Here is a 57,671-nt window from a genome sequence, read left to right on the forward strand (position 1 = left end):
ACCCGACGAAGAAGTCGAAGAAGGAAATCCGACGCAAGCTCAAATGGTATCTAGCGCGTCGGGTCTACAAGATCCTCAACGCGCTAGATACCGTTCCTCAACCTGCTTGACAAGACATAGAAGGATCAAGGTTGCAGAGCCGCCGTCGGGTAGCAAATTGGAATTATTCGACGAGTTTGCCCTCCTGGCTGATCTCGCCGGTGCGCATGAGCGCCGCGACGTCCTCCGAGACGTCCGGGATCGATTCGCGCTTGACCCCGGTCGTCGGCGACCACACGAGGTTGACCTGCAGCGCCGGGTCCTGCTCGGGGTAGTCGCTGCGGTTGTGGCAGCCACGGGTCTCGCGACGCTCCAACGCGCATTCGATGGTCGCACGCGCGGCGAGCACCGAGGACTTGAGGTCGAAGGCGTGCGCGAGGTCGGAGAATCCGGCGATGTCGGGATGGATTCCGACGAGTTCGAGTCGCGCCTCGATCGCCGCGAGCTTCTCCAACCCCGCTATCAGTCCGGCCTCGTCGCGGACGACTCCGGCGTGTTCGGTCATGAGGTTGCGGACCTCGCGCTGCAGCGCGCGGACGTTCTCCGTGCCTTCGGAGTCCAGCAGATCGGCGATCTCGGCCCGCGCCTCGGCGACGGCGTCCTTCGACCGCACCTGCGCCTCCAGATCATCCGAGTACGCAACCGCCGACTGGCCGACGATGCGACCGAAGACGAGGAGCTCGATGAGCGAATTCCCGCCCAACCGGTTCGCTCCGTGCAGCCCGGACGAGGCCTCGCCGATGGCCCACAGCCCCTCGACGTCGGTGCTGTGGTCGACCGGGTCGACCCACACTCCGCCCATCGAGTAGTGCGCGGTCGGGGCGATCTCGATCGGCGAGCGCGTGATGTCGAGCATCTGCGTCTCCATGAGCGTGGCGAACACACGCGGCAATCGGCTCATGATCGTCTCGCGGGGCAGGTGGGACACGTCGAGCCAGACGCCGCCGTTCTCGGTGCCGCGGCCCTCGGCGATCTCGGTGTAGGCGGCCAGTGCCACGCGGTCGCGGGTGGACAGTTCCATGCGCTGCGGGTCATAGCGTTCCATGAACCGCTCCCCCAGACCGTTGCGCAGGATGCCGCCCTCGCCGCGGGCCGCCTCGGAGACCAGGGTGCCGGCGGCGTTTTCGGGTTCGATGATGCCCGAGGGGTGGAACTGGACGAGCTCGGCGTCGCGCAGCCGGGCACCGGCATCGACGGCCAGGCGGAAGGAGTCGCCTGTGTTCTCATCCCGACGCGAGGAGGTCCGTCGCCAGATCCGGTTGTGTCCGCCGGCGGCGAGGATGACGGCGTCGGCGTAAATGCGGTAGCCGGTGCCGTCGATGACGTCGAAGCCGTAGGCACCGAAGATGCGACCGTCGGCCACAAGCAGCTTCGTGATGTAGACGCGGTCGAGGATGGGGATGTTCAGGGCTTCGGCACGATGAATGAGGGTGCGCTGGATCTCGAGCCCGGTGTAGTCACCGGCGAAAGCGGTGCGACGCCAGGTGTGGGCGCCGAAGAAGCGCTGTGAGATCCGACCGTCGTCCTCCTTCGCGAAGTCCATTCCATATCGCTCCAGGTCGGCGATGCCTTCGGCTGCTCCCTGGGTGACGATCTCGACGGTGCGGGGGTTGGCGAGGTCATAGGATTCCTTGATCGTGTCGGCCGCGTGCTGGGCCCACGTGTCCTCGGGGTCGACGGTGGCCAGGGCCGCGTTGATGCCGCCGGCCGCCAGCGAAGTGTGCGCGTCCTCCTTCGGCCGTTTGCCCACGGCGAGGACGTCGGCGCCGGCTTCGGCGACTTCGATCGCGGCGCGCAGCCCCGATCCGCCGGTTCCGATGACCAGCACCGAGGTGGAGATTGAGTGTTCCCTGCGACGGGCAGTGCCCTGTGTGGTGTTCATGATTTCCACGTTAGGAGCACCTTGTCCATACGTCCAATGCATTGTTTGACTAGGGTCAATAGCGATAGACTATCGACATGGATGACCGACCAGATCGGGGGCAGTCATGAACCTTGAACAGCTGAAAAGCTTCGCCGAGGTGGCCGCCACCGGCCATTTCACGAAGGCCGCCGCTTCGCTTCACCTGGCGCAGCCGTCGCTGTCCCGACAGATCTCGACTCTGGAGAAAGAACTCGGGGCCGAGCTCTTCCACCGTGCACACGGCCACATCACGCTCACGGACGCTGGAAAGACCCTGCTGCCGACGGCGAAACGGATGCTCGCCGACGCCGAGGCGGTCCGCCGTGACATGGACGAGCTCGCCGGACTGCGCCGCGGACGGGTCCGGCTGGGCGCGACTCCGACGCTGTGCGTGAGTCTGGTGGCCGAGGCGATCAGCCGGTTCCACACCGCCCATCCCGGCGTCGAGCTCGAGCTGATGGAGAAGGGCTCACGCGAACTCATCGAAGCCCTGGCCGGCGGCGAGCTCGACCTCGCGCTCATCACCCGCACCTTCGAACTCGCCCCGCAGATGCCGCGGCTGAGCCTGCGCAGCGTGCTCGCCGAGGATCTCGTGGTCATCGCCGCCGCCGACAGCGACCTGCTGACGTCCGCCCGACAGGAGCGCGAACAGATCACCCTCGCCGAGGTGGCCGACCTTCCCCAGGTCCTGTTCCATCACGGATACGACCTGCGGGAGGCGACCTCGGCGGCGTTCGAATCGGCCGGCCTGACACCGAAAGTCGTCGTCGAAGGTGCGGAGATGGATGCAGTGCTGCGTTTCGTCGAACGCGGACTGGGGGTCGCGATCGTCCCGGCCATGGTGCTCGTCGACCGCCCTCTGCTGACGTCGGTGCCCCTGATCGATCCGCGGCTGCCGCGCACGGTCAGCCTTGCTGAGCGCGCGGACGTGCGGGCGACCAGGGCTGCCTCGGCGATGGAATCGACGATCCTCGACACCGCGCGCACGCTGACCACCGAAGAACCTGGCCTGGCCGCGCACGTACGGCTGGTGGGGTGAGCCCGAGCCTCAGAACCAGGCGTCGGCGAGCAGCCGCAGGGACTGGCGCTGCACCTCGGGGTCAAAGGCGTAGGTGACGGTGATGAGTTCGTCGGCGCCGGTGCGCTGGACGAATTCGGCCATCTGCGCAGTCGCCGTGTCCGGGGAGCCGACGGCGCTGACCTGCAGCATCGGGCTGGTCCCGCCCTGCGCGGCGATCTCGGCCGGGTCGACCGGGGCCTGCAGACTGCGGCGACGGCCGGTGCGCATGTCATTGAACATCTGCTGGACCGAGGTGAACTGACGGGCCGCCTCGGCGTCGGTGTCGGCGACCATGACGTTGATCCCGGCCATGACATAGGGCTCGTCGATCTGCGCGGTCGGGGCGTCGGTGGTGAACGAATCACGGTACGTCTTGATCGCGATGTCGATCTGGTCGGGTGCGAAATGCGAGGCCAGTGAGAACGGCAGGCCGAGCTGACCGGCGATCGAGGCGCCGTTCATCGTCGATCCGAGCACCCAGATGGGTACGTCCATCCCTGCCGAGACCGCGGACTTGATCGGCGTGGTGTGCGCCTGCCCGGTATCGGAGAACCATCCCTGCATGTCGTAGATGTTCTGCGCGAAATCCTGCGGTTCGGCCGAGGAGCGGGCGAGCGCCTGCGCAGTCATTCCGTCGGTGCCGGGCGCACGGCCCAACCCTAAGTCGATGCGGTCGCCATGGATGTTCGCCAGCGTTCCGTACTGCTCGGCGACCATGAGCGGGGCGTGGTTGGGCAGCATGACACCGCCGGATCCGACCCGGATCTTCTCCGTCACCGAGGCGGCCTGCGAGATGAGCAGGGCCGTGGCGCTGGCGGCCAGGCCCATTGTGTTGTGGTGCTCGGCGAACCACAGTCGCTTGAATCCGAGTTCGTCGGCCAGCGTCGCCGAGGTCATCGATTCGGCGATCGCCTCGCGTGCGGTGGATCCTTCGCGGATGGAGACGAGGTCGAGGATATTCAGCGGTACGGACACGGTGCGGGGCCTTTCGATCGGTGGGTGCCGGACGCGCTCAGCAGAGGATGCGTCCGTTGAGGTCAACAGTCCACCGGGACGGTTCTATTCCTCCGGCGCCGGCAATCGCGCGACCTCGGCCGCGACCGCTCACTTCTGACCTCGGCCGCGACCGCTCACTTCTGACCTCGGCCGCGACCGCTCACTTCTTGAGGATGTCCTCGATGCCGCTCTGGGTGTTCAGCCATTCGAGGCTGGCCGGGCTCGCCGCGTTGATCGCCGCAGCGAAGTTCTCGTCGATGAACATCGCCGAGTCGTTCTGCACCGCCGGCAGATCCTTGTACGCCGGATTGTCTTCGATGAGCTTCTTTCCGTCGTCATCGAGAGGCCAGATGAAGAGATAGTCGGCGTCGAGCTCGTTCATCTTCTCTGTGGACAGGGCGACGTTGTTGACCTCGTCGGCTGTCTGGTGTTTGCCGGGTTTGAGGCCGTAGAGCTCGAGCGGCTTCGCATTGCCGAAGAAGATCTCGCCCTTCTGCGGGGAGATCAGCTGATACGTTTTGCCCGTGACTCCGAGCTCGTCACCGGTGGATTCGAGGTCACGTTTCGTCTTTTCGATGAGTTCGTCGACCTCCTTGTCTTTTCCGAGCGCCGTGCCGACGGCCTTGGCCGTGTCGTCCCAATCGGGGTTGGCCGCGTCGGAATCCGGCGTGACGACGGGCGCGACGGCTGAGAGCTGCTTGTACACCGATTCGTCCGTGACGTTCCACGGTGCGGCCAGAATGACGTCGGGTTCGAGCTCGGCGACGTTCTCGACGTTGACTTCGAACGATTGCCCGTCGACCAGGGAGTCATCGGCAACATCGCCGAGGAGGTCCTGCTCCCAGGGATAGAGGCCGTCCGATCCTGTGGCCACCATCCCGGCCACTGCGACCGGTTTGCGGCCCAGCGCCGCGGCAGTGTCCGCAGCGGCGCCGTTGATCGCCACGATGCGCTTCACGTCCTTCGGAACCTCGACCTCGCCCTGGCCAGTCGGCACGGTGATCGTTTCCGACTCACCTGACTCATCGGCGGAGGAGCTGCCTCCGCCGCATCCGCCGAGTGCCAAGGACCCTGCGGCAAGCACGGATACGAACACACCGACTGACTTCTTCATCAATTTCTCCTTCGCATGCACTTTCGAAAGTCTCTGTGGGCCTGCCGTAGGGAATCGTCTGGGCGCTCTCACCGCGTGCATGCACGAGCTGGGGCACTGTCAGCGCCTCGGTGGCGCGCTCATCGTCGACGCCGAGACCACATTCGAGCAACTCTAAGGTCAGGCTAACCTAAAAATAGCCGACCGGTCTGCGTCCGGCAAGCGGATGTCTCTCGTCGAGCAACGCGGCAACTGCGAGACGCCCGACCGGCATCTCACCTCCGGCGGGCCTCTTCAGCCAGTCCCTCCAAGGAAATCAGCCATTCTCTCCACAACAGCGGGAGGATAGGCTGGACTGTACTGGCCCTCATGCACAGGAGGAACCGTGGAATCCACGGCGCACCCGCAGCGACTCGCTCAGTCCTTTCCGACGTCTGTCTGGCATCGCCTGCGGCCCGATCAGTTTCGCCTGAGATCCTGCCGGACCCTTCTGCGGCAGTTCCGAGCCCCCAGACTGCAGAGTCAGTGGCGTCTCACTGGAATCGCCTTCACCGTGGTCGCCCTGCTCACCGCCTGCTCTTCGGGCGCCGGCGAAACCGACGACCGGGACGGGACCGCCTCGGCGGGGGCCGAATCCGAGTCCTCAGGCGCACAGTCCGGGTCGGATTCCGCAGCGGGAGCGCCGGATGCCGACTCGCCCGAGGTCGTCGCCACCGGACTCGAGGCTCCGTGGTCAGTCGCCTTCACCGGCGACACGCCCCTGGTCAGCGAACGCGATTCCGGACGCATCCTCGAAATCGGCGATGACGGGCAGGCGCGGGAGATCGGCCGCATCGACGAAGTCTCTGGATCCGGCGAGGCCGGGCTCCACGGACTCGCCGTCGACGATGACCGTCTCTACGCCTTCTTTGCAGCGGGGACGGAGAATCGGATCGTGCGGTTCGACCTCCTCGGCGAGGCCGGAGATCTGTCGCTGGGTGAGGAAGAGACGATCCTCGACGGCCTGCCCACCGCGAACTTCCACAACGGCGGACGTCTGGCTCTCGGCCCTGACCGCATGCTCTATGCCACGCTCGGCGACACGGGCGATCGCGACAGTGCGCAGGATGAGAAGGCGCTGTCGGGAAAGATTCTGCGCATGACTCCCGACGGTCAGGTACCTGACGATAACCCGTTCGGCGATTCGCTCGTCTTCAGCATGGGCCACCGGAACCCGCAGGGCATCGGATGGGATGACGAGGGCACGATGTATGCCTCGGAGTTCGGGCAGGACACGTGGGATGAGCTCAACGTCATCGAAGCCGGAGGCAACTACGGCTGGCCCGAGGTCGAAGGCATCGCCGAGGATGCTGGCGCGGGTGGAGATGCCGGCCGCGCGGGTGGAGATGCCGGCGGCGCGGGCGGAGATGCCGGCGGCGATTTCATCGATCCGGTGCAGCAGTGGTCCCCCGCCGAGGCGAGCCCGAGCGGACTGGCCGTCACCGACGACAACATCCTCATCGCCGGTCTGCGTGGCGAGCGCCTGCACCAGGTGCCCCTTGATGACCTCTCGACTTCCACCGAGCTGTGGTCCGGCGAACATGGGCGGCTGCGCGATGTGGTCCAGGCGCCCGACGGTTCGCTGCTCGTACTCACGAACAACACCGACGGCCGCGGAGAGCCCGGCCCGGACGACGACCGGCTCCTGCGCTTCACACCCTGACGGCGTCGGCACCAGCTGCCAGCCGCCTGGCCGCCCGGTCGTCTGGCCGCCTGGCCGTCTGGGGGCCTAGCCGCCTCGCCCGAGCCTCGCCGCCCGGCGGTCTTGCCCGAGCCTAGCCGCCTCGCCGCCTCGCCCGAGCTTCGTTCAAGCGTGAGCCCGGTTATCGATAGGAACACCGGCCGATAACCGGGCTCGCGCTTGAACGACGAACCAGACGCTTCACAGAAGACACCGAGGCCCCGAACGCGCATTGCGTTCGAGGCCTCGTAAAAGGTGATGCGCCGACAGAACCCGCCCCGCCGACGGAATCCGCTCAGTTGTCCTTGGTGCCGGGCAGGCCCTGGGACTTGCGGCGCATGAGCAGGACGACGATGACGATGATGGCCAGGCCACCCACGGACAGCAGCACGATCATCGGCGTCGACATTCCGGAATCGCTGCCGGTGGACTCACCGATCTCGCCGCGGTCTTCGGTGTCCTTGCCCGGCTCGTCGACGACTCCGCCGCCGAGTCCGGCCTTCGTCGACTCTTCGGATGATTCCTTGACGTCACCGCCGGCACCCTCAGCGTCCTTGATCGCGAATGAGTAGTCGCCGGAGATCGGGTGGCCGTCCTGGGAGACCACGCGCCAGGTGACCTTGTAGTCGCCGGGCTTGAGGTCATCGGGCAGGGCAACGCTGAGCTTCTTGCCCTCGACGGTCAGCTCGCCTGCAGAGACGTCCTTGCCGTCGACGACGACCGTGACCTCGGAGCCGACTTCCTGGATCTCGCCGGAGAAGGTCATCTCGAGCCATTCGGGCTGCTGATCGAGTTCGGCACCGTCCTCGGGATTCGACGACACCAGCTGATCATGCGCACTGGCGGCGGGAGCGAAAGCGAACACGCTCATCGCAGCCACCAGCAGGGCGGCGAAGCCCAGCCTGAGAGCGGACCAGTTCTGTCGTGTCATGAGTCGAGCCATGAGAGTTTCTCCTTCGAGGCGTACCTGCGATTTCGGTCGTATCAGCAAGCTTGTGCCTACTAGTATCACTGAGTTTTCGCGGCCAGCGCGCGCAGATGATCCGTGATTCCCGGCACGGACACTTCAATTGTCTCAAGAGTTTCTTCGAAATCCTTGAATTCCCCGTACCAAGGATCCTCGACGTCCGGGGCCGGGATTTCGTCACCACTCGCCGAGGCGGCCCTCCCCTCGTCCGCGCCCACCGCAGTTCCCTCGGCTCCCGCACCCTGCCGGTCGCAGCCCACCCGCGGATCGAGCTCGCGCAGCATCCGCAGCTCCGGGGCCGCCTCGGCGGGAAGATCAGCGATCATCCGCTGCAGGGCACGGTAATGGCGGGCGGTCATCGCCACGGCGAGGTCGCGTCCTGTTAACCATTCGGGCGTGATCTGCCGGGCGACGTGGTCGTCGGTGCGGTAGCCCGCGGCGGCGAGCACGCGTGCCTGACGTGGGTCGATGGGGTTGCCGGCCTCCTCGTCGCTGATTCCGGCGGAGTCGATGACCGCCTCGGTGCCGGTTTCGGCAAGGTGATGTTCAAGCACGCGCTCGGCGGTGACGGACCGGCAGATGTTACCGGTGCACACGAAAACGACGGATGCCATACTCATTCGTTCCTCCTCGTTCCACGACAGGCGGGCGGGCGACGACGATCGTCGACGGCACTGATCACGATACTGTTGGGCCATGACTTCTGAAACCTCACTGACCTCGATCAGGCCTCAGGACGACCTGTACCAGCACATCAACGGCGAGTGGATCGACTCGTTCACGATCCCCGACGACCGGGCCGGCGACGGAACGATGCGTGAGCTCTTCGACAGCGCCGAGACCAAGGTCCGCGACATCATCACCTCCGTGACCGACACCCCGCAGGAGCCGGGATCCGAGGGGCAGAAGGTCGCCGACCTGTTCACCTCGTTCATGGACGTCGACCGCATCAACGAACTCGGCGTCGCCCCGCTGAACTCGACGTTCGCGGCCATCGATGCAGCCGAGGACAAGTCCGAACTCGCCGCTCTGTTGGCCCGACTCGAGACCGAAGGCATCGGCGGAGTGCTCGGCGGGTACGTCACCGCTGATGCCAAGGACTCCGACGTCTACGCTCTCTACCTCGTCCAGGCCGGCATCTCCCTGCCCGACGAGGACTACTACTTCAACGACGACCACGCCGAGGTGCGCGCGAAGTTCCTCGCCCACGTGCAGAAGATCGCGGCGCTGGCCGAGCTCGGTGAGAAGTCCGGGATCTCCGACGCCGAGGTGGCCGCCAAGGTGATGGCGTTCGAGACCGAACTCGCCCGCCACCACTGGGACCGGGTGGCCTGCCGCGACGCGGAGAAGACGTACAACAAGTATTCGATCTCCGAGCTGCGTGACCTCGGCCCCGAATTCGACTTCGACTCCTATTTGGGGATCCTCACCGCCGATGCGGCCGACCTGAAATACCTCGTCGTCTCGCAGCCCTCGTTCGTCACGGGCATGGCGAAGGTGTGGGCCGAGTCCGATATCGAGACCATCAAGACCTGGCTGCGCTTCGTCGTCGTCTCCGACACCGCCTCGCTGCTGAACGACGAACTCGTCGAGGAGAACTTCGACTTCAATTCCCGCACACTCTCGGGCACCCCGGCCCTGCGGGAGCGCTGGAAGCGCGGGGTCAGCCTCGTCGAGGGCTACCTCGGTGAGGCCGTGGGCAAGCTCTATGTCGCCGCCGAATTCCCGCCGTCCGCCAAGGACGCGATCGACCACCTGGTGGGGATGCTCATCAAGGCCTATGACAAGTCGATCCGCGAACTCGACTGGATGAGCGAGGAGACGAAGGAACGGGCGCTGGTCAAGCTCTCGAAGTTCACCCCGAAGGTCGGCTATCCGGAGGTGTGGCGGGAGTACCCGGCCGCGATCGACGCCTCCGATCTGGTGGGGAATGTGCGCCGCTGCTCCCAGGCCGAGCATGTGCGGCAGGTGAAGCGGATCGGCGGACCCATCGACCGCACGGAATGGCTGATGACCCCGCAGACCGTCAACGCCTACTACCACCCGGTGATGAACGAAATCGTCTTCCCGGCAGCGATCCTCCAGCCGCCGTTCTTCGACGCCGAGGGTGATGTGGCTGCGAACTTCGGAGCGATCGGCGCGGTCATCGGCCACGAGATCGGGCACGGCTTCGATGACCAGGGATCCCGCTATGACGGGGACGGCAACCTCGTCGATTGGTGGACCTCGGACGATCGCGAACGATTCGAGGAGCGCACGAACGCACTCATCGCCCAGTACGAGGAGCTTGTCCCCGCCGGGCTCGAGCCGAACCAGCACGTCAACGGGGCGCTGACGGTCGGTGAGAACATCGGCGACCTCGGTGGTCTGTCGATCGGGTGGAAGGCCCTCGAACTCGAACTCGGTGAACGGGCCGGCACCCCGGGCGTGCCGGTGGCGCCGAGCCCGGAGCAGGCGAAGGCGTTCTTCGAGGCCTGGGCGAAGGCGTGGCGGTCGAAGATGCGCACCGAGGAGCGTGTGCGTCGCCTGTCGATCGACCCGCATTCGCCGGAGGAGTTCCGCTGCAACCAGGTCGTGAAGAACATGACCGCTTTCCACGACACCTACGGCGTAGAAGAGACCGACGGCATGTACCTGGCCCCGGAATCGAGAGTCACCATCTGGTAACACCCCTCCAATTTGCTACCTGACGGCGGCTGTGCAACCTTGCGCGAGGTTGCAGAGCCGCCGTCAGGTAGTTCTGGGGCGGGGTCAGTGGGACAGGGTCAGCGGTGGTGGCGGATGAGGGCGACCGTGCGGTAGTCGAACTCCTGCCAGCTCGTGATCGAACCGCCGGATTCCATCGCCGCCTGGAAGTCCTCGACCTCGGTGCGATCGGATTCGAGCGGAATGTCGAAGGGCATCTCCACGTAGATCAGGCCGCTGGCATCGGTGTGGACGATGTCGAAGCCGGCCTGCTTCGGGTCGAGCTCGTTGTTCATCACGATGAGCAGACGATCTTCGGGGGCCGAGTATTCGGTCTCGATGCCATCGACGTAGCCCTGCTGCGAACGCAGCTCCCGCTGGGCCTGGATGACGAATGCCGAGTACGCGCCGATGCCGATGACCGGAATCCGCGAGGTCAGAGCTTCGGTGGCGACGTCAATGAGCCGCGACCGGGCCTTGCGCCCCAGCGGAGACAGATCCCCGCCGGACATGGCGACCCCGTCGAAGCCGACGAGCGAGATCCGCCCGTCGTCGTGGCTGGGGTTGAGGATGGTGATGTCGAGGCCGAAACGCGAGTACCAGGGGCGGGTCACCTCGGCGCTCTCTTCGTCCCACCAGACGTAGAAGAGGAACGGCACGTTGATTCCGGCCTCCGAGTAGAAGAACGGAGGACGGCGCTCACCTGCGGTGACGTCGAATGGAACGACGTTGCCCTCGATCGGGGCCGGGCAGGTGGCGAACGATGTGAACGCGAACGGGTAGTTGACCGCGCGGTTGAAATCGACGACGAGCGACCCGTCCTGGTTCGGCACTCCGAGGTCGATGGTCCGCCACGCCGAGGTGGTGCTCGCATTCGTCGAATCGTGGAAGTCCAGCTGGAGCCCGGTCTTCGGGCATCCCGTGGCGAGCAGGCTGACTTCGCCGTGCTGGGTCTCAAAGGTGACGGTGCCCGCCGCCTGCGTCTGCAGCTGCAGGTCCTCTTGAGCGGTTTCGATCGTATAGGTCTTGAACGGGTCGAATCGGGTGAACCGGGCGAGGAAGACGAAGTCCGGGTCCGGGTCGAAGACCGGGACCTCGAAGAACTTCCCGAGCAGCGGGGACTTCGAATTGCGCACACGCACACCGAGGCGGCCGCCCCGGTCGATGAGTTCGTAGAGAACATTGCCGACGGTGAACCAGTTGAGCGATCCGCCGGCCGGCAGCTTCGCGCTGAACCCGTTCTCCTCGACGCGGACCTGAGGTCGGGCGGGCACGGCTTCGTGTCCGCCGGTTCCGGCATCCGATCCGGCATCCGCCTCGGCGGAGGAAACGGCACCGGCGGAGCCAGCCCCCACCGCGCTGCCCGCGCCGGCACCGGCCTGGTCCGTCACGGTCGGCAGAGTCGAGGTGTCACTGGGCACAGCCGGGCTGGTCGCCCGAGTCGGACCTGCTCCATTCGCCCCAGCACCGCCGAATGACTCGGCTCCACCGTTTTCGACCTTGCTCAGCAGGTCGAACGTTTCGGCCGCGGGGCCTGCTTTGATTCCGGAGTTCAGGGACACGGTGACCCACCCGTCATCGACGGTGAAGCTGCCGGGCGCATCGGTCCAGGTCGATTCGGCGTCGAGCCAGTGCAGCCCGACGACGCTGAGCCAGCCGAACGGTTTCGCCAGTGCCGAGTTCCGTGAGTCGCGCCAGGTGTTCCACTCCGTCACGAACTGGTTCACGTCGAACACTCCTTGCCGTCGCTGGTGCGGTCGCAGGGTCGCTGCCCCCGCCTGACTCTCAGACCCGGTGGCAACCCGGCATCTGAGACCTGATCTTCTTCCCCTCCAAACTACCGCAAACGATAGGCTGGGGAAATGAATGGATCACTCCCGAGACCGGACGCGGCCGCGACGACAGCGGCCGACCTCGGCGACTTCGTCAGCGCATCCCCCAGCTCGTACCATGCCGTAGCCACCGCCGCGAAACGCCTCGACGAGGCCGGGTTCTCCCGCCTCGAGGAGTCCGTTCCCTGGGCGCTGACCCCTGGGACCGGCCACTATGTCATCCGGGACGGCGCGCTCATCGCATGGATGAATCCCACCGTCACCGAGGCGGCTCCCCGGTTCCGTGTGTTCGGTTCCCACACCGATTCCCCGGCATTCAAACTCAAGCCCGGCGGCGAGTACACCGCGGAGGGCACCCGTCAGGTCGGAGTGGAGGTCTACGGCGGTCCGCTGCTGAACTCGTGGCTCGATCGTGAGCTCGCCTTCGCCGGTCGCCTCAGCCTCGCCGACGGTCGCCTCGTGCTCGCGCGCACCGGGCCGATCGCCCGCATCCCGCAGCTCGCGATCCACCTCGACCGCCAGGTCAACGAGGGACTGTCCCTGGACAAGCAGCGTCATACCGCTCCCGTCATCGGCCTGGCCGATCTCGCTGAGGCGGACATCATCGAACTGCTCGCCGCATCTGCCGGAGTCGATGCCGAGACCGTCGTCGGCCACGATGTCTACACCATCCCCACCCAGGAGCCGGCCCTCTTCGGCGCCGCCGAGGAGTTCTTCGCCTCGCCGAGGTTGGACAACCTGCTGTCCGTCCACGCCGGTGTCACCGCCTTGACCGAACTCGATGCCGATGCGCTCGATGACATCCCGCTCTTCGCCGCTTTCGATCACGAGGAGATCGGCTCGAATTCGCGTTCGGGTGCGTGCGGTCCGTTCCTCGCCGACGTCACCGAACGCATCGTCGCCTCCTTGCTGCCGGAGTCGACGCGCAGCGATTATCTCGCGTCGATGGCCACCTCGGTGTGCGTGTCCTCCGATGCCGGGCACGCGGCCCATCCGAACTATCCGGAACGCCATGATCCGCATGTGCGGCCCCACCTCGGTGGCGGACCCCTGCTCAAGCTCAACGCTCAACAGCGCTATGCCACGGATGCGGTGGGCACGGCAGTGTGGTCACGGGCCTGCGCGGCGGCCGGGATCGAGTACCAGGATTTCGTGTCGAACAATGCGATGCCGTGCGGGTCGACGATCGGTCCGCTGACGGCCACCCGTCTGGGCATGACCACCGTCGATGTGGGACCGGCGCTGTACTCGATGCACTCGGCCCGCGAGATGGTCGCGGTCGCCGATGTCGTCGCCCTCGGAGCGGCTGCGAAGGCATTCCTCCAGGGAGCCTGAGCGCGCGTCATCGAGTCAACCGTTCGACAGAGCACACTCAGGCACACTTCCACAGCACGCCTGCCGCCGGCACCGTCGTTCAAGCGTGAGCTCATCTATCGAACGGCATACCGCACGATAGATGCGCTGCGCCTTGAACGAGCGCCCCGAGACACATCGGCAGCACTTCGACCGGTTTGTTGTCGCGGCCTGCCACGTGATACGAATTGCACGACCCCACGGGAGCCCTCTGCAAGGGCTGAGATCGGACTGGATCGTCCGAGACCGTAGAACCTGATCCGGTTGATACCGGCGTAGGAAGAGAGGACTGCAGATGGCTGCATTCATCCCTGAAACATCTGTCCCTGCCACAGCTTCGCACAAAGCATCTGGCCCGCAGGCAGACCCCACCACGCACGAAGCGTCCGAACCGACCGTCACCCCACTGACGTCCGATCGCAGCACTGCGGAGTCCGAGACCGACGACTTCACGCTCGAACAGTACTCGACACATTCGCCGGCATGGATCGAAGACGATGAGCAGGGCATCCGCGTGCCGGTCACCCGCATCGATCTCGACGACACCGACGGCCGGGCCAACGATCCCGTCCACGTCTACCGCACCGTCGGTCCTGGCAGCGTCCCCGAGGAGGGGCTGCCTGCCCTGCGGTTCCCGTGGATCGATACCCGCGTCGACACCGAGACCTACGACGCACGCGGTCACCTCATCGCCGATGACGGCCGTGCGGCCGTGCGCCGCGGAGCTCCCTCACAGCAGTGGCAGGGCCGCAAACCGGTCCCGCGCCGGGCCAAGCCGGGACGCACGGTCACCCAGATGCACTACGCCCGGCAGGGCATCATCACCCCCGAGATGCGCTTCGTCGCCCTGCGTGAGCAGTGCGATGTCGAGCTCGTCCGGTCAGAACTCGCCGCCGGCCGTGCGATCATTCCCGCCAACATCAACCACCCCGAGTCCGAACCGATGATCATCGGCAAGGCGTTCCTCGTGAAGATCAACGCGAACATCGGCAATTCCGCGGTCTCCAGCTCCATCGCCGAGGAGGTTCGCAAGTTGCGGTGGGCCGCGAAGTGGGGTGCCGACACTCTTATGGACCTGTCGACGGGCAATGACATCCACACCACCCGCGAATGGATCATCCGCAACTCTCCGATCCCCATCGGCACGGTGCCGATCTACCAGGCACTCGAAAAGGTCGACGGTGATGCCAATGCGCTGACCTGGGAGATCTATCGGGATACCGTCATCGAGCAGTGCGAGCAGGGTGTGGACTATATGACTGTCCATGCCGGGGTGCTGCTGCGCTACGTTCCACTCACGGCCGACCGAGTCACTGGGATGGTCTCCCGCGGAGGCTCCATCATGGCCGGCTGGTGTCTGGCCCACCACAAGGAGAACTTCCTCTACACCCACTTCGATGAACTCTGCGAGATCTTCGCCCGCTATGACGTCGCGTTCTCCCTCGGCGACGGGCTGCGCCCGGGATCGATCGCCGACGCCAACGATGCCGCTCAGTTCGCCGAACTCGACACCCTCGCCGAGCTCACGGAGCGGGCCTGGGCCCATGACGTCCAGGTGATGGTCGAGGGCCCGGGACACATTCCGCTCCACCTCGTGCAGGAGAACGTCGAGCGCCAACAGGAGCTGTGCCACGGTGCTCCCTTCTACACCCTGGGTCCGTTGGTCACGGACATCGCTCCCGGCTATGACCACATCACCTCGGCGATCGGGGCGACCGAGATCGCGCGCTACGGCACGGCGATGCTCTGCTACGTCACCCCGAAGGAGCATCTCGGTCTGCCCGACCGCGACGACGTCAAGACCGGAGTGATCACCTACAAGATCGCCGCGCACGCCGCGGACCTCGCGAAGGGCCACCCCGGTGCGACGGCACGCGACGACGCTCTGTCGAAGGCCCGTTTCGAGTTCCGGTGGCGGGATCAGTTCGCGCTCGGTCTCGACCCGGAGACTGCCGAGGCCTTCCACGACGAGACGCTGCCGGCAGAGCCTGCGAAGACCGCCCACTTCTGCTCGATGTGCGGGCCGAAGTTCTGCTCGATGCGCATCTCCCAGGACATCCGCGACACCTACGGCAGCGCCGAGGCACAGGCGGCGCTGGCGGGAATGCAGGAGAAGAGCCGTGAGTTCATCGCCTCCGGCGGCGAGGTGTACCTCCCGCAGCCGACGGTGGGCCCGCCCGCCGACTACGAATAGGACCGCTCACCCGGAGTCGACTCCGTCGTTCAAGGGCCGGCGCGAATATCGAGTCGCGCACCTCGCGAAATGTGCGCTCACACTTGAACGACGCTCATGATCCCCTCGTTCAAGGCGCAGAGCGGATGTCGAAAGGTGCACTCTTCGGTATCCGCGCTGCGCCTTGAACGAACCGCTTGTCCACGGTGTTTACAGACCTGTAAGTTAATTCCATGGACCTGTCCCGATCGGGCGAACGCATCCTTGCGACCGCCACCGCCCTCTTCTACGCCGAGGGCGTCAACGCCATCGGAGTCGACCGGATCGTCGCAGAGGCCGGAGTGTCCAAGCCGACGCTCTACGCGCAGTTCGGCTCGAAGGCGGGGCTCATCGCCGAGGTGCTGCGACGCAGGCGGGAGACACGTGAGTCCGCCATAGCCGAGGCTCTCGCATCGTCGGCCAGCTCCCCCGACAGTCATGTGCTCGCTCTGTTCGACTGGTTCATCGAGGGCCACGCCAAACCGGGCTTCCGCGGCTGCCCCTTCACCATCGCAGCCGCCGAACTGCCCGACCCTGACCACCCGGCCCGCGCCGAGATCGCCAGATACAAGACCTGGCTCCAGACGACCTTGGCCGACCTCGCCGCAGCCGACGGCCTCGGCGAGCCTCAGCGATGGGGGTCGGCGCTCATGTTCCTCGTCGACGGAGCGAACGCCCGCGTCATCACCACCGGCGAGAGCACAGCGATGAGCGAGGCCCGCCAGGTCGCGGCAACGATGATCGACGCAGCCCGACAGAGCGCCGCCGCTGCCACTTCGACCACTGCCGACGCTCCAGCCACGGCTCCCGCCACACACTCGCCGTCCACCTCACCTGCCGCTTCACCAGCCATAACGCCCGCCAGAACATCGCCAGCCGCAACAGCCAAGGAGACTCGATGACCGAAGCCCTCGCCGCCGGACTCACTCACCGCATGGAATACACCGTCCCGCCGGAGAGGACTGTGCCGCACATCCTCCCCGAGGCACCCGGATTCGCCGAGATGCCCGACGTTCTTGCCACCGGATACATGGTCGCCATCATCGAGTGGGCGTGCGTCGAATCGATCAAGGACCACCTCGGCGAAGATGACCTCACCCTGGGCACCCACGTCGACCTCAGCCACCAGGCACCCACGGTTCCAGGGTCGACGGTGACGATCGATGTCACCGTCACCCACGCCGAGGGCCGCAGCCTCGAATTCGCCGTCGAAGCCCGCGACGAACATGCCGTCATCAGCGTCGGCACGCACAAACGAGGGGTCGTCAGCCGCACGCGCTTCGACGAGCGCATCGCCGCGCAGAGTCGTTGATTCCCAGCTGCCCAGAACTTGCACACTCCGACAGAAAGCACCCGCTGATGGCCACGCCCGCACACCCGCGCATCTTCGATTCGCACCTGCACATCATCGATCCGAGCCACCCGCTCATCGAGAACAACGGCTTCATGCCCGATCCCTTCACGGTCGCCGACTACCAGGCCCGCATCGACGGCCTCGGCATCGCCGGCGGCGCCGTGGTCTCGGGATCGTTCCAGGGATTCGACCAGGGCTACCTCGTCGAGGCCCTGCAGGTGCTCGGCCCCAGCTATGTCGGTGTGACCCAGCTGCCGCCGGAGACCAGTGACGGCGTCATCAGATCCCTCGACGAGGCCGGGGTCAAGGCGCTTCGCTTCAACGTCGCCCGAGGCGGGTCCGCCACGCTTGACGACCTCGATCGTTTCGCCCGTCGGGTCCATGATCTCGTCGGCTGGCATTCGGAGCTCTACATCGATGCGCGCACGATCGATGAGGACCTCGCCCCGAAGATCGCGGCGCTGCCGGCGGTGAGCATCGATCACCTCGGCATGCATGCCGACGGGCTGCTCAACCTCCTGCCGCTCGTCGAACAGGGGGTCAAGGTCAAGGCCACCGGTTTCGGACGAGTGGAACTCGACCCCGCGGAGGTGGTCCGTCGCATCGTCGACACCGACCCGAATGCGCTCATGGTCGGCACCGACCTGCCCTCGACGAGGGCGCGGCGACCCTTCGCCGACACCGACTTCGACACAATCCGCGAGGTCCTCAGCCCTGAAGAGGCCGAGTCCGTGTTCTGGGGCAATGCCGCGTCGTTCTACCTCGGCGAAGACGCTTCGGCCTGAGCAGAGGCCATCTGCCTGGGCAGAGGACCACCGCCTGAGCAGAGGACCCCAGCCCGAGCGGAGGACTCCGCCTGAGCAGAGGGCCCCACCTGAGCGGAGGGCCCCGCCATCTGTTCAGGCGGAGGACCCCAGCCTCTCGTTCAAGCCGAAGCGCACTTTCCGCGCCGTCGAACGACTCCTGTCGCCCGTTCAAGGCGGCGCGCACTCTTCGAAAGGTGCACGGGCCGACATCTGCGTTACACCTTGAACGAGCATCGGACACCGGTCACGGGACACCGGGCCCGAGCACCGTGTCTTTGTCAGAGCGCATGGGATCCGTCGGTATCCATCCCGTAGCATGACTGGGATGAGTTACCAACGATCGAATCTCGCGGACACCCTGCACGGACTCGACGGCCGCAGCTACGGCAACCTCAAACAGATCCGTGGCCGCTATGACTTCGGACCGGTCACACTGTTTGTCGACCGCGTTCAGGCCGACCCCTTCGCCTCACCGTCGAAGGTCCGGGTCCGGGTCGACCGCGCTGAAGCGAAGCTCCCACTGGACCTCACCACTGAGCGTGCCGACCGCATCGCTGCCGCCGACTATCTGCTCCGCGCCGGAAACCAAGTGCTCTCGAAGCTCAATCAGCGTGCACTCATCCTCGGCCACCCCGGGCAGGAGGTCCTCGAGAGGACGAACATCCTCATCGACGATGCCGGATTCGAAGCACGACTGCTGGTCAATCTGCCTGCCCGCGGCCGCCGCATCCTCGGTCACCAGGCAGCAGACATCCTCACTCGCGATCTGCCCGAATTCGCCGAACGGCTCTTCCTCTTCGACCGCTGGTCTGACACGAATAGCCCGTCTGCCCACAGGCTCGCCGACCACGTCCAGCTGCACCGGGATCAGCTGGAGCTGCGCAGCCACCTCAGCGAGGCAGGGCTCATCGGCTTTGTCGGAAACGGTGCGATTCTCCCGCGAACGTCCGGGGATTCGGACCTGCCGATGAAATCCTCGGAAGCGGTTGCCTTCATCTCCCCTCCCGAGCTTGAGCACACGATCAATCTCTCAAGCGGGCGCAGCGTCACCGGCATGGGCATACCCCGCGGTGTCACCGTCATCGTCGGCGGCGGATACCACGGCAAATCGACGATTCTGCGCGCTCTCGAACGCGGCGTCTACCCGCATATCGCCGGCGACGGGCGCGAATGGGTCATCAGCGACCCGACTGCCACCTCCATTCGAGCCGAGGACGGGCGTGCCGTCACCGGCGACGACATCTCGGCGTTCATCAACAACCTACCCTCGGGCACTGACACGAGATTCTTCTCGACGACGAACGCGAGCGGGTCGACCTCACAGGCGGCCAACCTCGTCGAAGCGATCGAGGCCGGGGCACACACTCTGCTCATCGACGAGGACACTTCGGCGACGAACTTCATGATCCGCGACGAGCGCATGCGTACGCTCATCCCCGCCGAGAGGGAACCGATCACCCCGTTCGTCGACCGCGTGCGCCCGCTGCTGACCAGGCGGGGTGTCTCCACAGTGCTCGTCGCCGGTGGTTCGAGTGCGTTCTTCGAGGTCGCCGATCACGTCATCGCCCTCGATGCCTATGTGCCGCACGAAGTCACCGAACGGGCACATGAACTCGTCGGTGTCACCGCAGAGGAACTCAGCCGGGCAGGTAATCTTCCGACCAGCACCGATGACAGCACCGACGCCGGCAGCCCCACCCCGGATCCGGACACTTCCAGTTTCGCCACTCCGCCGCGCATCCCGACGGCACAGGCGCTGCGCCCGGCATCGAAGACCAAGACTGCTCGCGCGAAGGGGGCCGACCGGATCCAATTCGGCCGCGACTTCATCGACCTCATCGCCGTCGCCCAACTCGTCGATGCGCAGCAAGCCTCGGGAGTCGCCGAGGCCCTCGAATACCTTGCGGAGATCTACGACGGACGCACCTCGCTGACCGGGGCCTTAGCGGAGGTCGAAGACATGCTCGATGCTCAGGGCCTCGACGGGATCACGGGGCATCGCGATCACCCGGGGCATCTGACCCGCCCGCGACGGCAGGAGATCGCCGCCGCGCTCAATCGCTACCGGGGATTGAGTCTCGAACGCTGAGCCGAGCCTCGAACGCTGAGCTCGGCCCCTCCCCTATTCGTCTCGGCCGAGCGCGAACGGGTCCTGCCCGCCAGGCCTGACCCGACCGACCGTCCCCTCAGACCTACCTGCCCAACAGTGCGAGGAGCTCCGCGGACGTTCCCACCGGCAGTGAGCACGAGGTCCCCCGGCACACGATCGCCGTCCCAGCGGGGACCTCGACCTCCCGGCCGTCCGGTCCCGGCACCCCCGTCGAGGTGGTGAGCAGAGTAGGCGACGGATGCTTGGCGGCGATGTCCCGCAGCGCACCTTCGGCGGTGGCGACTCGCACGGGCGAAAGGGCCCGCTCGGCCTGCCACAGAGCATGGCCGCACCCGCGCGGAGCCTGCCCGGCGAGAGCCCGATAGACCCCGAGCAGCCGATCCCGGACCTCCAACAGCCGCCCGGTATCCAGCGCGGCACTCGCGCTGGATCGGTCCGAGGCACCGGATTCCGAATCACCGGATGTCGCCGCTTCGACGCCGAGCTCGGCGAGCAGCAGCACCGCCTCGGCGGCCGCCGACCGTCCCGACGGCACGGTGTTGTCGACGGGGTCCGCGGACTTCACGGCGATGATCCCGTCACCGAGAGAATCGACCGCCTCGAGGACCCCGTCGCCCTCGGAGGTGAAGAGGTTCAGCATCGTCGCACCATATTCGACCAGATCCTCCACCCTCACCGAGGCGGCCCCGCCCGACAGCTGCCGAACGGTGATCCCAGCGGTGATGAACTGCGCCCAATCGGCGAGCCCGCCACTCCCGGGCCCGGCCACGCCGTCGGTGAAGCTGCGCCGCACGTTCAGTTCGGCACCGTCGAACCTCTCGTGCATCGCCGACCAGAACCGCACCGCGGCCGTCCCCCACTCCGCGGCTCCGGCATCACCCGCGGTTGCAGCAGCCTCATTCGCGCCCTCGGCCGCCGTGGCATACCCACTCGCTTCACTGGAGTCCTCAGCTTCGGCGCCCATGTACAGGGCCGCCTCGGCGAGGGCGGTGACGCCTAAGGAATTCCACTCGGTGATGATCTTCTCATCACGGGCCGGCTGCGAACGCCTACCCCGCACGGAGTTAAGCACCTCACGCTGGGCCCGGGTGGCCTCGATGTCCCACGGCGCGGGATGGTCGGCGTCGAAGGGCACGTCCTCCATGCCGAGCCAGTCGATGATGCGCACGGCCGCGACCACCTGTCCGGACAGCTCGCCCCCGGCCGGTGAATCAACGAGCCCGAGCAGGCCCGCCTGCCCGGCTGGCGCGAACTCCTCGGGGGTGAAGACATAGGCCGCGCCTTCTTCGGAGACCCCCGAAGAGTTGAGCGAATCCGCATCAAGTGCAGCGATGAAGCCGTCATCGGTCGACAGGTCGCTGATCAGGAAGTTCGCGGTGTCGACGATCTCGCGTTCGGCGAGCGCGAGCCATTTCGACCCCGGGTCGAGGGCCCGTTCGACCTTCGCCCAGGCGATCACCGCGCGCAGGTAGAGAGCGTTGTCATAGAGCATCTTCTCGAAGTGCGGCACGAACCACTGCCGGTCGACGCTGTAGCGGGCGATTCCGCCGCGGATCTGGTCGCGCATGCCGCCCGAGGCGATCCTCGCGAGCGTGCTGCGCACGGCGATGAGGCAGTCGAGGACGAGTTCGCCGCTCAGGTGTCCGTCGGCGCCGAGCCAGCCGAGCCTGCCCTCGGCCCGGACCCGATCCACCGGGTGCTCGTCGGTCGATTCCTCCTTCGCCGAGGCGGTCCCACCGGTTCCCGAGCTCGCCGCGGCGGCGCTGTCGGATCCCTCCCTCGCCGAGGCGGTCCCGCCGGTTCCCGAACTCGCCGAGGCGGCGCTGTCCGCCCCGCCCCTCGCCGAGGCGGTCCCGCCCAAGCGCACGAATGCGGCCAACAGCTGGAGGACGTTCATCATCGGCGGGAACTTCGGCGCACCGCCGAATCCGCCCCACGCCGGATCGTAGGAGTCGAGCAGGGCCGCGGCGGCGGAGTCGAGCTCGTCGGGGCTCAGGGACTCGGCGGCTGCCTCGGCCGGCAAGGCACTCGTCACGGCATCGGCCATCTCGGCCAGTCCGCGGTCCATGCGCTTGGTCATCTGGTCGACCTCGTCGCGGCGGTCCGTCCATGTCTGGGAGACGGCCCCAAGCACCTGGGTGAAGGCCGGCAGATTTCCGCGCGGGGCCGGAGGGAAATAGGTGCCGGCGTAGAAGGGGCTGCCGGCAGGCGTCGCGAAGATCGTCATCGGCCAGCCGCCCTGCCCCGTCATCGCCTGCAGCGCATTCATGTAATAGGCATCGATGTCCGGCAGCTCCTCGCGGTCGATCTTGATCGGCACGAACCGTTCGTTCATCAGTCCCGCGATCGCCTCGTCTTCGAACGATTCGTGTGCCATGACATGGCACCAGTGGCAGGTGGAGTAGCCGATCGAAATGAGGAGGGGGACGTCACGGCGGGCCGCCTCGGCGAGGGATTCCTGGCTCCACATCCGCCAGTCGACGGGATTGTCCGCGTGGGCGCGCAGGTATGGGCTGGTCGAGGACGCGAGTTCGTTGGCCATGGTCCCAGCGTCTCACTTCACCCGTCCGCGTGCGAGGGCAAGGCTTCGCTCCAGCGCGACGCGTGCGAGGGCAGGGCGCACAGGCATCCGAAAGTCGCAGGCGGGGACGAGGCGGCGACCCGGCACAAAAAGCAAGGAACCTGACTTTATGAGACGATGCGGGCATGACGGATCAGCCGACACCTGCCGCGAATGAGACCACGGGAGCCGCCCACGAGGTGGTCCCTCCGACCGCCCCGATGCCGATGGGCAGCACCGGCATGTCCATCACGATCGTCGCCTTCGTCGTCTTCATCGCGACATGGATCGGAGCGAAGACAGCTGCCCTCACAGCCCCGACCGGAGTCGACGGCGCAGGCGACATCGAACTCCTCCAGCTCGTGCTGTTCATCATCGCCGGTGCGGCCGCCGTCGTCGTCGGACGGCAGCTGAGGTCGATTCCGCGCAGCGTCTTCATCGTCATCACGGTCTTCTACTTCGTCCTCGCCGGGCTGGGATCGATCTTCACCGCCAGCTCGGATAACCTGCAGGTCGATGCCCCGTTCCTGCTGGTCCTCTCCGCGCTCGTCTTCATCGCCGACCTGGCCTATCCGCTCATCATCGCCCAGGTCCTCGCCGTCACAGTCTCTCGCGTCACTCCCGCGGCCGCCGACGCAGACGCCGCGGAGGACGCGGAGGCCGATGCCGACAGCAGCGCGGTCGCCGCCCTCGACGCCCGTGCTCGTCGTCACGGCAAGACCGCTGCGACATTCCTCTTCATCGCTGCGGGCATCACCGTCCTCGACTGGCTGGCACGCACGCTACCGCTGGTTCTGCCGCCGGACTGGCAGACGTCTGACTGGGCGATGACGGTCGCACTGTGGTCGTGGTTTGATGTCCCCAACGCGATCGCCGCGGCGGTCGGCTCCGTCGCGGCCGTCTTCGCCCTCCGCGCAGTCGCGGAGTCCCGCGACCTGCCGATCCCCGATCCGGTCGTCGGCCATTCGCCGACCGAATCGACCGGCGGCCTCTGGCCAGAGCAGGCACGCCCGAAGCTTGCCCACGCCCTGACATTCCTCACAGTCGCCGGCGGCCTCTACTTCTGCCTGACATCGACCTCCCTCGCCATCGGCTTCGCCTGCGGGACCGCCGGAGGCTACCCGGCGTGGGCACTGGGAATGTTCCTCTTCACGCTGGGCGCCATCGTCCTCGCGATCGTCACCCTCGACGCCGTGACCAGGCCGCGCAGGATCTCCACCGCGCGCTCCTGAGACCCCGGGTCCCAGTCGTCCACCGCAGCCATCGGCCGCCTGGCTCTCATCGTCGACGTCTCCCGGCTGCAGCGGTGAAGAATCACCTCATCCGCATCCTCGCTGAGGCGGTCACCGCCCGCCGAATTCCGACCTACAGTTCCTCGACGACCTCGACGAGACGGTCGGGGGCATTCGTGATGATGCCGTCGGCACCGACGTCGACGGCCCGTTCCATCTCCTCACGATCGTCGACGGTCCACACCAGACTCGTCATTCCGAGTTCGTGAATGGCGGTGAGGAATCCCTCGTCGGCGGCGCAGAATTCGGGGTTGACCTGGTCGACCCACTCGGCGAAGTACTGGAGTTCGTCCGGGCACGGGCGTCCGAGCACGCCGACCGGGATCTCCGGGGCGAGCGCATGGAACTCGGCGATGAATGCCCAGTTCGCGGACTGGACCACGAGCATCCCGGCGGCCAAAGCCCGGTCGAGATAGTTCGGCACGGCACGCAGGGCGGCCACGATCGCCTCGGCGATTCCGGGATATATTTCGGGATGCTTGACCTCGAGAAGCAGTCCGGTGCGGGTGTCGTGTGCGAGCGTGAGCACCTCGGCGAGGCGGGGCACGCGGATCCCCGCGAACTCATCGCCCTTCCAGCTTCCCGCGTCGAGCGTGGCGATCTGGGCGGCATTCATGCCGGCGATGCTGCGGTCTTCGCGATTCGGGTACAGGGTGCGGGCGTCGGTGGTGCGATCGACGGTGGCGTCGTGCATGATCACGAGTTCGCCGTCGACGCTCATGTGGACGTCGGTTTCGATCATGTCCGCGCCCTGGTCGATGCCGGCGATGAACGCGGGGATCGTGTTCTCCGGCCAATCGGCAGACGCACCTCGGTGTGCGATGACCAGGGGCGGGACTCGAACTCGGGCAGCATCCATCACGGCGCCGGCTGGGGTGCCGAGGTCGCGGGGTGAGGGATCGGAAGTCGGGGTGGCGAGGGTGATGGGCATTTCAGAACTCCTCCACGGAGACTGCGGGTGGCGGTTGGCGATGTGACCGACAATGGGTACTAGGTCGCCCAGATTAGGCGGCCTGTGCAAGTTCCGGGTGATGCGCGGGTTGACGGGACATGAATCCTGACCGTATCGACGCTGGCCGTCACCTGGGCCGATGCTGACCCAGCGGCGGAACACCGACCCTGTTCAAGCAGGGGGCACTGCCACCCCACCGAGCACCGAGGTGGCAGACTGGGAATAACCACGGACGGAGTTCGCGCATTCCGCACCTCCGATCCTCTCCAGCAAGATTGCCGAAGGAGGCGCAGTTCGATGGAGATGCTCCAGAGTGCGTTCGACAGTGTCAGCAACGTTTCGTCATATGTCCTCGTGGCTGTTCTCATCCCCACTGGTCTGTATTTCACCATCCGCACAGGAGTGGTGCAGGTCCGCCTGGTGCCCGAGATGTTCCGCACTCTGGTGGAGCCGGGCGGACGGGATTCCGAGGGCAATCGGAACATCTCGCCGTTCCGCGCCTTCTCGATCTCCGCGGCATCGCGAGTGGGCACGGCGAACATCGCCGGTGTCGCCCTGGCGATCTCGCTCGGTGGCCCGGGCGCGATGTTCTGGATGTGGATGACAGCCATCGTCGGCGGCGCCACGGCCTTCGCCGAGTCCGCACTCGGCCAGCTCTACAAGCTCAAGGACGGCCCGAACTTCCGCGGCGGTCCCGCCTACTACATCAGGCACGGGCTGAACATGAAGTGGCTGGGACTGGTCTTCGCCGTCATCGTCGCGATCACCTACGGCATCGTATTCAACTCGGTGCAGTCGAATTCGATCGTCGACGCGGTCGGGGCATCGCTGAACGTCGATTCCTCGAACGGAACCTTCGCCGCGATCACCGGTGCGATCATCGCCGTGGCCGCCTTCGCGATCTTCGCCGGAGGTGCCAAGCGCATCTCGAACATCTCCGCCTATCTTGTGCCGTTCATGGCCGGCATCTACCTCATCGTCGGCATCATCGTCGTGGTGATGAACATCGGTGCCGTCCCATCGATGATCGCCACGATCTTCTCCGATGCCTTCAGCATGGATTCGATCGCCGGCGGAACGCTTGGTTCGATCATGCTCATCGGCGTTCAGCGCGGCCTGTTCTCCAATGAGGCTGGTATCGGTTCGGTGCCGAACGCGGCTGCCACTGCATCGGCCTCGCATCCGGCCAAGCAGGGCTTCGTCCAGGCGTTGGGCGTGTACTTCGATACGCTCCTCGTCTGCTCGGTCACCGCGTTCATCATCCTGCTGTCGCGCCCGGAGTACGGAAGCTCTGCCGAGGGCATCCAGCTCACGCAGACGGCGCTGAGCGGCCAGCTCGGGCAGTGGGCGATCCACTTCCTCACGCTGGCGATCTTCCTCTTCGCGTTCTCGTCGATCCTCGGCAACTACTACTACGGCGAAGCGAACATCGAGCATCTGACGACGAACCGCGTCGCGTTGCGGGTGTATCAGGTCATCGTCATGGTCTCGGTGTTCATCGGCGCGATCGCGGCCCTCGACCTGGTCTGGACCGCAGCGGACATCTTCATGGCGATCATGGCGCTCATCAACCTCTTCGCTCTGCTGATGCTTTCGCCGCTGGTTTTCTCGCTGCTGAAGAACTATCAGCAGCAGCGCCGGGCCGGCAACGAGCCGATCTTCCGCCGCGGCGATCTGCCTGAGTTCAAGCGCATCAGCACCGTGGTCGACGCCTGGGACGGCACCGACGAGGTGACGACCACGAAGTTCTGGCACGACCGTGGGAAGAAGGTGCGTTCCGACAACGAGTGAGGCCACGAGCACTCTGATCGCGCAGACTCATCGGGCGTCCCCTTTCGCGGGAGCGCCCAATGAGTCTTCTGTTTCCCGATGGCCAGGAACATCCCCTGATCCCAAAAGGAGGTCCCGATGAATATCGATCGTGCTGAGTTGGCGAACACCCTCGCCGAGGCGACCGGATGGTCGGTCTCGGCCGATCCCCACCGAATCACCTTCGTCAACGATGATCCGCCGCAGGTAGTCATCTGGACGGTCACCGATGCCGAGATCGGTCAGCTGCGCTACAACGAGAATCTCCGCGCCAGGGCCTTCGGAGGCCGTCAGACCGCTGAACTCAGCGTCCTGAGCGTTCCTCTCAATGAAGCATTGGGACCTTTTGCAGGGTCCCGCGGATTGATGAACGGGACGAACCTGACGATCCACGAGTGAGAACCGACGAGCCACAGGCAATCAGGTTCAGCACAGCGCCGAGGTGGTCCCGTCCAGTCTGCGATCAGCGCTTGACCGACTTCGAAGTCGCTCCCGTCGCCCAGCTGACCTGACCGAAGGTCACCCTGTAGGTCTTCTTGGCCTTCGTCTTGACCTTGTACGTGGCCTTGCCCTTCTTCGGGGTGACCGTCTTCAGAGTCTTCCACTTGCTGCCGGACTTGACCTGGAACTTCACCTTCGGGTTGTAGTTGACCTTGCCGTACTTCTCGGGGTTGTAGACCTTCGTCTTCGAAGTCAGCGTAACCGTCTTCCCGCTGAGCTTGGACGACAACGAGGCGTAGCTCTTCCCGCGAACGTAGAAGTAGCCCTTGGTGCCGTCTGCACGTTCAACTTCGTCATAGTCGTCGTATTCTGAACCGCCGTGATAGTACGCCCTGATTTCAGACGGACCTAGGGTGTATTTCCCAAGCCCATCCGACGACGGACAGATCATGATCCGATCCTTCTTGGATCCGCTGTAGTCGGAAAACCACGCTGTATCTGTCCAACCATGGCGGCCACGGACATCGGTGTCTACATCCCAGTCATCGATTCTCGACTTCTTATGCTTCATGTAGACGTTTGTATATTTGCAGTTCCAGTCCGACACAATGACACTGTCGCCCCACAGTTTCGTCACATCGAATGATGACCTGGCCGCCTCAGCGGAAGCAGCTGGACCGACGACGAGGGCAAGAGCAGCGACGACCGACACGAGGGCGCGTTTGAGGAACTTCATGGAGACTCCAATGAAATGAGAGAGACAAGATGAAAACGAACTGAGGATGCCAAAGTCGAAGTCACTGGAGTGCTGTCGGCAGACTGCGTCACGATAGTTGAAGTTTCGTCAAGAAGAAGAGTACCACGCCTGAAGTCGAACTGGTCCTATAATCGACTCATCAGCAGGCAGACAGTAAGAAGGGCGATCCGAGCGCAATGCTCGGACCGCCCTTTCTGAGTTGCTGTCCGCAGAGACCGGCTGACGCCGGCCTCAGCGGTTCCCCACCTCAGCGGCCGACCTCAACGGACGGCCGCCTCGGCGAGGGATGCTCCCTCAGCTCTCTGTAGCTCAGTTGGCGGGTGCTGCCTCATCCTCGAGGATGAGCGGGTACACCCCGTTCTCGTCGTGGACCTCACGACCGGTGACCGGCGGGTTGAACACGCAGGCCATGCGCAGCTCTTCCTCGGCGACGACGGTGTGCTTCTCATTTCCGTCGAGCAGGTACATGACTCCGTCGTGGAGAGGGTAGACCTTGCCGGTCTCTTCGTCGGTCAGCGTTCCCTTGCCCTGCACGCAGTACACGGCTTCGACGTGGTTCTGGTAGTGGAACGTCGAGGTGGTTCCGGCGTAGATCACGGTGTCGTGGAACGAGAATCCGACGCGCTCCTTGCCGAGGACCATGCGGCGGCTGCGCCAGGTCTCGGACTTCACATCGCGGTCGGTGTCGTTGAGGTCATCGCGGTTGACTACGTACATTTGTGGTCCTTTCGCAAAAGGTCGGTGAAAGTTTTCAGGGGTGGGCCGCGGGCTTCCGTCTTCAACCAACGGCAACCGTCAGCCCGAGTGGGCGACCGAGCAGGTGAGCTCGATTCCGCCCAAAGCTCGGGCCGGCGCCACTGTTTGCGACGCCGGCCCGGCAGAGGTGGGATCAGGCCAGTGCGGCCTCAGCTGTGGCAGGAGCGAACTTGAGCACTCCGGCTTCGATGATGTCCAGACCGGCCTGCAGATCGCGCGAGTCGATCGTCAGCGGCGGCATGATCTTGATGACTTCGTCATCGGCGCCCGAGGTCTCGAGCAGGAGTCCGTTCTCGAACGCATAGGCGGCGACCTTCTCGGCCACTTCGAGGTCTTCGAAGCAGACTCCGGCCAACAGGCCGCGTCCGCGGATCGATGCACCCTCGGTCTTCTCCACGATCGCGTCGAGGCGCTGGTGGAGTTCGGCGATGGTGTCGGCGAGCTGGTTCTGGAACTCATTGTCGGCCCAGAAGTTCTTGATGGCGGCGGTCGCGGTCACGAATGCGGGGTTGTTTCCGCGGAACGTGCCGTTGTGCTCGCCGGGCTCCCAGACGTCGAGCTCGGGACGGAACAGTGTCAGAGCCAGCGGCAGACCCGAGCCGGAGATCGACTTCGACAGGCAGACGATGTCGGGCTCGATGCCGGCTTCTTCGAAGCTGAAGAACGAACCGGTGCGGCCGCAGCCGGCCTGCACGTCGTCGACGATGAGGAGGATCTCGTGCTTCTTGCACAGGTCGGACAGAGCGCGCAGCCATTCGGCGCGAGCGGCACGGAGTCCGCCCTCGCCCTGCACGGTCTCGACGATGACGGCGGCGGGCTTGTCGACACCCGAGCCGGAATCTTCGAGGACCTTCTCCAGCCACAGGAAGTCAGGGATCTCGCCGTCGAAGTAGTCATCGTAGGGGATCTTCGAGCTGTTGGTCAGCGGAATTCCCGCGCCCTCGCGCTTCATCGAGTTGCCGGTCACCGACAGCGAGCCGAGCGTCATGCCGTGGAAGGCATTGGTGAACGAGAGCATGTGCTGACGTCCGGTCACCTTGCGGGCGAGCTTGAGCGCCGCCTCGACGGTGTTGGTTCCCGTCGGTCCGGGGAACATCACGGAGTAGTCGAGCCCACGCGGCTTGAGGATGAGATCCTGGAAGGTCTGGAGGAACTCACGCTTGGCCGGGGTCTTCATGTCCATTGAGTGGAGTACGGCACCGGACTGCAGGTATTCGATGAGCGGGCCCATCACGGCCGGATTGTTGTGGCCGTAGTTGAGGGCACCGGCGCCGGAGAAGAAGTCGAGGTACTCGTTGCCATCCTCATCCCACTGCTTGGCGCCCTGCGAACGGGCGAAGGTGGCGGGCCAGGAGCGGCAGTAGCTGCGCACGGCAGACTCGCGAGTTTCGAAGATGTCGGGCTTGTCAGTTGGTGTGGGCTTAGAGCTTTCAGTCATGACTTGAGTCCTTTCGACTTCTTAAGTTCTGCGTCTGCATCGGATGCAGTCGCCGAGGCGGTGGCCGCTGCCGCTCATTGCGGGCGATCTCTTCCGCCTCCTGGCACCTGACGCGCCCACTCCCTTGCAGCAGGGGACCGCGCGGTGCCGGGGTGGGGCTCGTTACAGGGGTGCGATCTCGTAGAGGTACTCGGTGTCGTGGCCGTCCGGGTACATCTCCGGAGTGAACAGCGGGCGACGGTCGTAACCGGCCCCGCGCTGGTCGGCGAATGCCTGGAACAGACGGTTGGACGCCGCGTTGTCATCGGTGATCGTCGTCTCCATGCGGAGAGCGCCGGTGCGATCGGCCAGCTCGTGGAGCATGGTCGAGGCGAGTCCATGACCACGGAATTTCTCGTCGACAGCGACCTGCCAGATCATCAGGGTGTCCGGATTCTCCGGACGGGTGTACCCGGTGATGAAGCCGGCGGGCTCTCCGCCGATTCGCGCAATCACCGAGGTGTCCGCGAAGTCGCGGCACCACAGCAGATACGAGTACGACGAGTTCAGATCGAGCACGGCTGTATCTTTCGCGAGCCGCCATAGATGTTGCCCGTCCTCCAGCTCAGGAGTACGGACGTCGGTTTGCGTCTTCGGTTCAGCGAGTGCGTTTCTCACGCCAATAAACCTAACGGGATGAGAATGAGCGTCAACCCCGAAACCGTCGATTTCGGGGTACTTCTGCAACCCTCGCCCCGGCCTACGGACATGTAACAGACCCGGCCTTGCCCATGGCATCGTTGGGATGTGACGGGGCGCTCGTTCGCGCTCATCCCGCGCTAGGGCTTCGTTATCGTTTCGTTACATTCGCGCTCAGTTGGAACAGGGGTTCCACGTGCTCCATGTCACTTCGGTCGAATTCGGATAGCAAGGAAACCTGTGTGGCCGGTGGAAGCGTCAAGGCTCTGTGAGCGGTTTCGAGGTGGTTGCCGGGGTGCCGGGGCCGGAGTGCCGGGGTGCCGGGGCCGGAGTGCCGTAAGAAAGTGCGCAGCGTCCGCCGCGGAACGGCAAGTGGGCAACATCCGCTCCGAGACGACAGGTGCGCAGCTTCCGCCACGGAACGGAAAGTGCGCAGGGGTCGCCCCGTGGCCGAAGGCAGTCGACGTCTCGGTCTCACCCCTCGGCCACTCAGCAATCGAGCTGATACCTCTTAACGCGAAATGGCGCGACAGCCCATCGCCACATCGAACGGCCCATCGCTACATCGAGAGGACGGCTGTGCGTGTGATTCCGAACGGCAAGGCGCCCCCCGCCCATCGCTGCGACGCAGCGTGAGACCGATGATTTGGCGAGAACGCCGCGTTTACTGGTCGATCCACGGTGATCCGATGGCCTCGAACGACGGGGATCGACCAGAGAATCCGCCGGCGCACGGGCGCACCTGCCATGAACGCAGAGTCGCATAACGCGACATCGAGAAAGGCGGCCGACGATTCGGCGTAAAAGCAGCTTTTACTGGTCGATCCACCGCGCCCTGGCGGCCTCGAACGACGGGGATCGACCAGAGAATCCGCCGGCGCGCCGTGCTCCCGGCCGCCTGACCCCTCACGCCGCCCTCACGCCGCCCGCCAAGGCCCCGACCCTTCACAGACGCGTCTAGTATCCCGCCAAGGTCGCCGCCCGGCCCCTACCCCGGCACCGGCACCGGCACCGGCACCGGCACCGGCACCGGCACCGAGGCGGGCTTACCTCAGCACTCGACGACGTTGACGGCGAGGCCGCCCATCGCCGTCTCCTTGTACTTCGATGACATATCCGCGCCGGTCTGGCGCATCGTCTCGATCACCTCGTCGAGGCTGACCCGGTGCTGACCGTCGCCCCACAGTGCCATGCGGGAGGCGTTGATGGCCTTGCCGGCGGCGATCGCATTCCGCTCGATGCACGGCACCTGCACCAGACCGGCGATCGGGTCGCAGGTCAGTCCGAGGTTGTGCTCCATGGCGATCTCGGCGGCGTTCTCCACCTGTTCGGGCGTCCCGCCCATCACTGCGGCCAGTCCCCCAGCAGCCATCGACGAGGCGGATCCGACCTCACCCTGGCACCCCACCTCGGCGCCGGAGATCGAAGCGCGCTCCTTGTACAGGACTCCGATCGCCGCCGCGGTGAGCAGGAAGTCGGCGATGGCCCGATGCTTCGCGGACTCGCCGCCTTCGACGACGGCCGGAACATAGTTGAGCGCATAGTGCAGCACGGCGGGGATGATGCCGGCCGCCCCGTTCGTCGGTGCGGTGACGACGCGGCCGCCCGAAGCGTTCTCCTCATTCACGGCCATTGCGATGAGGTTCACCCATTCGAGGTAGTAGCCAGGATCCCGGTTCGGGTCCTCGGCCTTGAGTTTGAGGTACCAGTCGTGAGCCCGGCGACGTACCTTGAGCCCGCCGGGCAGGTAGCCCGAGCGGTCCAGAGATGCCGAAGCGCACTCCTCCATCACCGAGTAGATGTGAAGCAGACCGTGTCGGATCTCGTCGTCGTCACGCATCGACAGTTCGTTGGCGTGCATGATCTCGGCGATCGACAGGTCGTTCTCGCGGCAGCGCTCGAGCAGCTCGGCACCCGAGTGGAACGGATAGGGCAGCTCTTCGTCATAGGACTCGAGTTCGGCATCGACGACGGAATCCGCGACCGCGAACTCGGCATCTGCGCCGTCGCTGGCGGCATCCCCGCCGCCGTCTGCGGCGTCCGCCTCGGCGACCTTCTCCTTGTCGGCGAACTCGGTCTCCGAGGTCACGAACCCTCCGCCGACGGAATAGTAGGTCTCCTCGGCCAGGGTCTCCCCGGAAGCGTCGTAGGCGGTCACGGTCATGGCGTTCGTGTGGCGCGGGAGGACGGTCAGCGGTCGTTTGACCATGTCATCTTCGGTGAACGCGATTTCGACGCCGGTGCCGGTCGAGTCGCCGAGGATGATCGTCCCGGTCTCGGACATCCGCGTCCGCCGGGCGGTGAGTTCGTTGGCTTCGATGAGATCGGGACGGCAGCCTTCGAGGCCGATGAGGATGGCGTCGAAGGTTCCGTGGCCGGCGCCGGTGGCAGCCAGGGAACCGAAGACGTCGACGCGCAGATCCGCCACGGATCTAAGCGTTTCGCCGAGGAGGTCGATGAAGCTCGCGCCGGCACGCATCGGTCCGACGGTGTGGGAGCTCGAGGGTCCGATGCCGACTGTGAAGAGGTCGAAGACACTCAATGGCATGGCAATCACTTCGTTTCTGTGGATATGCACAGCGGGGCCGACGAGAGACCGGCTCGGCCTTCTGTCGGCCCCGCTGCGGGGAGGGAGCGTCTCAGAGAGAGTTCGCCTCGGCGTAGCCGGCGGCGTCCATGACTTCGCCGACCTCGGTCACGGCGACTTCGAACAGCCACCCCTCGCCATAGGGGTCGGAGTTGAGCAGTCCGGGGTTCGCGGTGGCGAGTTCGTTGATGGTCACGATCTCACCGGTGACCGGGGTGTAGAGGTCGGACACGGACTTCGTGGATTCGACCTCACCACAGGTCTCACCGGCGGTGACGGTGTCGCCGACCTCGGGCAGGTCGACGTAGACGACCTCGCCGAGGGCATCGGCGGCAACGGCGGTGATGCCGACCTTGACGGTCTTGCCGACGAGCTCATCGGCCGCACCGTCGACCCATTCGTGCTCGGCGGAGTAGGTGAAGTTCTGCGGGAGCGGGGGCAGCTGTGCCATGTTTCTTCCTTCTCTGCGGGCGCCGGAATGCGACGGCCTCGACGTTGTTGTGCCAGGTGAGACCAGTGTACGAGGCACCGGTCCCACCGGGATGAACTGTGGGTGAGCCTCAGTGGGCCGGGCGCTTGTAGAACGGCAGCTCGGCGACGGTGAAGTCGTGCGCCTTGCCGCGGATGTCCACGGTCACGGCGGTGCCCACCTCGGCGTGTGCCCGGTCGATGTAGGCCAAGGCGATCGGGTGGCCGAGCGTCGGTGAGGGCTGGCCGGAGGTGACGATGCCGACCTCGGCGCCGTCGACGGACACGGCGGCTCCGGAGCGGGCGGCCCGGCGTCCCTCCGAGGTCAGGCCGACGAGCACGCGCGGGGGTTCGGTCTCGCCGATCTTGGCCAGGGTCTCGCGAGCGAAGAAATCGTCCTTGGTCTTGAACCCGATCATCCGACCCAGACCCGCATCGAAGGGGCTGGTGTTCTGGTCGAGTTCGTTGCCGTAGAGCGGCATTCCCGCTTCCAAGCGCAGCGAGTCGCGTGCGGCCAGGCCGCAGGGCACGAGCCCGTAGTCCGCACCCGAGGTCACGAGCGTCTCCCACAGGCGGGTGGCGCCGATGTTCGGCGCGTAGAGCTCGAATCCGTCTTCGCCGGTGTATCCGGTGCGGGCGAGCATGAGGTCGATCCCGGCGATCGTCAGCGGCATCCACGCGTAGTACTTGAGTTCGCGCACCGCCTCACCGATGGTGATCTTGTCATCCCCCGCCGAGGTGGCTCCCCCGTTGGCATCGTCGGTGACCTCGGCCTTCGCCTGGTCACCGGCGCCCGTGCGGGGTCCGAATTCGCCGTGGCCGGACTCGTCGAGGGCGCGCAGGATGATCGCTTCGGAATTCGGTCCCTGCACGGCGAGGAGTGCGGTGGCATCGGATTCGTCAGTCAGGCGCACGTCGGAGCCGGGGGCGACGTCCTGGACGAAGTGCTGCACGCGGTCCTTCAGCGCGGCGACCACGGCGGGCGTGTTCGAGGCGTTGGGGACGATGAGGAACTCTTCGTCGCCGATGCGGTAGGTGATGAGGTCGTCGAGGAGGCCGCCGGACTCGTTGACGATGACTCCGTATTTGGCCTTGCCGATCGTCATCTTCGAGTACTTCGCGACCAGCGCGTAGTCGAGGAAGGCGGCGGCATCGGTGCCGCTGATGCGCACCTCACCCATATGGGAGAGGTCGAAGAGGCCTGCGGCCTCACGCACGGCACGGTGTTCGGCCAGTTCGGAGCCGTATTTGAGCGGCATGTCCCAGCCCCCGAAGTCGGTGAACGAGGCACCGAGTTCGGCGTGGATGGCATGCAGCGGGGTCTCTTTGGGCGTGTTCGCAGTCGTATCGGTCATCATTTGTCCTCTTCCTCGAACTCTTCGAAGGCCTCTGGCGGCGGGCAGGAGCACACCAGGTTGCGGTCGCCGTAGGCTCCGTCGATGCGGCTGACCGGCGGGAAGTACTTCGTGTGGCGCAGTCCGGGAACCGGGAACACAGCGGTCTCGCGGCTGTATTTGGCGTCCCAGTCGTCCATCACCACGGTCGCCGGGTGCGGCGCGACGGCCAGCGGTGACTCGTCGTAGGAGTAGGACTGACCGATCTCGTCGATCTCGGCCCGGATGGTGCGCATGGCTTCGATGAACCGGTCGAGTTCGGCTTTGTCCTCCGACTCGGTGGGTTCGACCATGAGGGTGCCGGGCACCGGGAAGGCCAAGGTCGGCGCGTGGAAGCCGAAGTCGACGAGGCGCTTGCAGACATCTTCGGCGGTGACTCCCGTCGCCGAGGTGATCGCGCGCAGATCGAGGATCGTTTCGTGGCCGACGAGCCCGTTCTCACCCGAATAGAGGATCGGGTAGACGTCGCCGAGCTTCTTCGCCAGGTAGTTCGCACCCAGCAGAGCCGAACGCGAGGCCTCGCGCAGTCCCTCGGCGCCCATGAGTTCGAGGTAGGCGAAGCTGATGGGCAGGACACCGGCGGAGCCGAACATCGATCCGGAGATCGGCAGTTCCTTGGCCTCCGGGTCGCCGGCGACGAGCTCCGGCGCGGTGGCGTCACCGGGCAGGTACGGGGCGAGGTGTTCGCGGACCGCGACGGGGCCGACTCCGGGGCCGCCGCCTCCGTGGGGGATGCAGAAGGTCTTGTGCAGGTTGAGGTGGGAGACGTCGCCGCCGAATTCGCCGGGCTTGGCCAGCCCGACCATGGCGTTGAGGTTCGCACCGTCGACGTAGACCTGGCCGCCGGCGGCGTGGACCTTCTCGCACACCTCGCGCACCTGCGGTTCGAACACACCGTGGGTCGAGGGATAGGTGATCATGATGCCGGCGATCTTGCCTTCGTGCTTGGCGATCTTCGCATCGAGGTCGTCCATGTCCACGGATCCGTCGGCGGCAGTCGCCACGACCTGGACCTGGAGTCCGGCGAGCACCGCCGAGGCGGCGTTCGTGCCGTGCGCGGACTGCGGGATGAGCACGACGGTGCGGCCCTCATCGCCGTTCGCGACGTGGAAGTTGCGGATCGCGAGCAGTCCGGCCAGCTCACCCTGCGAACCGGCGTTGGGCTGCAGGGATACGCGGTCGTAGCCGGTGACCGCGATCAGGGAGTCCTCGAGGCGACCGATGAGCGCGCGCCAGCCCTCGGTCTGCTCGGCCGGTGCGAAGGGGTGGATGGAGGCGAACTCCGGCCAGGTGATGGGCTCCATCTCGGCGGCGGCGTTGAGCTTCATCGTGCACGAGCCCAGCGGGATCATCGTCCGGTCCAGCGCCAGGTCACGGTCGGCCAGGGTGCGCAGGTAGCGCATCATCGAGGTCTCGGAGCCGTGGGCGCTGAAGACGGGGTGGGTGAGGAATTCGGTGTCCCGGTGGAACGACGCCGCGAATGCGGGTTCAGGCACGGCGTTGGCTCCGAAGGTCCCCGCCGAGGCGGCTTCGAAGTCGTCCGCGTCGACCCGGGCAAAGATGCCGAGGGCTTCGAGCAGACCGTTGGCATCGTCGACGGTGTGGGGTTCACCGAAGGAGACACCGACGGTCGAGTCGTCGATGACGCGGATGTTGAAGCCGGCCTGATCGGCGACGAGGCGGGCAGCTTCGGCATCGGCGACGCGCAGTGCCACGGTGTCGAAGAATTCCCAGGTGACCACCTCGGCGCCGGGGGCGGTGTCAGCGGCCTTCGCGAAGGCGTGGGCCAAGCGGTGGACGCGGGAGGCGATGCGGGTCAGGCCGACGGGACCGTGGTAGACGGCGTACATGGAGGCGACGTTGGCGAGCAGAGCCTGGGCGGTGCAGATGTTGGAAGTCGCCTTCTGGCGGCGGATGTGCTGTTCGCGGGTCTGCAGGGCAAGGCGGTAGCTGGGCTTGCCCTGGGCGTCCTTGGACACCCCGACGAGGCGGCCGGGCAGCTGGCGCTGGAGACCGGACTTCACGGCCATGAAGCCGGCGTGGGGGCCGCCGAAGAACAGGGGCACACCGAAGCGCTGGGCCGAGCCGACGGCGATGTCCGCACCCTGGGAGGCGCAGTCCTTGAGCAGGGTCAGTGCGAGCAGGTCAGCGTCGAAGGTCACGAGTGCGCCGCGGTCGTGGGCGCCGTCGACGGCCTCGGTGAAGTCGCGGATGGCGCCGGTGGTGCCGGGCTGGGCGCAGACGATGCCGAAGATGTCTTCGCCGACGAGGCCTTCTGAGAGATCGGCGACGGTGACGCGGAAGTCCATGGCGTTCGCCCGGGCGCGGACGACGGCGATGGTCTGCGGGTGGAGTTCGGAGTCGAGGACGACGGTGGTCCCCTTCTTCACGGCGCGACGCATGAGCAGGACCGCCTCGGCGACGGCGGTGGCCTCATCGAGCAGCGAGGCGTTGGCGATGTCGAGGCCGGTGAGGTCCTGGACGACCTGCTGGAAGTTCAGCAGCGCTTCGAGTCGGCCCTGGGAGATTTCGGGCTGGTAGGGGGTGTAGGCCGTGTACCAGGCGGGGTTCTCGACCAGGTTGCGGCGGATGACGGCTGGGGTGATCGTGTCGTAGTAGCCCTGGCCGATGAGCTGGGTGCGCATGACGTTCTGGCCGGCGAGGTTGCGCAGGTCGGCCAGGACATCGAATTCGGAGCGGCCGGTCGGCAGGTCGAGCTCTTCGTTCTGGATGGATTCCGGGACGGCGGCGCTCGAGAGCGCTTCGAGCGAGTCATAGCCGAGTTCGGCGAGCATGGCCTGGACGTCGTCGGCGCGGGGGCCGATGTGGCGGTCGGAGAAGGGGCGCGCGGTGTCCCCTGTTGCCTGCGTCGTATGGGCGAGTGAACTGGTCAATTGCCGTCCTAGGGTCGGTGTCGCGTCCACCGATGGAGGACGCAGCGATCACTGAGTGTCCTCCCCGATCTGTCGGAGCTGTGTCCCGCTTCGCCTCCGCCTCGTGCGCACTTCGGCGCGGATTCGGCGGCGATCGGGACTCGCTGTCCTTCAGATATGCCTGCAATCGGTGGTACTGGGCCTGAGAGTTTCCCGGGGAGGGAATTGCACCTACGGCGCTGCTCGGCACCCAGCGTCTCTGCTTCGGTCGGCGTTCCAGCGATGACTGGTGTTCGTCCGTGTGTGCAGTCGCGGCTGCCCGGCAGCTCTCCCACGTCTTGTCTTAGCGGCGTATGAAGTTGTGTGCAGAACCGTGTGGAACTGCGCCTCCGATTCTAGTGAATGAAATCACCCCCGACAAACCCCCGGTCCAGGCGCAGGTCGGCGGCGCGGTCGGCGCTCCTGCCAGTGCCTTCGGTGGTCGAAATGGTCACGCAATCCCGCGGCCGAACGTGACCATTTCTCCCACTTAAGCGGCCTTCCCCCAAGCACCGCACCCTCGCCGAGGCGGCTCGACGCGTCCGGCTCAGGCGCTGCCGCCGGCCGTGATGACGCCGCCGTCGGCGGTGAGTACCTGGGCGGTGATCCATCCGGCGTCGGCGGAGGCGAGGTAGGCGACGGCGCCGGCGATGTCCTCAGGGGTGCCGAGTCGGCCCGCCGGGTAGGTGGCGGCGACCTCGGCCTCGCGGCCTTCGTAGAGTGCGGTGGCGAAGTCGGTCTTGACGACTGCCGGGGCAACAGCGTTGACGCGGATATCGGGGCCGAGTTCGACGGCCAGCGACCGCGTGAGGTGCGAGACCGCGGCCTTCGAGATTCCGTAGAAGCTGATCCCGGGGCTCGGAACCTCTCCGGCCACCGAGGAGATGCTGACAACCCGGCCCTTGTTTTCGCGGAAGTTCAGGCCTTCATGGTGGACGGCTTCCTGAACCCAGGCGAGCGTGCCGATGACATTGACGTCGAGGATTTTCCGAGCAGCGTCGAGGTCGATGTCGATGAGCGGTCCGTAGACAGGGTTGATGCCGACGTTCGTCACAAGCACGTCGAGCTGGCCGAACTTCTCCGCGATCGTGTCATAGACCTCCGCACGGTGGGCGGGATCGTCGGACTTCCCGGCGATGCCGAGCGCGGTGCCGTCGGGGAACTGCGCGACCGCCTCGGCGAGGGCATCTGCCTTGCGGGCGGTGAGGATGACGGTCGCACCTTCGGCGTTGAGCCGCTGGGCGATGCCGAGTCCGATGCCGCGGCTGGCACCGGTGATGAGGGCGACCTGCCCGGCGAAGCGCTGTCCGGACTGCGGGGTGGTGGACTCTGACATGCGTGAACTCCAGTGTTCTGTCGGTGATGGTGGACTCTGATCGAGATTGATCGTTCGTTCAGTATCTGGATTCATCGTAGCCACGGCACACCGCCGCTGACAAGACTACTCACGATAAGGAGGCCGGGGCGGGGCATCCAAGGCTCCACTGCAGGTGAGCACGCCATGGCGAATGGGCCGTGGGCGAGAATGGAGACATGAACCATCTCGAGCATCACCTCGACGTCGGCCCAGCGGATCTGTTCCCACTCGCACGCGAAGCTGTCCTCACGTGGGGCCTCCAGGAGGGGGCCGGGGTGATCGTCCGTCCGGTTCGGCGCGTGCACCTCGGTCAGGTCGTCGATCTTCGACTCAATCCGGTCTGGCCGACCTCGCCGAGGCGGTCCCGCGGTCGCGATCTCACCCTCCGCGTCGGCTCGTGCGTGGTCACCGAGGTCATCAATGAGGAGTCTCGCGCCGGTTTCGCCTACCGCACACTCCCCGGACATCTCGAATCGGGCGAGCAGACCTTCCTCGTCGAGCAGCGGTCGAGTGGCCGACTCGTCACCACGATCGTCTCGGACTCCGTACCAGGTCATCCGCTGTTCGCAGCCGCGGCTCCGCTGTCGGTCGCGGCTCAGCGGATGATGGCCCGTCGCTACGCGGCCGGAATGCGCCGGGCACTCACCCGGGGCGAGTCTCTCTTCACCTCACCTCGCTGAGCCCAAGCCCGAACTCGCATCTCTCCTCACCGAGCCCGCCCCTGAGCCAAACACTTCGGCTCGCTCGGGCGATACGATGCCACCATGGCCACCGCACAGGAGCACGCACTCAGGTCCGCCTCGGCGCTGTTGGGTCGTGAGCTGCGGTTGCTCAAGGTCTTCACCGCCGGCCAGCATGCGACGACGCTGCTCGTCTCGGACGGGGAGGATGAACTTGTCGTCCGCTCCTTTCCCGCCGGTGACGGCACCGTAGCGAAGGAACCCGAGGCACTGCGACGGCTGCGTTCGCTCGGCGAGCTGGTGCCGCGGCTCGTCGCCCATCGGCCCGATCTCAACGATCCGCTCGTCATCACGACAAGAGTCTCTGGCTCCACTCCGGATCCGACACTTCCCGCCTCAACGATCGCGCGCGAAATGGCGAGAGCACTCTCGCGCATCCACGACCTCGACGGGGCCGGCCTCCCTCCGGCACCGACTCGACCACCCGCCGGAGACTCCCCCATCGCACACCGCGTCCGTACCGGCTTCTCACAACTGCTCGAAGGCGAGCGCGTCCTCAGCCACGGCGACTTCTGGTGCGGCAATGCCCTCTGGTCGGGTACACACCTCACCGGTGTCGTCGACTGGACCCACGCCTCGCACGCACCCCGCGGTCGCGACCTCTCGTGGTGCCGCCAGGATCTCGTCTTACTCAGCTCCCCCGATGCTGCCGCCGAATTCCTCGACGAATACGAGTCCCTGCTCGGCCGCCGGATCACCGACATCCACGCCTGGGATCTGCACGCGGCAGCGAGCGCGATCGACCGCGTCGAGACCTGGCTGCCGAACTACCACGGCATCGGACTCACAGAGATGACAGCCGAACTGCTCCGGCACCGCCTCGACGAGTGGAATGCCAAGCTCTGAGCGTGGCACACGGGACCATTCATTAACTTTTCTGCAATAATCCACTTCTATTATTCTTCATTACCGGTTAATGTGGACTGAGCCACAGAACGACCCGATCGAGAATGGACTCCGCGTAATGACCGACCCTGACGACCTTCTCGCCCGCTCCGGCAACGGCCCCCTGTCGGGCCAGATCGTCGTCGACTTCTCTCGCGTCCTCGCCGGTCCCTATTCGACGATGATGCTCGCCGACCTCGGCGCTACTGTCATCAAGGTTGAAGGCCCCAAGGGCGATGACACGAGGCATTGGAGCCCACCGGCTCGTGACGATGACGCCACCTACTACCTGTCGATCAACCGCAACAAGTTCGACATCGTCCTCGACTTCTCCGACCCCGACGACCTCGCAGTCGCCCAGGACCTCGCTGCCCGAGCCGACATCATCGTCGAAAACTTCAAACCCGGCGGGCTGAGGAAGTTCGGCCTCGACTATGACTCCGTCACCGCCGCCAACCCCGAGGTCGTCTTTGCCTCGATCACCGGGTTCGGCCCCGAGAATCCGCTGCCCGGGTACGATCTGCTCGTCCAGGCCATGTCCGGCTTCATGTCGGTTACGGGCAGCCCCGAGGGCTCGCCCTTTCGAGCCGGTGTCGCTGTCTTCGATGTCATCACCGGCCTGCACACGACGATCGGCATCCTCGCCGCGGTCCAGCACAAGACTTTGACCGGTGAAGGCCAGCACGTCGAAACGAACCGCATGTCCTCGGCGATGTCCGGACTGGCCAACCAGTCCGGAGCCTATGCCGCGGCCGGGGCGAACCCGACCCGCATGGGCAACGCCCACCCGAGCCTCTACCCGTATCAGCCGATGGCCACGAAGTCCGGTGAGATCATCGTCGCCGCCGCCAATGACGGCCAGTTCCGGATCCTCGCCGAGGTGCTCGGCCGTCCCGATTGGGCCCGGGATGAGCGGTTCGCCGAAGCCAAGACCCGCAACGCCAACCGTGCCGAACTCGAACCCGAGCTGCTCGAAGCCCTGCAGGCCCACACCGCCCAGGAATGGTTCGACCGGCTGTCGGACGCAGGCCTGCCCTGCGCACCGATCAATACGATCGTCGAAGGCGTCGAACACGCCAAGAGCCTCGGCTTGGAGCCGGTCGTGGACACCGGCAGCGGCGAGCGCGTCATCCCAACGGTCCGCAATCCGATCACCTTGTCGAAGTCGCAGGTCTCCTACGACCTCGCTCCCCCGGAGCTCGGAGCCGACTCCGACCGGGTCCGTGCCTGGCTGGCGAGCCGATGACCGCGGGCCTCGAACCGATGGTCGCGGGCTTCGCATCGAAGGTCGCGGGTTTCGAACCGAGGGTCGCGGGCTTCGAGCCGATGACCGCGGGCCTCGAGCCGTGGGCCGCGAGCTGCAAGGCTGCCTCACCACACTCGATGCACCGTCACTCCCCCACACGTGGCACATCTGCCCACCACATTCGGCGCATCTGTCCATCACATCTGGTACGTCGGTCGCCACAAATGGTGCACCGGCCGCCACATGTGGTGCATGCCATCTGTCCGCGAACAGATGGCATGCACCAGATGTGGCGGCGCAACCTGGCCACACTCTTCAACCCGGCACGCGCCCTCGAAGGAGACACACCCCATGGACACCACTGAACTCGACGACGTCCTCACCGCCGTCCGCGAATTCGTCCGCGAGAAGGTCGTCCCGCTTGAGACCCAGGTCGAGGACGAAGACGCCTTCCCCGAGAGCATCATCAAGGAATCCGCCGAGATGGGACTTTTCGGCTGGGCCCTGCCGGAGGAGTACGGCGGGCTGGGAATGAACGCCGAACAGGACGCGCTCCTGGCCATGGAACTCGGCTACACCACCCCGTCCTTCCGCTCCCTCTTCGGCACAAACAACGGCATTGCCGGACAGGTGCTCGTCAACTACGGCACCGCTGACCAGAAGTCCGAATGGCTGCCGCGCCTGACCTCCGGCGAGGTCGTCGCCTCCTTCGCACTCACCGAGTCCGAGGCCGGCTCCGACCCCTCCGGGCTGCGAACCAAGGCAACCCGCGACGGCGATGACTACATCGTCAACGGCTCCAAGCGCTTCATCACGAACGCCGAATCCTCCGATGTCCTCATGGTCTTCGCCCGCACCGACCCGAACGCCACCGGCTCGAAGGGCATCTCCGTCTTCCTCGTGCCCACGAAGTCCGAGGGCGTGACCGTCGGACCCCACGACCACAAGATGGGCCAGGCCGGTGCCTGGACCTCGGAGATCTTCTTCGACGATGTCCGCGTGCCCGCCGCCAACCTCATCGGCGGTGAGGAGGAGAAGGGCTTCTACGCGGCAATGGCCTCACTGAACAAGGGCCGCCTGCACATTGCAGCAATCTGTGTGGGTCAGGCGATCCGCATCCTCGACGAATCCGTGAAGTTCGCCGCCGAGGCGAAGCAGGGCGGGGAGCCGATCGCCATGTTCCAGCTCGTCCAGGCGATGCTCGCCGACATCTACACCGACACCGCCGCGGCGAAGGCACTCGTCCTCGCGGCCGCTCAACGCTGGGACGAAGAGACCGATCGCAAGCTCGGCCCCTCCTCGGCGAAGCTCTTCGCCTCCGAAGCACTCGCCCGCATCGCCGACAAAGGTGTGCAGATCCAAGGCGGCATGGGTTACATGCGCGAATCCGCGGTCGAGCGGTTCTACCGCCATGCCCGCCTCTTCCGGATCTACGAAGGCACCTCCGAAGTCCAGCGCGTCGTCGTCGCCAAGCAGCTGCTGGGCGGCGCGCACAAACCGCAGTTCAACCTCTGACCCGCAGGGAAGTATCCTGCTCGCATAACGGCCGCATCGACGGGCCGCCTCGGCGAGCTCCGCCCTGCCCGGCCCACCTCGAGCGCCCGGCCATCATCGAGCGTCCAGCCGTCTTCGACCGCCCGGCCACCTACGAACACCCTGCCACCCACGAACGAAAGGCATCTCATGACTGAATCCACTACCGCGAACTCCGGCATCACCATCACCGAAACCGGCGGAGTCACCGCCGTCCCCGGCCTGCTCAGCGGCAAGGTCGCCGTCGTCACCGGCGGCGGACAGGGGCTGGGCCTGTCGATGGCCCGCAGCCTCGTCGACTCCGGCGCGAAGGTCGTCATCGCCGATATGAACGAGGAGACCCTGCAGGCGGCCGTGGTCGAGCTCGGCGGAGACGGCGTCGCCACGGGCGTCGTGTGCAACGTCTCCGACCTCGCGGCCGTCGAGAAGCTCGCCGAGGCGGCCACGACCGCTTTCGGCGGCGTCGACATCTGGGTCAACAACGCCGGCATCACCCGTGATGCGACGATCCGGAAGATGACCGAGAAGGACTTCGACGACGTCATCTCCGTCCACCTGCGCGGCACGTGGAACGGGCTCAAGGTCGCGACCGCGCTCATGCGCGAACAGGACCGCGGCGGCTCGATCATCAACGTGTCCTCGATCAGCGGCAAGGTCGGCAACCCCGGCCAGTCGAACTACTCCGCGGCGAAGGCGGGCATCGTCGGCATGACGAAGGCCGTGGCCAAGGAGGTCGCGTTCAAGAACATCCGCATCAACGCCATCCAGCCCGGCTTCATCAACACCGCAATGACCGCGGCCATGCCCCAGAACGCCATCGAATCGAAGCTCGCCGAGATCCCCCTCGGACGTCCGGGCGAACCCGAAGAGGTCGCCTCCGTCGTGCTGTTCCTCGCCTCCGGCCTGTCGAGCTATCTCACCGGCACCGTCACCGAGATCTCCGGCGGCCGCAACATCTGACCCAGCCTCCCCTCGCCGAGGCGGAGCGACATCAGCGTCGAACCTCGCCGAGGCGGGTCACCGTTCGAATCGGTCCGACGTCCCCGCGGGGACGTTGGGCCGATTGTCATTGAGTGGGACGCGCCGCCGCGGGGACGTTTCATCACCGCGGTCGGACCTTCTCGGCAAGGTCGATCCATTCGCGTCGCCGCGGTGAGGTTTCAGCGCGGGCGGACCTCCTCGGCGAGGGTCAGCTCGTCATGGTTCGCCGTCCGGGGAGGCGGACGACGCCGAAGACGAACATGCCGATGAGCGGCAGCAGCGGCCAGATCCAGGTGACGCCGCCATCGTCGACCATTCCGGTGTCGGCCATGATGGCCAAGCCCGCGCAGATGAACGCCGAGGCGGCGATCGGCATCCACATCGGCGGCGCGGGCCGGTCGTCGGGTGCCGGTGATTCGAATCGGCCGAATACGAAGACGAGCACCCCGGTGATCGCCAGCAGAACGAGGGCCCACAGCGGACGGGTCAGCCACCAGATCCCGGTCAGCGGAGTCGGCAGCAGGGCCTCGGCGTCGAGGGCGATGAGCACATTGGCCAGGGCTGTCAACGCGGTCAGATGCCAGAGGAACCAGGTCATGATGCGCTGGTTGACGAGCACCGTGAGGAACCAGAGTCCGGGACTGTGCAGAAGCCTCGCCACAGGCCGCTGGAGCATGAGCACGATTCCGGCCTGGGCCATGCCGAGGAAGGCCATCGTCACTCGGGTCGGGGCGGAATTCGAGATCGTGTCGGTGCCGGCGGTGATCATCGAGACCGGGTACGGTCCGAATCCGACGAGGAGTCCGAGGCCGACGGCGCCGATGACGAAGAGCACCAGGCAGCGTTTCAGGCTGGTCAGTCGGCCGTCGAGCCAGGCGTAGCCGAACTGGTGGAAGCTCGCCCAGACGAGCAGGTAGTTCGGATAGCCGGCGAGCCTGCTGTCGGTGACGATGCTGATGAGGTCGATGATGCCGGCCAGAACGATCCCGACGATGATCGACCACCAACCCCATTTCTCCCACAGGATCAGACACGGTGGGGCGACGATGACGACGAGCAGGTAGGCGGCGAGGAACCAGGTCGGCACGAGTGCCATCTGGGAGGCCAGCTGCACGGCGGCGGGTTCGGCGCCGGCGGACAGGGCGATGACGCAGGTGGCCAGCCAGGTCAGCAGCAGCGGGATGAGCGGCAGGCCGAGTCGGCGCAGGCGTGCCCGCAGCCATTCGGCGTAGCCGGTGTTCTTGCGCCTGGCTGAGCGCCACGACAGAGCGTTGGAGTACCCGCCGACGAGGAAGAAGATCGGCATCACCTGGAACACCCAGGTCAGAGGGTGTGTCCACCGGGCCTGGTCGAGCAGTCCGTGCGGGTCGATTCCGCCGCCGGCGCTGACGGCGATGATCGTCCAGTGGCCGAGCACGACGACGGTGATCGCCGCAGCTCGCAGGAAGTCGACCTCGCGGCTGCGAGTGTCCGGGGTCGCCTCATCGACCTTGCGGGCCTGGGCCAGGAACGAGCGGGGCATGCGGGGACTTCCTTGTCGATCGGTGCTGAGGGGGTGGGGGCTGGGAGCTGGGGTTCGCCCTTCGCCGAGGCGGTCGTCCACCTCGGCGAGGTCAGGCTCGGTACTTGATCTCGCCGCCGACGACGGTGAGCGCGACTCGAGTGTCACGGATCGCTTCGGCGTGGGCGAAGAGAGCCTCCTCGGAAGCGTAGCCGAGCAGGCCGTCGCTCGACACGCGTGAGCCGTCGGGGTCGTTCGATACGCATGAGCCGTTGGGATCGTCCGACTGTGCGGCTGCCTCGGTGTTCCGACTATCGGCGTGCGCAGCCGCATCAGGGTTGAGCCCCTCGGCGCTCAGCCCTTCGGCCACGCACGGATCGATGTCGACGAGGATGAAGTCGGCGTCCATGCCTGGCGCCAGATATCCGCGCCGGTCTTCCAGGCCAGCGGCGAAAGCAGGGCCCTGAGTGTGCAGACGGATGGCCTCGACCGCGCTCAGGCGACGGCGCGGCTGGAAGGTCGTGGACGCATCACCGGAGATGTTCGCCCTGGTCATCGCCGCATAGATCGCGGCAAAGGGGTTGGCGGGTTCGACGGGGCCGTCGGAGCCGAAGACAACATGCGCACCCGCGTCGAGCAGGTCCGGCCAAGCGTAGGCGGCCAGCTGCGCGGACTCGTCGATGAGGTGGAGCAGGTGCAGGTCGGAGATGCAGTGCCGCGGCTGCATGGACGCGAACACCCCGAGCTCGGCGAAGCGGGCGACGTCCGTCGGCTGGATGAACTGGGCATGTTCGACACGGTGACGCATGGGCCGGCCGAACTTCTCCTCCGCGGCCCGCGTGGTCTCGCGCAGTCGTTCGAAGACGGCGAGCACATGGTGGTTCGCCTGGTCGCCGATGGCGTGGATGGCCACGGAGATGCCCGCCTCGGTGGCGATGTGCGCCTGATCGAAGAGTTCGTCCTCGGTCATCTGGGCGATGCCGAAGTTCTCGGTCTCACCGTCGGTCTCAGGGAAGGCCGAGGACATGTGGGAGGTGTGCGAGCCGAGCGCTCCGTCGGAGAAGAGCTTCAGCCCACCGCATTGCAGCCAGTCGTCTCCGTCGCCGGTATGCCATCCGGTCTCGATCGCCCACGGCACCTCGGGAGAGCGCAGGAACAGCGTGACCCGCATGTCCTGTCGACCGGTGTCGTGCAGGTCGTTCCAGCCCAGTGTCGCAGCAATGCCGTCGAAGTCGTGGATCCCGGTCAGCCCCTGGGACAGGAAGAGCTCTTGGGTGGTGGCGATGCGTTCGACCTGTTCCTCGCGGCTGGGTTCGGGGATGAAGCGGGCGACGAGATCGGTGGCGTCCTCGCGCACCAGACCGGTGAGCTGCCCGTCGTCGTCGCGGACGAAGCTGCCGCCGGACGGGTCGGGGGTCGCCTCGTCGATGCCGGCGATCTCGAGGGCGTGGGCGTTGACCCACAACGTGTGCAGATCGAGTGACCACATGGCCACGGGATGGTCGGGAACCTCGGCGTCGAGCAGCGTTCGGTCCGGGTAGCTCGGGTCCTCCCACTTGTTGAGGTCCCAGCCGGAGCCGACCACCCAAGCGCCCACCGGGAGGGAATCGGCGCGTTCGCGGATGGCCGCGACCGCCTCGGCGATGGATTTCGTCTGGGACAGATCAAGGTCAGTCAGGGAGTCGGCGTACATGATCGAGTGGATGTGGCCGTCGACGAATCCGGGCAGGATGACCTGGCCGCCGCAGTCGACTTCATCGATCTCGAGGCCGGGGATGACCGTGGTCGCGCCGACTCCACCCGCCGAGGCGAGCGCCGCCGTCGTCGACGACTGTGCGGCGGCGATGTCGAGCAGTTCGGCCCGGGTGCCGACGGCGACGATGGTCTCCCCGTCAACGAGGATCGCATCGGGGGCCGGATGGGTGAGGTCGAAGGTCGGGGCGGGGGTGTTCGAGCCCGGTGTGCTCGAGTCGGCCCAGGGTGCGAACGTGCGCACGACGGCGTTGGAGAACAGACGCATGGGCACCAGTCTAGAGCGGGTGCGGCGGCGGGGCTGGTCAGGTGCGGAGCGGGCGCGGCAGACATTCTTCTACGAGGAGTAGAATCAGGATTATGACTCATCTCTTCAGCACCGATGACTCGCGGCTGGCGGCGAGCGCTCGGATCATTCTGCCCGCCGTCTGGCTCGGGCTCATCATCGGCATCTCGCTCATCGAGGCGCCGCTGAAGTTCACGGCTCCCGGCATCACGATCCCGCTGGGGTTGGGCATCGGCCGCTTGGTGTTCGGCGTGATGAACTGGGTCGAGCTGGCCATCGCCGTGATTCTGCTGTGGGCGGTGCTCAAGTCGGGAGTCGACCGTGCCTTTCGGGCCGTGACCTGCGGGCTCATCGCGGTGCTCATCATCAAGGTCATCGTCATCCGGCCGCTGCTCAATCAGCGCACCGACGCCGTGCTCGCCGGTGTCGACGAGGGCGGGTCGTCGCTGCATCTGCTCTACATCGCCGCGGACGGGCTGCTCATCGTCGGCCTCATCGCAGCACTCGTGCTCGCCGTGCGCCGGTGGGTGACGATCCGACCGGCTGTCGCGGCAGGTTCCCCGGCCGAGTGACCATCCGGCCGGCGGTCGCGGCAGGTTCCCCGGCCGAGTGACGATCCGCCCGGCGATCGGAACCGACCAACCACATTTCGTGCGCACCAGCATCACGTTCGGTGCAGGGCGCGCCCACTTCCCGTCCCTCCCATCTGTTCGCGTCATGATGGGACGGACGGAAGGTGGTTGGGCCCACGCTCAATGTGGTCGTGCCCCCCGCCTCAGAGCGTGACGAAGGAATAGCCGACGTCGGTGGCGGCGACGAGGTCTCGGTCGTGGGTCGCCCAGACAATCGTCTTCCCCGCCTCGGCGAGGTCGTTGATGAGCCAGGCGATCCGTGCGGCATTCGAGGAGTCGAGCGCGGCCGTCGGCTCGTCGCACACGATGGTGTCGATGCCGCTGGCCAGCGCACGGGCGATGCACACGCGTGCCGCCTGACCGCCCGAGAGTTCGCCGCAGCGGTGGTGAGCCAGCTCTGGGCTGAGCAGCGCACGATCGAGCAGGGCCAGCAGATCGTGGCTGTCGTGCGAGCCTCCCGCACGCTCAGCACCGGCACCGCCGGCAGATCCGCGTGCCTGCCCAGCGGGCCGGGCGACTCCCTTCGACTGCCCCGCAGGACCGGAACCACCGGCCCCACCGCCTGATTCCCGTGCGGCCCGGGTGTGTTCGATGACCTCGGCGACGGTCAGGCGCGGGTTGAGCCATTCGCGAGGGTTCTGCGGAACGAGCACCCCGAGTTCCCCGTCGACCCGTCCGCTGCTCGGCCTGAGGAATCCCGTCATCGCCAAGCACACGCTGGTCTTTCCGCTGCCCGACGCGCCCTGCAGCACCGTCACCGTCCCCGCGGGGATGTCCGCGTCGACCGGTCCGACGCGTGTGGAGCCGTAGTCGATCACCAGATCGGTCAGCCTCATTCCGATCCTCCGCCGTCGTCGATGTGCTTCGGCCCCGATCCGGACGCAGTCCGCATCCGACCAGCCGGCTGACCCTGACCAGCGGTCCTGACCGATTCTTCGCCGAGGCGGCGCAGCTCGTCCCCGTCCCTGTACACCCAGGGCTTCGGCCGGGCGCCGTCGGCCAGCGGCAGCGGGTGCGCACCGGCGGCGGGTGCGGCCGCGGCCAACGCCTGAACATAGGCATTCGCGGCACGACCGGCGAAGAAGGCCGCGACTGAGCAGTCCTCGACGATGTGCCCGTTGAAGGCCACGGCCACTCGATCGCCGGGGCGGGCATTGCGCTGCAGACCCGACAGGTCGTGGGTCACCGCGAGCACGGCGCGGCTGCCGGCCGATGCCTGGTCATTAAGCACGCCCACCACGGCGTCGGCCTGCTCGGGGTCGAGGCCCGCGGTCGGTTCGTCGCAGACGAGCAGCCGTGGGGACTTCGCCACGGCTGCGGCCAAGGAGATGCGGGAGATCTGTCCACCGGAAACCTGATGCGGCAACCTGCGGAGGATCGAATTCTCCAATCCGTACGCTGCCAGGTCGGGACTGTCGAGGCCCGTTCGGGAAAACCACTCGGTCAATCGCATCGCCGGCGGGAAGGTGTCCATGGCATTCTGCGGAGCCCAGGCGATCACTCCGGAGCGACGAAGCTTCGCCATCGCCCGGCGACCCTGCCTGGTGCCGAGACCGATGCGCCCCCACCGAGTGCCGAGGTCGGTGCGCCCCTGCCCCGCGCCGAGGCCGATGCGACCGTCCCCGGGGGCAGCCGCCTCGGTGATGTCGCGCTTCTCACTGGCGACCCGCCCATCACGGGCCCCGACGATCTCACTGAGATCCAACACCCCGCTGACCTTCGCATCCACGGGGCTGAGGCCGGCGAGCAGATTGCACAGTGTGGATTTTCCGGCACCCGATTCGCCGACGAGCCAGGTGATGCCTCCGAGGCGCATCTCGAGGTTGAGCGCGGACAGCACCTCACCGGTGCCGGGAAGGCTCAGCGTGGCGGTGCGGATGCCGATGACGGGTTCGGTCACAGCGATCTGGGCCTCTCTCCGAGCCGGCGGGCCAGGATCGTCGGCGGCAGCAGCAACACCATGAGCGCACACGTCGGCACGACCAACGTCCACCACGCCCCGACCGTCATATCCGACTGCCCCCACGCGATCAGCGGCCCCAGCGACACCGCGGCCGGATCGACGCCGATCCCCAGAAACGCAGTCGTCGCCTCGTGCACGACCGCCGACGGGAAGATCACGGCCATCGCCGCCGCCACCCGACCCCCGGCCGCCGGCAGCACATGCCACCGCAGGATCTGGGTACGTCCGGCACCGAGGCAACGGTCGAACCGCACCCACCCGGACGTCCATTCCTCCCGCACCTTCGGTCCGATGAGCTGAGCCGCCAACGGCCAATGCGTCAGTGCCACGGTCACCATGATCGCCGTGCGACCACCACCGAGGATGCCGACCACGATGAAGGTGAACAACATCGACGGGACGACCAAGGTCGCGATGAGCAGTCCCGTCGACACCTTCGACAGACCGTTCGACAGGGTCGAGACCACACCGATTCCCGCACCGATCGCGGTGGTCACGGCCGCGGTGATGAGCGCGGCCAAGGCCGAGCCGCCCGCGGCGTCCCAGACGGTCACGGCCACACTGCGACCGAAATGGTCGGTGCCCAACAGGCCGCCGTCGACCGGCGGCAGGAGAGCACGAGAGAAGTCGGTGCCCTCACCGGGCATGAACCGTCCGCAGATGAGCAGGACGAGCAGAACTCCGAGGATGAGGACTCCCCACACCCGCCGGCTCGGGCGCAGTGAACGCCGCCTCGGACGCAGCGGCTGTCTGCTCGGGCTCTGATCCCGCCGGTTCATGCGTACCCCTTCCCGAGCCCGCCCGCCCCCGCACCGGAGACCAGGAAACGGTCGTCACCGCCGGCACCGAACGAACGCACACCGAGCACCAGTCCGGTCGTGACCGCCGCGGCGATCGCGGTGACCGTGGCCAGCAGCGGCAGGTCGGCACCGGCCGCCGCCTCGACGAGGGCATTGCCCAACCCCGGATAGGACAGGACCGCCTCGACGGCGGCTTCACCGAGCACGACGACGGGCACATAGATGACCGCCGGAGCCCGCACCGCGGACAGGACCGACGGCAGCACCGTGCGCACGCGTGCCGTCGAGGAGAAGCCGCGGCCGATGAGGGCGCGCGCCCACGGCGTCGACCATACTTCGGCGGCCGCAGATCGGGCGGCGGCGATGAGCATCGCCGACCATGCCAGAGCGATCGTGATCGCCACTGAGGGGATGAGGGTGATCGGGGCGCTGGTGGCCGGGTTCGGCAGCTGGCGTCCGAAAAGCACGACGATGATGAGGGCGATGAGGAACGACGGCACAGCCAACCAGGCGCCGATGAGCCCCGAGGCGGCCGAATGGTGGGCGAGCCCGGGGAACCTGGCCAGCAGCACCGAGGCGATGAGCACGATGACTGCGGTGATCACCACAGCGCACAGGGTGGCGGCCACGGTGTTGAGTCCCCGACCGAGGACCACCTCGCCAACAGCAGTGTGCAGCAGCCGCGAATACCCGAGGTCACCGGTCGTGAGGGAGGTCAGCAGCCACTGCCACCACGCGCCCGGCCAGCCCCCGGTGTCATAGGCGGCGGCGAGGTTCTCGCGGGCCTCCGCGGACGCGAATTCCCATCCGGCCACTGTGTGGGCCAAAGGATTCGACGGGGAGGCGGCGGAGAGCGCGAACACCCCTGCCCCGCCGGCCAAGCCGGCAAGGATCATCCCGCCGAGGACGATTCCGCCTCGGGCCAGGATGTGTCGGATCCGGGATGACCCGGATCCGGTCGGGTGCGATGTCAGTTCTTCTTCCAGTCGGCGAGGTTCCACCACGGTCCCCAATCGGAGCCGTGGACGTGCGGTTCGAAGGTCGTGTCGGGAACGTCCCAGCCTTCGGTGTCGGCGACGTAGGTGTGTTCGAGGAAGGCGACGATGAGGTAACTCGGCGCCTCGATGTACTGGGACTGCACCTGACGGTAGTCGGCATCGGCCGTGGCCTGGTCGGTTTCGACCGCGGCATGGTCGAGCACATCATCCGCGCCCGGGACCGCCATGTTCGCGGGGTTGTCGAAGACTCCGGAGGTCTTCGTCTGCGTGTGCAGCGAGGCCCTGATCTGGTGGTCGATGTTATAGGGCTGCTCACCACCGGCGTAGACGATGGCCTGTCCGGCCAGGTCCTTCTCGATGTCGTCCCATTCCTGGCCCTTGACCTCGAGCTTCACGCCCAGCTGCTCCAGCTGTGCGGAGATCTCGGCGGCGATGTCACCGCGCACTGTGTCTCCTGCCGGGTAGGTGACCGCGATGACGGCTTTCTTCCCGTCCTTGGCGCGCACACCATCAGACCCGGCCTTCCACCCGGCCTCATCGAGCAGCTTCTTCGCCTCGTCGAGGTCGACGTCGAATTCGGCCTTCGGATCGTAGGCGTCACCGTAGAATTCACCGACCGGGGTCGAGGCGGGTGTTCCATGACCGGCGAGCACCTCGTCGACGAGCTTCTCCCGGTCGATGGCGAGGTTGAGTGCCTTGCGCACTTCGGCGTTCTTCGTGAACGGGTTATCACTGGGCAGAGTGAGTCCGCGCCAGTCGGCTGTGCGAGCGGTGTGGATCTCCTGACCATCTCCCTTGATCTGGTCGACCGAGCGCGGAGGGACGGCAGCACCGGAGACCTTGCCGTCCTTGACCGCCGCGGCCAACGCCGAGGTGTCGGCGTAAGCCTGCAGGGTCACGGACTTCAGCTCCGGCGTCGTCCGCCAGTAGTCGTCGCGTGCTGTCAGCACTGCGGTGTCCTCGGTGAGCGAGTCGAGGGTGTAGGCACCGGTGCCCACGGGTACGGAATTGACCTTCCAGTCCGCGGCCGGGGTACCCTCTTCGATGGCTTCGGACGGCAGGATGCCGACGGCCAGACGCGAGGTGAAGGTGGGGGTCGGTTCGTCGAGTTCGAAGACGACGGTGTGATCGTCGGGGGTCTTCACCGCCTTGATCATGCGGAAGGCGTCGACGGATTCGGACGCCACCTCGGGGTCGACGATCGCCTCATAGGTTGCGGCCACATCCTCTGCATCGAAGTCCGATCCGTCGGAGAAGGTCACATCATCGCGCAGCTTCACCGTCCATTCCGTCGAATCGTCGTTCGGCTGCGGATCCTCTGCCGCCAGTGCCGGTGCGAGTTCGGGCATCTCCCCTGATCCGGAGTCCTCCTGCAGCCGCAGCAGGCCGTCGTAGAAAGGTGAGTTCCCGTCGACGGAGTACCCGTTGACGGGGTTGTACCCGCCGAGGTTCTCCGTGCCGATGACCAGCTCCGAGTCTCCCCCGCTGGGAGCTTCGCACCCGCTGAGCAGGAACGCGAGTGCCCCCGCTCCGGCCGTCCAGGCCGTCGACTTCCAAATCTTCATCCGTTCACCGGCCGCCGCAGCGGCCGTCCTCTCCTCCGTCGAATCCCTATGGGTCATCCCCTCGCCGAGGTTACCCTCCGAACCGGGCCGATGCTGACCCCAGCAGGCCCAGCTTCACCGTCCACACGCACCGAGGTGGGGATCGAGTCCCGGCCCCCACCTCGGTGATGGTGTCATCAGTGAGTATGAGCGGCTTCGCCCTCTTCGTGGGTGTGCATGTATCCGCCGCCATCGGCTTCTTCGTCGGCGTGGAAGTGCGGGGCCATCGGGCCCGGATCCACCGGGGTGTGGTCGCCCTTGACGAAGCGGGCGTGGACCTCGCGGACCCAGGCGGCCAGGGCCTCGACGGTCTCGGGGATCTTCCGGGACACTCCGAGCACGGGCTGTCCCTCACGAGCTTCACGAGCATCGTCGAGCATCTGTTCGACATCGACGTCGACGTGCGGGCCGAGGTCGATCTTGTTGATCACGAGCAGATCGGCGCGGCCGATGCCGGGTCCGCCCTTGCGTGCCACGTCACCGCCGCCGGCGACGTCGAGCACGAACAGCTGCGCATCGACCAGTGCCGGAGAGAACGTGGCGGTGAGGTTGTCGCCGCCGGATTCGACGAGCACGATGTCGAGCGGATCGAAGTCGGATTCGAGGGCCTCGACGGCGAGCAGATTCATGCTCACGTCATCGCGGATCGCGGTGTGCGGGCAGGCACCGGTCTCGACGGCGCGGATGCGCTCTTCGGGCAGGACGCCGGCGGCCTTGAGGAAGCGGGCGTCCTCGTCGGTGTAGATGTCGTTCGTGATGACCCCGATGCGGAACTCATCGGCCAGGGCCGTGCAGATGTTCGCGATCGATGAGGACTTGCCGGTCCCGACGGGCCCGGCGATTCCCAGGCGCAGTGCGCGCTTTCCGTTGCTCATGTTCTCCTCCGATGTACGTTGCGATGTGATGGTCTTCAGGATCTCGCCGAGGCGGCTTCACGGGCCCGTCCCGGCCCCCGGCGGGCGGCTCGGCGTCACCGTGGCACCGCGGACCAGCCGGTCTCCCGGCCCCACGGTTCGCCGAGTTCGGCCAGGGCGGCGTCGAGGCGTCTGCGCAGAGCCAGCCCGTCATCGCCGAGCGAGTTGACCTGCACGCAGGTCTCGTCGATGGGCAGCAGAGCCGACTTCGGATCGGCGATCACAGTCTCGGTCGGCAGTCCCCCATCGGGTTCGACGATGACGACCGAACCGACGCCGAGGCATCCGCCGACCACGGACGGGGTGTCGAATCCCTTCCCGGCGGGGCCGAGATCGAAGCGTTGGATGCTTAAGGCCCGGCCGCCTCGGCGGACGTTGAGTCGGGAACTCAAGCTTCCCGGATCCTCACCGTGGCGGCCGAGCAGCAGCTCTTCACGGAAGAACAGGCGAGCATCCTCGGCGAGGTCGATGTCGACGCGGTGGGTGTGGTGGCAGCCTCGGGCGGCGATGACGGGTTCGGGCACCCAGATCAGGGTGCCGCCTGATTCGACGGTGACTCGGCAGTGCATGAGCGAGGGGTCGCCGTGGGCTCCGGGCAGGACCAGGGTCGCCGAGACCTCGCGCAGCAGCAGGGTCGAACCCGCACCGACGTGGACGTCGAAGATGTAGTGGTCTCCGCCGAGCGGACCGGCCGCTGCGGTCGTCAGCGCCACTCGGGCGATGTTCGAGTCGCCGTCGACATAGGGTTCGAAGCCGCTGGCACCGGTGGGGCGTGGGACGAGAGGGGCCTGGCGGCGCAGTCCGTCGACGCGGGTGCGGGTGCGGCCGTTCGGGTCGGTGCCGTCCGTGGTCGTGGCGACCGAGGCCCGGCAGGTCATCCCGCTGGCCGAGCCCTTGGGGTTGAGCGCCCAGGTCTCAGGAAGCGAAGAGTCGAACATTGTCCCCCTCGTGCAGTTCGGCGGCGAAGTCCGACAGCGGCGCGCTGAGCGCGGGGATCTCGGCCGGGTCGCCGCGACCGAAGTCCGCAGCGCGTTCGGCAGCTTCGTCGAGGTCGTAGGCGAGGTCGATGATCGCACCGTGGGCTTGGAACGGGTCGATGTGCATGAGCTTGACCGCTGCCGTCGCGGGGCCCGTGACCGCTTCGTGGAGAACTGTTGCGGCCGTATCGGCATCGCTCAAGCCCAGCACGCGACCGACCGCACCGTAGACGATCGGCTGCTGCAGGTCCTTCGGGAAGGCGTCGAGCAGCGGGTGCGGGTGGATGCTGCGCATGGATCGGAGCATGAGCGTGCCCAGCCATGAACCGATCCGGCGCAGGGCCGGGGACGGGGTCCGAGCGATGAGCTCGGCGTCGAGGTCGCGCAGGGCCGCCTCGGCGAGGATGTCGGTCCCCGTGCTCGACTCTGCGGTCGATGTGGAGGTGGGGGCCGCCTCGGTGGGGGTGTCCTCTTCCAAGGCATTCCACGCGGCCACGGCGAAGGCAGCGTTCATCAGCCCTGTCGTGTGCAGGCGGCCGCGCAGGAAGTCGCGCAGCCCGTCGATGTCGTTCACCCACCCCTGACGGATGGCCTGCTCGAGCCCCGCCGAATGGGCGTACCCGCCGGTCGGCAGGCGTCCGTCGGCGAGGACGAGCAGTGCAGAGCGTGATCTCAAGCGCTGCCTCAGAACAGGAAGTAGCGCTGGGACATGGGCACGAACTCTGCGGGACGGTGTTCGACGAGTTCCCCGTCGATCTTGACCGCGTAGGTGTCCGTGTTGACTTCGATGTCCGGGCGGGCGGAGTTGCCGATCATGTCGTCCTTCGTGACCTTGCGCGTCGAGGTGATCGGCACGAAGTCGCGCTGGACCTTATCGAGCTTGCCTGCGATATCGTCGTCGATGGCCTGCTCGGACACGAACGCGAGGCTCGTCGCCGCCGCCGAGGCGGTGCGGTAGTTGAATCCGAGTCGTTCGGACACCGGCTGCGGGGTCGGGATCGACGCGTTCGGGTCCCCGAGCGCGGCGACCGCGGCCATTCCGCCCTTGAACACAGTGTGCGGGCGGACGGCGAACATCGAGGGCTGCCAGAGCACGAAGTCGGCGAGCTTGCCCGGTTCGATCGAGCCCACATAGGAGTCGATTCCGTGGGCGATGGCCGGGTTGACCGTGTACTTCGCGATATAGCGGCGAGCTCGGTTGTTGTCGGCCCGGTCGTCGCCGGCCAAGGGTCCGCGCAGCTTCTTCATCTGGTGTGCGGTCTGCCAGGTGCGCATGGCGACCTCGCCGATGCGGCCCATCGCCTGTGCGTCCGAGGACATGATCGACA

General features: G+C 66.3%; 46 protein-coding genes and 1 riboswitch (1 of these 47 running past the window's edge). Of the genes, 18 read left to right on the forward strand and 28 right to left on the reverse strand.

Annotated features, from left to right (window positions below; translation table 11 throughout):
• Positions 1 to 163: 163 nt before the first annotated feature.
• Positions 164 to 1,921, reverse strand: coding sequence for an L-aspartate oxidase (locus EB835_RS16205; RefSeq protein WP_135810495.1), 1,758 nt, complete (start codon positions 1,919 to 1,921; stop codon positions 164 to 166).
• Positions 1,922 to 2,027: 106 nt separating this feature from the next.
• Here EB835_RS16205 and EB835_RS16210 point away from each other — a divergent pair, with 106 nt between their 5' ends.
• Positions 2,028 to 2,981 carry a LysR family transcriptional regulator gene (locus tag EB835_RS16210; RefSeq protein WP_135810496.1) on the forward strand — a complete coding sequence of 318 codons (954 nt, stop codon included), beginning with the start codon at positions 2,028 to 2,030 and terminating at the stop codon, positions 2,979 to 2,981.
• Between the two features lie 9 nt (positions 2,982 to 2,990).
• On the opposite strand, the gene EB835_RS16215 is transcribed toward EB835_RS16210, so the two are convergent.
• Together EB835_RS16215 and EB835_RS16220 are read right to left on the reverse strand one after the other, a co-directional pair.
• Entirely contained in the window at positions 2,991 to 3,977 is a 987-nt protein-coding gene (locus EB835_RS16215; RefSeq protein ID WP_135810497.1) for an LLM class flavin-dependent oxidoreductase, read from the reverse strand.
• Positions 3,978 to 4,158: 181 nt separating this feature from the next.
• The gene (locus EB835_RS16220) at positions 4,159 to 5,112 is read right to left on the reverse strand and encodes an ABC transporter substrate-binding protein (protein ID WP_168216764.1); all 954 of its coding nucleotides are present in this window, start codon (positions 5,110 to 5,112) and stop codon (positions 4,159 to 4,161) included.
• A 532-nt stretch (positions 5,113 to 5,644) separates the two neighbouring features.
• Here EB835_RS16220 and EB835_RS16225 point away from each other — a divergent pair.
• Positions 5,645 to 6,793: a PQQ-dependent sugar dehydrogenase gene (locus EB835_RS16225; RefSeq protein WP_135810499.1), complete on the forward strand. Its 1,149-nt coding sequence runs from the start codon at positions 5,645 to 5,647 to the stop codon at positions 6,791 to 6,793.
• Between the two features lie 313 nt (positions 6,794 to 7,106).
• Here EB835_RS16225 and EB835_RS16230 read toward each other — a convergent pair whose 3' ends face one another.
• Together EB835_RS16230 and EB835_RS16235 are read right to left on the reverse strand one after the other, a co-directional pair.
• Positions 7,107 to 7,754, reverse strand: a complete 648-nt coding sequence (locus tag EB835_RS16230) for a copper resistance CopC family protein (RefSeq protein WP_240688798.1) — start codon at positions 7,752 to 7,754, stop codon at positions 7,107 to 7,109.
• Between the two features lie 65 nt (positions 7,755 to 7,819).
• Positions 7,820 to 8,398, reverse strand: a complete 579-nt coding sequence (locus EB835_RS16235; protein ID WP_135810500.1) for a low molecular weight protein-tyrosine-phosphatase — start codon at positions 8,396 to 8,398, stop codon at positions 7,820 to 7,822.
• A gap of 76 nt (positions 8,399 to 8,474) precedes the next feature.
• Between EB835_RS16235 and EB835_RS16240 the strand changes: the two genes are divergently transcribed.
• Complete coding sequence (locus EB835_RS16240; RefSeq protein ID WP_135810501.1) at positions 8,475 to 10,445, forward strand: M13 family metallopeptidase; 1,971 nt, start codon at positions 8,475 to 8,477, stop codon at positions 10,443 to 10,445.
• A gap of 98 nt (positions 10,446 to 10,543) precedes the next feature.
• Here EB835_RS16240 and EB835_RS16245 read toward each other — a convergent pair whose 3' ends face one another.
• Positions 10,544 to 12,190, reverse strand: a complete 1,647-nt coding sequence (locus EB835_RS16245) for a DUF1684 domain-containing protein (RefSeq protein ID WP_240688799.1) — start codon at positions 12,188 to 12,190, stop codon at positions 10,544 to 10,546.
• A gap of 135 nt (positions 12,191 to 12,325) precedes the next feature.
• Between EB835_RS16245 and EB835_RS16255 the strand changes: the two genes are divergently transcribed.
• From EB835_RS16255 to EB835_RS16280, 6 genes are all read left to right on the forward strand, one after another.
• A complete protein-coding gene (locus tag EB835_RS16255; protein WP_135810502.1) occupies positions 12,326 to 13,630 on the forward strand; it encodes a M18 family aminopeptidase in 1,305 nt (434 codons plus the stop codon).
• A gap of 208 nt (positions 13,631 to 13,838) precedes the next feature.
• Positions 13,839 to 13,947: riboswitch (TPP riboswitch) on the forward strand.
• Positions 13,944 to 15,842, forward strand: a complete 1,899-nt coding sequence (gene thiC / locus EB835_RS16260) for a phosphomethylpyrimidine synthase ThiC (protein ID WP_276606006.1) — start codon at positions 13,944 to 13,946, stop codon at positions 15,840 to 15,842. Its footprint overlaps the riboswitch before it by 4 nt.
• A gap of 212 nt (positions 15,843 to 16,054) precedes the next feature.
• Entirely contained in the window at positions 16,055 to 16,762 is a 708-nt protein-coding gene (locus EB835_RS16265) for a TetR/AcrR family transcriptional regulator (protein ID WP_135810503.1), read from the forward strand.
• Positions 16,759 to 17,172, forward strand: coding sequence for a thioesterase family protein (locus EB835_RS16270; protein WP_135810504.1), 414 nt, complete (start codon positions 16,759 to 16,761; stop codon positions 17,170 to 17,172). Before EB835_RS16265 ends, EB835_RS16270 begins: the two co-directional genes overlap by 4 nt.
• Before the next feature lie 47 nt (positions 17,173 to 17,219).
• Positions 17,220 to 17,999: an amidohydrolase family protein gene (locus EB835_RS16275; RefSeq protein WP_135810505.1), complete on the forward strand. Its 780-nt coding sequence runs from the start codon at positions 17,220 to 17,222 to the stop codon at positions 17,997 to 17,999.
• 346 nt (positions 18,000 to 18,345) lie between these two features.
• Positions 18,346 to 20,109, forward strand: coding sequence for an ABC-ATPase domain-containing protein (locus EB835_RS16280; RefSeq protein WP_135810506.1), 1,764 nt, complete (start codon positions 18,346 to 18,348; stop codon positions 20,107 to 20,109).
• Positions 20,110 to 20,212: 103 nt separating this feature from the next.
• Here EB835_RS16280 and EB835_RS20685 read toward each other — a convergent pair whose 3' ends face one another.
• A complete protein-coding gene (locus EB835_RS20685) occupies positions 20,213 to 22,672 on the reverse strand; it encodes a thioredoxin domain-containing protein (protein ID WP_240688800.1) in 2,460 nt (819 codons plus the stop codon).
• Positions 22,673 to 22,836: 164 nt separating this feature from the next.
• Between EB835_RS20685 and EB835_RS16290 the strand changes: the two genes are divergently transcribed.
• Complete coding sequence (locus EB835_RS16290; RefSeq protein WP_135810507.1) at positions 22,837 to 23,922, forward strand: hypothetical protein; 1,086 nt, start codon at positions 22,837 to 22,839, stop codon at positions 23,920 to 23,922.
• Between the two features lie 133 nt (positions 23,923 to 24,055).
• On the opposite strand, the gene EB835_RS16295 is transcribed toward EB835_RS16290, so the two are convergent.
• Positions 24,056 to 24,913 (reverse strand): glycerophosphodiester phosphodiesterase, encoded by an 858-nt coding sequence (locus EB835_RS16295; RefSeq protein WP_240688801.1) that lies wholly within the window; start codon positions 24,911 to 24,913, stop codon positions 24,056 to 24,058.
• A 318-nt stretch (positions 24,914 to 25,231) separates the two neighbouring features.
• Between EB835_RS16295 and EB835_RS16300 the strand changes: the two genes are divergently transcribed.
• Together EB835_RS16300 and EB835_RS16305 are read left to right on the forward strand one after the other, a co-directional pair.
• Complete coding sequence (locus tag EB835_RS16300) at positions 25,232 to 26,725, forward strand: alanine/glycine:cation symporter family protein (protein WP_135810508.1); 1,494 nt, start codon at positions 25,232 to 25,234, stop codon at positions 26,723 to 26,725.
• 117 nt (positions 26,726 to 26,842) lie between these two features.
• Positions 26,843 to 27,142: a hypothetical protein gene (locus EB835_RS16305; protein WP_135810509.1), complete on the forward strand. Its 300-nt coding sequence runs from the start codon at positions 26,843 to 26,845 to the stop codon at positions 27,140 to 27,142.
• Positions 27,143 to 27,206: 64 nt separating this feature from the next.
• Here the strand turns inward: EB835_RS16305 and EB835_RS16310 are convergent, their stop codons facing one another.
• The 9 genes from EB835_RS16310 to EB835_RS16355 form a co-directional block, all read right to left on the reverse strand.
• Positions 27,207 to 27,920, reverse strand: a complete 714-nt coding sequence (locus EB835_RS16310) for a hypothetical protein (RefSeq protein ID WP_135810510.1) — start codon at positions 27,918 to 27,920, stop codon at positions 27,207 to 27,209.
• 330 nt (positions 27,921 to 28,250) lie between these two features.
• Positions 28,251 to 28,658 carry an ectoine synthase gene (locus EB835_RS16315; protein ID WP_135810511.1) on the reverse strand — a complete coding sequence of 136 codons (408 nt, stop codon included), beginning with the start codon at positions 28,656 to 28,658 and terminating at the stop codon, positions 28,251 to 28,253.
• 172 nt (positions 28,659 to 28,830) lie between these two features.
• Positions 28,831 to 30,135 carry a diaminobutyrate--2-oxoglutarate transaminase gene (gene ectB / locus EB835_RS16320; protein WP_135810512.1) on the reverse strand — a complete coding sequence of 435 codons (1,305 nt, stop codon included), beginning with the start codon at positions 30,133 to 30,135 and terminating at the stop codon, positions 28,831 to 28,833.
• 162 nt (positions 30,136 to 30,297) lie between these two features.
• Positions 30,298 to 30,792 carry a diaminobutyrate acetyltransferase gene (gene ectA, locus EB835_RS16325; RefSeq protein WP_152345760.1) on the reverse strand — a complete coding sequence of 165 codons (495 nt, stop codon included), beginning with the start codon at positions 30,790 to 30,792 and terminating at the stop codon, positions 30,298 to 30,300.
• Positions 30,793 to 31,864: 1,072 nt separating this feature from the next.
• Complete coding sequence (locus EB835_RS16335) at positions 31,865 to 33,361, reverse strand: L-serine ammonia-lyase (RefSeq protein WP_135810514.1); 1,497 nt, start codon at positions 33,359 to 33,361, stop codon at positions 31,865 to 31,867.
• 91 nt (positions 33,362 to 33,452) lie between these two features.
• A complete protein-coding gene (gcvH, locus tag EB835_RS16340; RefSeq protein ID WP_135810515.1) occupies positions 33,453 to 33,851 on the reverse strand; it encodes a glycine cleavage system protein GcvH in 399 nt (132 codons plus the stop codon).
• A gap of 109 nt (positions 33,852 to 33,960) precedes the next feature.
• Positions 33,961 to 35,223: a glycine cleavage system aminomethyltransferase GcvT gene (locus tag EB835_RS16345; RefSeq protein WP_135810516.1), complete on the reverse strand. Its 1,263-nt coding sequence runs from the start codon at positions 35,221 to 35,223 to the stop codon at positions 33,961 to 33,963.
• The gene (gcvP, locus tag EB835_RS16350) at positions 35,223 to 38,156 is read right to left on the reverse strand and encodes an aminomethyl-transferring glycine dehydrogenase (RefSeq protein WP_135810517.1); all 2,934 of its coding nucleotides are present in this window, start codon (positions 38,154 to 38,156) and stop codon (positions 35,223 to 35,225) included. The genes EB835_RS16345 and gcvP overlap by 1 nt, the downstream gene beginning before the upstream one ends.
• 565 nt (positions 38,157 to 38,721) lie before the next feature.
• Entirely contained in the window at positions 38,722 to 39,510 is a 789-nt protein-coding gene (locus tag EB835_RS16355; RefSeq protein ID WP_135810518.1) for an SDR family oxidoreductase, read from the reverse strand.
• 197 nt (positions 39,511 to 39,707) lie between these two features.
• On the opposite strand from EB835_RS16355, the gene EB835_RS16360 reads away from it, so the two are divergent.
• From EB835_RS16360 to fabG, 5 genes are all read left to right on the forward strand, one after another.
• Positions 39,708 to 40,211 carry a DUF1990 family protein gene (locus EB835_RS16360; protein ID WP_135810519.1) on the forward strand — a complete coding sequence of 168 codons (504 nt, stop codon included), beginning with the start codon at positions 39,708 to 39,710 and terminating at the stop codon, positions 40,209 to 40,211.
• A gap of 84 nt (positions 40,212 to 40,295) precedes the next feature.
• Positions 40,296 to 41,117: a phosphotransferase family protein gene (locus EB835_RS16365; RefSeq protein WP_240688803.1), complete on the forward strand. Its 822-nt coding sequence runs from the start codon at positions 40,296 to 40,298 to the stop codon at positions 41,115 to 41,117.
• Between the two features lie 118 nt (positions 41,118 to 41,235).
• Positions 41,236 to 42,402 carry a CaiB/BaiF CoA transferase family protein gene (locus tag EB835_RS16370; protein ID WP_135810520.1) on the forward strand — a complete coding sequence of 389 codons (1,167 nt, stop codon included), beginning with the start codon at positions 41,236 to 41,238 and terminating at the stop codon, positions 42,400 to 42,402.
• Between the two features lie 351 nt (positions 42,403 to 42,753).
• The gene (locus tag EB835_RS16380) at positions 42,754 to 43,917 is read left to right on the forward strand and encodes an acyl-CoA dehydrogenase family protein (protein ID WP_135810521.1); all 1,164 of its coding nucleotides are present in this window, start codon (positions 42,754 to 42,756) and stop codon (positions 43,915 to 43,917) included.
• A 168-nt stretch (positions 43,918 to 44,085) separates the two neighbouring features.
• Positions 44,086 to 44,895 carry a 3-oxoacyl-ACP reductase FabG gene (gene fabG / locus EB835_RS16385; RefSeq protein WP_135810522.1) on the forward strand — a complete coding sequence of 270 codons (810 nt, stop codon included), beginning with the start codon at positions 44,086 to 44,088 and terminating at the stop codon, positions 44,893 to 44,895.
• Between the two features lie 229 nt (positions 44,896 to 45,124).
• Here fabG and EB835_RS16390 read toward each other — a convergent pair whose 3' ends face one another.
• A complete protein-coding gene (locus EB835_RS16390; RefSeq protein WP_135810523.1) occupies positions 45,125 to 46,438 on the reverse strand; it encodes an acyltransferase family protein in 1,314 nt (437 codons plus the stop codon).
• A 91-nt stretch (positions 46,439 to 46,529) separates the two neighbouring features.
• Positions 46,530 to 48,437 (reverse strand): amidohydrolase, encoded by a 1,908-nt coding sequence (locus EB835_RS16395; protein WP_135810524.1) that lies wholly within the window; start codon positions 48,435 to 48,437, stop codon positions 46,530 to 46,532.
• 92 nt (positions 48,438 to 48,529) lie between these two features.
• Between EB835_RS16395 and EB835_RS16400 the strand changes: the two genes are divergently transcribed.
• On the forward strand, positions 48,530 to 49,027 hold the full coding sequence (locus EB835_RS16400; RefSeq protein ID WP_135810525.1) for a hypothetical protein: 498 nt from the start codon (positions 48,530 to 48,532) through the stop codon (positions 49,025 to 49,027).
• A gap of 203 nt (positions 49,028 to 49,230) precedes the next feature.
• Here the strand turns inward: EB835_RS16400 and EB835_RS16405 are convergent, their stop codons facing one another.
• The 9 genes from EB835_RS16405 to EB835_RS16445 all read right to left on the reverse strand — a co-directional run.
• A complete protein-coding gene (locus EB835_RS16405) occupies positions 49,231 to 49,923 on the reverse strand; it encodes an ATP-binding cassette domain-containing protein (protein WP_135810526.1) in 693 nt (230 codons plus the stop codon).
• Positions 49,920 to 50,987, reverse strand: coding sequence for an ATP-binding cassette domain-containing protein (locus tag EB835_RS16410; RefSeq protein WP_135810527.1), 1,068 nt, complete (start codon positions 50,985 to 50,987; stop codon positions 49,920 to 49,922). The genes EB835_RS16405 and EB835_RS16410 overlap by 4 nt, the downstream gene beginning before the upstream one ends.
• Entirely contained in the window at positions 50,984 to 51,829 is an 846-nt protein-coding gene (locus tag EB835_RS16415) for an ABC transporter permease (RefSeq protein WP_135810528.1), read from the reverse strand. The genes EB835_RS16410 and EB835_RS16415 overlap by 4 nt, the downstream gene beginning before the upstream one ends.
• Positions 51,826 to 52,851, reverse strand: coding sequence for an ABC transporter permease subunit (locus EB835_RS16420; protein WP_135810529.1), 1,026 nt, complete (start codon positions 52,849 to 52,851; stop codon positions 51,826 to 51,828). The genes EB835_RS16415 and EB835_RS16420 overlap by 4 nt, the downstream gene beginning before the upstream one ends.
• Positions 52,821 to 54,413 (reverse strand): ABC transporter substrate-binding protein, encoded by a 1,593-nt coding sequence (locus EB835_RS16425; protein WP_168216765.1) that lies wholly within the window; start codon positions 54,411 to 54,413, stop codon positions 52,821 to 52,823. Before EB835_RS16425 ends, EB835_RS16420 begins: the two co-directional genes overlap by 31 nt.
• Before the next feature lie 176 nt (positions 54,414 to 54,589).
• Positions 54,590 to 55,327: an urease accessory protein UreG gene (ureG, locus tag EB835_RS16430; protein ID WP_135810531.1), complete on the reverse strand. Its 738-nt coding sequence runs from the start codon at positions 55,325 to 55,327 to the stop codon at positions 54,590 to 54,592.
• Positions 55,328 to 55,422: 95 nt separating this feature from the next.
• On the reverse strand, positions 55,423 to 56,304 hold the full coding sequence (locus EB835_RS16435) for an urease accessory protein UreD (protein ID WP_135810532.1): 882 nt from the start codon (positions 56,302 to 56,304) through the stop codon (positions 55,423 to 55,425).
• Positions 56,282 to 57,019 carry an urease accessory protein UreF gene (locus EB835_RS16440; protein WP_135810533.1) on the reverse strand — a complete coding sequence of 246 codons (738 nt, stop codon included), beginning with the start codon at positions 57,017 to 57,019 and terminating at the stop codon, positions 56,282 to 56,284. Before EB835_RS16440 ends, EB835_RS16435 begins: the two co-directional genes overlap by 23 nt.
• Before the next feature lie 8 nt (positions 57,020 to 57,027).
• On the reverse strand, positions 57,028 to 57,671 hold the 3' end of the coding sequence (locus EB835_RS16445) for an urease subunit alpha (RefSeq protein ID WP_135810534.1). It continues 1,069 nt past the right edge of the window; 644 of the gene's 1,713 nt are visible here — the last part of the coding sequence; its start codon lies beyond the right edge, outside the window — the gene reads right to left on this strand; the stop codon is at positions 57,028 to 57,030.

Origin of the sequence: Brevibacterium sp. S22, assembly GCF_004745485.1 — a bacterium.
Classification (GTDB): Bacteria; Actinomycetota; Actinomycetes; order Actinomycetales; family Brevibacteriaceae; genus Brevibacterium.

Coding starts and splice junctions, on each gene's coding strand:
- EB835_RS16205 (WP_135810495.1), bottom strand. CDS start 1,921: ATGAACACCACACAGGGCACTGCCCGTCGCAGGGAACACTCAATCTCC.
- EB835_RS16345 (WP_135810516.1), bottom strand. CDS start 35,223: ATGACCGATACGACTGCGAACACGCCCAAAGAGACCCCGCTGCATGCC.
- EB835_RS20685 (WP_240688800.1), bottom strand. CDS start 22,672: ATGGCCAACGAACTCGCGTCCTCGACCAGCCCATACCTGCGCGCCCAC.
- EB835_RS16435 (WP_135810532.1), bottom strand. CDS start 56,304: ATGTTCGACTCTTCGCTTCCTGAGACCTGGGCGCTCAACCCCAAGGGC.
- EB835_RS16235 (WP_135810500.1), bottom strand. CDS start 8,398: ATGAGTATGGCATCCGTCGTTTTCGTGTGCACCGGTAACATCTGCCGG.
- gcvH (WP_135810515.1), bottom strand. CDS start 33,851: ATGGCACAGCTGCCCCCGCTCCCGCAGAACTTCACCTACTCCGCCGAG.
- EB835_RS16210 (WP_135810496.1), top strand. CDS start 2,028: ATGAACCTTGAACAGCTGAAAAGCTTCGCCGAGGTGGCCGCCACCGGC.
- EB835_RS16365 (WP_240688803.1), top strand. CDS start 40,296: ATGGCCACCGCACAGGAGCACGCACTCAGGTCCGCCTCGGCGCTGTTG.
- EB835_RS16275 (WP_135810505.1), top strand. CDS start 17,220: ATGGCCACGCCCGCACACCCGCGCATCTTCGATTCGCACCTGCACATC.
- EB835_RS16395 (WP_135810524.1), bottom strand. CDS start 48,437: ATGCGTCTGTTCTCCAACGCCGTCGTGCGCACGTTCGCACCCTGGGCC.
- ectB (WP_135810512.1), bottom strand. CDS start 30,135: ATGACTGAAAGCTCTAAGCCCACACCAACTGACAAGCCCGACATCTTC.
- EB835_RS16255 (WP_135810502.1), top strand. CDS start 12,326: ATGAATGGATCACTCCCGAGACCGGACGCGGCCGCGACGACAGCGGCC.
- EB835_RS16400 (WP_135810525.1), top strand. CDS start 48,530: ATGACTCATCTCTTCAGCACCGATGACTCGCGGCTGGCGGCGAGCGCT.
- EB835_RS16265 (WP_135810503.1), top strand. CDS start 16,055: ATGGACCTGTCCCGATCGGGCGAACGCATCCTTGCGACCGCCACCGCC.
- EB835_RS16240 (WP_135810501.1), top strand. CDS start 8,475: ATGACTTCTGAAACCTCACTGACCTCGATCAGGCCTCAGGACGACCTG.
- EB835_RS16290 (WP_135810507.1), top strand. CDS start 22,837: ATGACGGATCAGCCGACACCTGCCGCGAATGAGACCACGGGAGCCGCC.
- EB835_RS16355 (WP_135810518.1), bottom strand. CDS start 39,510: ATGTCAGAGTCCACCACCCCGCAGTCCGGACAGCGCTTCGCCGGGCAG.
- EB835_RS16280 (WP_135810506.1), top strand. CDS start 18,346: ATGAGTTACCAACGATCGAATCTCGCGGACACCCTGCACGGACTCGAC.
- EB835_RS16315 (WP_135810511.1), bottom strand. CDS start 28,658: ATGTACGTAGTCAACCGCGATGACCTCAACGACACCGACCGCGATGTG.
- EB835_RS16335 (WP_135810514.1), bottom strand. CDS start 33,361: ATGCCATTGAGTGTCTTCGACCTCTTCACAGTCGGCATCGGACCCTCG.
- EB835_RS16425 (WP_168216765.1), bottom strand. CDS start 54,413: ATGAAGATTTGGAAGTCGACGGCCTGGACGGCCGGAGCGGGGGCACTC.
- EB835_RS16300 (WP_135810508.1), top strand. CDS start 25,232: ATGGAGATGCTCCAGAGTGCGTTCGACAGTGTCAGCAACGTTTCGTCA.
- EB835_RS16270 (WP_135810504.1), top strand. CDS start 16,759: ATGACCGAAGCCCTCGCCGCCGGACTCACTCACCGCATGGAATACACC.
- EB835_RS16390 (WP_135810523.1), bottom strand. CDS start 46,438: ATGCCCCGCTCGTTCCTGGCCCAGGCCCGCAAGGTCGATGAGGCGACC.
- EB835_RS16370 (WP_135810520.1), top strand. CDS start 41,236: ATGACCGACCCTGACGACCTTCTCGCCCGCTCCGGCAACGGCCCCCTG.
- fabG (WP_135810522.1), top strand. CDS start 44,086: ATGACTGAATCCACTACCGCGAACTCCGGCATCACCATCACCGAAACC.
- EB835_RS16220 (WP_168216764.1), bottom strand. CDS start 5,112: ATGAAGAAGTCAGTCGGTGTGTTCGTATCCGTGCTTGCCGCAGGGTCC.
- EB835_RS16295 (WP_240688801.1), bottom strand. CDS start 24,913: ATGCCCATCACCCTCGCCACCCCGACTTCCGATCCCTCACCCCGCGAC.
- EB835_RS16380 (WP_135810521.1), top strand. CDS start 42,754: ATGGACACCACTGAACTCGACGACGTCCTCACCGCCGTCCGCGAATTC.
- thiC (WP_276606006.1), top strand. CDS start 13,944: ATGGCTGCATTCATCCCTGAAACATCTGTCCCTGCCACAGCTTCGCAC.
- ureG (WP_135810531.1), bottom strand. CDS start 55,327: ATGAGCAACGGAAAGCGCGCACTGCGCCTGGGAATCGCCGGGCCCGTC.
- EB835_RS16415 (WP_135810528.1), bottom strand. CDS start 51,829: ATGAACCGGCGGGATCAGAGCCCGAGCAGACAGCCGCTGCGTCCGAGG.
- EB835_RS16230 (WP_240688798.1), bottom strand. CDS start 7,754: ATGGCTCGACTCATGACACGACAGAACTGGTCCGCTCTCAGGCTGGGC.
- EB835_RS16360 (WP_135810519.1), top strand. CDS start 39,708: ATGAACCATCTCGAGCATCACCTCGACGTCGGCCCAGCGGATCTGTTC.
- EB835_RS16310 (WP_135810510.1), bottom strand. CDS start 27,920: ATGAAGTTCCTCAAACGCGCCCTCGTGTCGGTCGTCGCTGCTCTTGCC.
- EB835_RS16305 (WP_135810509.1), top strand. CDS start 26,843: ATGAATATCGATCGTGCTGAGTTGGCGAACACCCTCGCCGAGGCGACC.
- EB835_RS16405 (WP_135810526.1), bottom strand. CDS start 49,923: ATGAGGCTGACCGATCTGGTGATCGACTACGGCTCCACACGCGTCGGA.